Raw genomic sequence first — 55,816 nt, 5'->3', positions numbered from 1 at the left:
CGGCGGACTGCTCGTCGCGCAGTTCTTCTTCTCCGACCGGATCGCCCTGCTGGCGATGCGCGCCCAGGTCGTCACTCCCGAGCAGGAGCCGCGGCTGCACGGGATCCTGGATCGGTTGTGCGCCAACGCCGACATGGCCAAGCCGCGGCTGGCGGTCGCCGACACCGACCTGCCCAACGCGTTCGCCACCGGCCGCAACACCCGGCACGCGGTCGTCTGCGTGACCACCGGACTCACCCGGCGCCTCGACACCACCGAACTCGAAGGCGTGCTCTCCCACGAACTCTCGCACATCGCGCACCGCGACGTCGTCGTCATGACCGTCGCGTCCTTCCTCGGCGTACTCGCCGGTCTGGTCACCCGCTTCGCGTTCTACTCCGAACTGTTCGGCGGCCGCCGGCGCACCGACCAGAACACCGCCCTCGTACTGGCGCTCGTGATGCTGGTGTCCGCGGTCGTGTACGCGGTGAGCTTCCTGCTGATCCGGGCCCTGTCCCGCTACCGGGAGCTGGCCGCCGACCGCGCCGGCGTGATGCTGACCGGTCAGCCGTCAGCGCTCGCGTCCGCGCTGACCAAGATCAGCGGCGACATGAGCCGCATCCCCAAGGACGACCTGCGGACGGCGCAGGCGTTCAACGCGTTCTTCTTCACCCCGGCGGTACGCTCCGGCTCCGGCCTCGCCGCGATCCTCTCCACCCACCCCACCCTGGAACGCCGGCTCGACCAGCTCGCCCAGCTCTCCCAGCAGCTCGGGACGGCCGGCCGATGAGATTCCTCGACGTACTGCTCGGGCGGAGCAGGCCGGCCACGCCGAACCTCGACGTGCTCTTCGCCGTACCGGCCGCGGCGACCACGCTGGACGCCGCGCTCGACCTGGTACCCACCGGCACCGGTTCGGTGTGCTTCAGTACCGCCGAGGGGTCCGCCGGGGCGCGAGCGCAGACCGACGCGCTGGCCCTGCTGCGTACCGAGAACACGGCCGACACGACCGTCAGCCGGGACGAGTACGGGTACACGTGGATCACCCGGCGGCGGCCCGACGCCGACGTCGCCGCGCTCGTCACCGACCTGCACGCGGTCAACACCACCCTGGTCGACGCCGGACTCGGCTCCGCGCTGCTGTGCACCGTCATCGGCTTCAGCAGCGGCGTACGGCGGCTCGGGCTGGTGTACCTGTTCAAGCGCGGCACGCTCTACCCGTTCGCGCCGACCGGCGGGCAGACCCGCGACACCGCACTGGAGATGCAGGTACGCGCGCAGCTGACCGGCGAGCTGCCCGTCGAGGCCGACCTGAGCCGCTGGTTCCCCATCTGGGGGGCGCCCACCCCCTGACCCCCTTGCCCACCAACGCATCCCGCACACCCGCTGCCCGGCGCCCGGTACGCCAGCCGCGGGCGTACGGCTCCACCGGTTCGTCCAGCCCCCGGGATCCGCTGCACACCGATCGCCGTACGCCGGATCCGCGCCGCCCTGCGGTGGCCCTCGGTGCACCAACGGTTCGCCGGCCGCTCGGGTCGGGACCGACGGCACGGCATGTCCGGGGCGAACGGCACCGGACAACCACCCGCCCGGGTGCCAGGCTGTAGGCACACCACGGCGTCGCACGACGGCGGAGCACGTCGGGTATCCGACGGCCCGGGACGTGGCGGCGCAGTACCGGTGCTGCCGACCGGCGGGAGGCGGCGTCATGAACGACGCGCGGGCACGCAGACCCCTCACCGCGGTACGCGCCGCACGGACCGTCGAGGAGTCCACGCAGCGGCTCGGGCACACTATCGCCGCCGCGTACCCGGCGGGAATCGGGCCGGGCGACATCTGGACCATCCTGGGCGAACTGCGCGCCGCCACGACCGAGATCGCCCGGATCACCGCGGCGCTCGCCGGAACCCTCGAAACCGACCTGCTCGACGGGCGGCTGTCGGTCGACACCGGCCAGCACGCCGGCGACCCGGTCGGCGCCGTCAGCGCCACCACGGCCGCGCTCGACTCGGCGCAGAAGGACTGCCGGCGCGCCGGCGAGGCCATCCGCATCGGTCAGACCCACTGCTCCGAACTGACCCCCACCGACCCGACCACGGCAGGACGCCACAGGTGACAGGCGGCTCGCGGCCAACGGTGCGCTGGTCGCCGTGCACGACGGGGGAACGAGGAGTCGGCGACCGTACGGCGGATCAAGGCGGTTGGGCGTTCACCGTCGCCGCCCGCTTCGGTACGGACGGCGCGGTGGACCGGTTGTTCGACGAACTGATCGGCTCGACACGTGGTCGCGGGGCAGGGTCGGCACGTGGTCGGGGGTCGGGTTCGGCACGTGGTCGCGGGGCGGATCGGCACGTGGCCGTGGAGCCGGGTCGCAGGTGGTCGCGGGGCGGGTCGGCACGTGGTCGCGGGGCCGGGTCGCGCTCCTCGGCGACGCCGCGTACTGCCCGTCGTCGCCGTCCGACATGGCACCGGACTCGTCCTCGTCTGCGCGTACGTGCTCGCCGGTGAACTCGCCGCCGCCCGCGGCGGCCACCGCGTCCGCGTTCCCCGCGTACCAGAAGGGGCTGCGGGAGTACGCGGACGGGTGTGGGGGTGGGCCTGATGGTCCTGGGCAGCCGACTGCTCGCCACCCTCCTCCACCGGTACCCACCTGCCCGGCCGCGGCGGCGCCGGGCGGATGGCTGCCGCTCCGTCGCGAACGTCACCCCGCGAACTGGAGCGCCGACGACGCGGGTGGCGCGATTCGTACCGATGGGTAACGATGGGCCTCCCTACAGATCCCCTGTCCCAAGGAGACCGTCATGGTCGATGGATCATCGTTCGCCCCGGATCGCCGGAGATTCCTGCGGGGCGCCGCCGTCGGAGCACTCGCCGTCGGCGTCGGCGCCGTCGCGGGCAGCGCGCTCGCCGCCCCCGCGCAGGCGTACCCGTGGGGCGGCACCCTGCGCACGGGTGCCACCGGCAACGCCGTCCGGGAACTCCAGATCCGCGTCGCCGGCTGGGCCGCCTCGCACGCACAGCAGGTGTACGTCACGATCGACGGCGTGTTCGGACCGGGCACATTCGGTGCGGTACAACGGTTCCAGGGCGCGTACGGGCTGGCCGCCGACGGCATCGCCGGCCCCAACACGCAGGCCGCACTCGACGCGCTGACCAAGAGCGACGGCTCCACCGCGCACTTCGCGTGGAGCGAGATGTGGGACAGCTACACCGGCGGCTTCGGCGGCGGCGCCGTCACCGCGGCCGCCGCCCAGGAGAACGTCCGCCGCCTCATGTACAAGCTGGAGGCCCTGCGTGTGAAGATCGGCAACCGGCCGATCCACATCACCTCCGCGTTCCGCGGCACCCAGCACAACGCCGACGTCGGCGGCATCCCCAACAGCATGCACCTGTACGGCGCCGCCGCCGACATGTACGTCTCCGGCCTCGCCAACCGCGTCATCTACCAGCACGCCGAAACCTGCGGCTTCTCCGGACTGGAGCGCTACACCATCGACCACCAACACGTGGACTGCCAGGCCGAGTTCGGCCGGAACTGGTGGTGGGAGTCCGGCGTCATCTGACCCGGATCCGTTGCGCCGCAACGGACTCCACAGTGGACGCGACGGCCGGCGGCGCGCCGTTGGCGTACCGCCGGCCCGGTGGCCAGACACGGGCGCACCGCCAGCCAGGCGAGCGGTCCGACCAATTATTGTTCAATTGTCTCATTGTCCAATTGTTGAACTGTTGAACAATGAGACAATTGGACAATCGATTGCGCGGAAAATCGGCACTCGAACTCAGGGCCCGACCGCACGGCCGCGTACGGCGCCCAGTCCTCGAGTCGGGAGTCCTCCCAGCCCGGGCACTGGAACCTCAGGCGGGCAACGGATCCGGCGGCTGCCACCCGGTCGCCGTCGCCCACCGTTCGGCGGCGGCCATCAGGATGTCGCTGGCCGGATCCTTGATCTGGCCGTACGTGGGCAGGTCCGGGGCCGCGAGCGCGAGTCGCCGCTTGAACAGTGCCCACGACGCGCACGCGCCACGGTCGTCGGTCAGGAAGTCCCGGAACAGCAGGGCGTACCGCTCGTTCGGACGACCGGCGACCCGCACGTGCACGTTGCCCGGCCGGGTACCCGCCGGCGGACGGAACACGGCCTTGTCCCACGCACCCGGATCACCCCGCCAACTCTCCGGTACGTGGTCGCGCAGCTCGTGCGCGCCCGGCGACCGCGTGAATCCCGCCGCCAGCAGGCCGTCCGCGAGTTCCGGGTCGGGCAGGTTGCGCACGATCACCTGCACGTCGATGACGTCCTTCGCGGCCATCCCCGGTACGGACGTCGACCCGATGTGGTCGACCCGTACGATGCGCGCGCCGGCGGCGTTCGTGATGCGCTCCGCGAGTGCGGCGAAGTCCGTCGCCCAGTGCGGTTGCCATTCCGTCAGTGCCACGTCCACGATGCGTCTCCCGTCTGCCGACCGGCGTGCGAGCCTGCCAGCTCACGGTCCGACCCACAACTCGGTTCGCGAACGTCTGGTGGCAGGGGTTCGAAACCGGAGAGCACGCCGGCCATGAGTCCCACGAACACTCCACACTGCGCCATCCAGCCAGGTCGTACGCCGCGGACCGGACCGGCGGAACGGAACCGTTGCGTACCAAAGGTTTCCGCGTCACGGACATCAGCGCACGCAACGTGGATCGAACCCGCACGGCGGTACTCTGTCCGCTGAGCTACGTGTGCATCCGACCGCAGCCGTGGCCGGAGTCGTCGAGCGGACAGCGGGACTCGAACCCGCACCCTGAGCGTGGAAGGCTCGCATGCTGCCGTTGACACCATGTCCGCATCGGCCGCCGTGTCGCGGCCTCGTCCGGACGGCAGGACTCGAACCTGCATGCCTGCCGTACCCTTCCGACTCATCGGGTGTCCGGAGGGAGTCGAACCCGTCTCCTCCAGAGTCACAGTCTGGTGTGCACGACCGGTACACCACGGACACCATGTACGGGCCGGTGTGGCCCGTGTTGCAGCCCCGACGGGACTCGAACCCGCTCTGCCAGGGTGAAAACCTGGCGGCCTAACCCATAGCCGACGGGGCCGTGGCGCGCGCGGGAGCCGAACCCGCGGCCGCCGGAGCGAACCTCCGGCGTCCTGTCCTTCTGGACCGACGCGCCCTCCATGCCGGTCGCCGCACCGCACCCCCATGCGGGCGGAACCGGGGCAGTGTCCCCGGACACCGGCCGTGCCCCCGGCTGGATTCGAACCAGCGGCCTTCCGTTTAAGAGACGGCAGCTCTGACCATCTGAGCTACGGAGGCGTGTGTCGTCAGGCGCCGGCACGCGGCCGGTCGCCTGGGTTTCGCGTCCACTGTGGAGTTCTCATGGATCGGGCACCGTCGGGTGCTCGCACGGGCGGGAGGAGTCGAACCCCCTGGTCTCGGGTTTCGAGTCCGGGCCGCTGCCGCAGCTCGCCCGCATGTGTTGTGGTTGCCGGGAAACGTCGAAGGGCCGCCTCCCGGAGTCCGGTGGAGGCGGCCCTTCGACGGGTACGCGTCGTGCGCTACGTCGAAGTACCACCGCCGCCGGGCTTCCCGCTCCGCCCGTCCGGGCAGGCGCGCGCCGTGGCGCCGCTGACGCGGTCCACATGCTGCGTTTTCTGCCACGAGTGCACGGTGCCGTCCTTCGCCGTCGGTGTCGTACCGCATCGATGGTGGACCTGGTTCCGTTCGGTGGCAACGGATTATCCGCCGTACGATGGTGGGACGGTCCGCGATGCGTTGTGGGGGAAGCGATGCCCGGGTACGACTGGGAACCGACGGGGCGGCCCGGCAACGTCGGCCCGCTCGGCCCGTGGACACTGGAGCGGACCGAGTACGTCGGGCGCTGCGGGACGGCCACCTGATCGGCCACCTCTGGGGGTCGGAGCGCGAGGACGCCGCCGGTTTCTTTCCCCGCGCGCACCTCGGCCCCCTCGGGTACGACGCCGGCGGCCGGTACGATCGCGGGCCGATCGCTGACGTACCAAGGGATTTGGGTGTCAGTGGTGGAGGTCGAGGGGGTGCCGGTCGAGTGCGGTGCGGATCTGGTCGAGCCACCCCGCGGCGAGCCGGCGACCGTCGGGGAGCTGGTCGTCGCGATCCCAGCGCCAGGTCGTGACGATCGCCAGGACGAGGGTCCGGCAGTCGCGCAGCAGCTCCTGGTCCAGGCCCGGGTAGTGGTCGCCGACCCCCTCGGGCGCGTGCGCGACGTCGAACTCGACCGGGCCGCGGCAGCACGTTTCGAGGTCGATGAACAGCGGCCCGTCGGTCGTGGCGAGCAGGTTGCCGGGGTGCGGTTCGCCGTGCAGCAGCTGCTCGGCGGCGCCGCGCCCGGTGATCCTGTCCCGAAGCGTACGCAGGAGGGCGCCGAGCAGGTCCCGCTCGGGGTCGGCGAGGTCGGGCGTCAGCTCGGGCCGCGCGATGAGGTGCTGCGCGGACGCGACGCGCTCGGTGAAGTGCGGCGTGGGCACGTGCACGGTGCGCATGCCGGCGTGCAACCGTTCCAGCGCGTTGGCGTACGCGCCGGGCGTCAGCGGCGCGGTCGCCGGCTCGTAGTAGGTCCAGAAGGTGACGACGAAGCCGTCCCGCTCGTACGCGAGGGGCTCGACGCGCGGGTCGAGGAGCGCGACCGGACTGCCGGCCGCGGCGAGCCGTTGCGCCAGCTCGATCTCGAACGGTGCGGCCTCGTGCCGCACGTGCGCCACCCGGACGAGTACGTCGCAGGGCAGCAGGCGCATCGTGATCCGGTTCGAGTCCTGCAGGACGACCGTGTCGTCGACGGCGAGGCCGGCCTCGGTGGCGGTGGCGACGGCCGCCGCCACGGCACGGGGAATGTCTGACGCGTTCATCGTCGTGTCGTCTCCCTGCACGCGATCCGGCCGAGGCCCGTCACCGTATCGCGCCCCGCCGCCGACCGGCACCGACTTTCGCGCGCCCGGCAGGGTCAGGGCGGGGTGACGGCGAGCCGGGCGTCGGTCACGTTGTCGAAGCGGGCGTCGCCACCGCGGACGAGGACGTAGTGCTTCGTGACCGTCGCCTGGTACACGACCAGCGGGCCGTCCGGGTGGAGGTCCGCGGGCTCCAGGCGCTGGCGTTCCGGCAGATCCCCGTTCAGTACGGCAAGGGCGGCGGCGCACGCGTCGGCCGGCACATGTCCGGCGGTCGCCTCCAGGTACAGCGCCTCGGCGCCACCGACTGGGGCGTGCGAGTCGAAGACGGTGATCGCCACCTCCGGGCGCGCGGCGATGTTGCGCGAGTGCCGGCTGTCGGGCGCGGACACCCACACGACCCGGTCGGTACCATCGGCCGCGTAGTACACGGGGGTGGCCCATGGGTGGCCGTCGGCGTCGGCGGTGCCGAGCACGAGGTAGCGGTTGGCGGCGAGCAGCCGCGGTACGACGGCCCACATCGCGCTCATGCCACCCGGTACGCCGGGGCCGATCCCGGTCAGTTCGCTGGCCATCGGCCGCTCCGTTCGTCGGGGCGTCGTCATCGACGCCGGGCACCATTCTCCAACCGGAGCGGGCGCTGCGGGCGGCAACGCGGCCGCTGTCCTGCGCACCGGGCCGCGGTCGTGGTTCCCGGGGTTGGGCCAACCGGTTCTCGGCGAACCACGTCGGTGCGGTGGCGAGACTCCGCCAGCAAGGCCGGCCTGGCGGACGTGACCAGCCAGCTGGAGAAGCTCGATCGCGCGGCCGACCCCCCGCACCCCGTGCGCGCGACGGGCGACAGCTCCTCGGCGGTCGTGCGGCCGCGACCCGCATCCGACCGCGACCCGCTACCCGCGTCCGGTGGACCTCCGACACCTCTTCTTCTCGGTCTTCGCCTCGGGCTTGCCGGCGTCCGTCAGGCCACCGGCAGCCTTGGCCTCCTCCTCGTACCGCGCCTGGCGGTCGCGCTTCGGCGCGGCCACCTTCAGCGGCTCCCGTGAGACAGGCGTCGCGGCAAGGGTTTCCGCACCCCGCGGCGACCGCGTGCGATCCGGGCCGGCGTACCGGAAAGGTCGATGAACGTCCACAGTGGACCGCCGGCACCGGGGGCGCGAACGCCTGCGGTGACGGGCATCGGCGGGTGTGATGCGCGGGCGAAGTGGGTATCCGGTGCCGCATGAACTCAGTCATCGTGGTGCTGCTGGTCGCGTCCGTCCTGTTCCTGGTACTCGCCGCGGTCAACCATGGCAAGTCGCGGACGGTCCGGTGGGAATGGCTCGGCATCGCGTGCTTCGTGGCCACGCTGCTGGTCGGGCGGCTCGCCGCGCTGCTCTGAGCGGGCGCCCACCGACGACGATCCCCATGCTGTTCGTTCTCGATCAGGACGCCGGATCCGCGGACGACGGGCCGCCGCGCTCGTCGGTGCGACGCTCCTGGAGCGGGAACCCGTGACGACCGGGACGTGGTCGTCGCCGGTGGTGACGGTTCGCTGCACGCGCTGCACCACCGCGACGAGCTGGGTACGCGTCGGGTCGGGCCGATCCCGCTGGTTGCCGGGCACGACGTCGCGCGGGGCAGCGGCCTGCCGACCGAGCCCGGCGACGCGGCCGCGGTCGTACGGGACGGGTCGAACGACCTGATCGTCGACGGCACCGGCGACGTGGTGGTGAACGCCGCGCACGTCGGGGTGGCCGCCGACGCCGCCGACTCGGCAGTGTCGGAGTACACGGATGTGGCGACCATCGGGGCCGGACCGCACAGGCTCGCCGCCGCGGCGCACCCGCGGCGAGCGGATCGCAGTTCCTGACGCGGCTGGGCGGTGCCGGGCAGTCCGGCAGCCAGCCGTTCAAGCCGCGGCTGGGTCGGCGGCGTTCCGATCGGCACGCTGCTGGCGTACGCCCCGGAACCGGCTGACGGTGGTCGTGGACGGCCGCACCATCACCCATCCGCGGCGCCGCAGCCTGACGGTCGCCGTGTCCACAGCGGCCGGGATCGCCGGCTTCGCGGCACTCTGCTTCGTCCGCGGGCTGCAACACCGCTGACGGTCACCGATCCCCCGTCAGCGCCGCACGGTACGCAGCACACACGTCCGCATCGGCAGGACGAACTCGCCGACCGCGGTCTCCGCCCGGCCCGCCAGGTACGCGCGGCTGCGGTCCAGCGCCGCGTCCCGCTCCCGCTCGGGCAGTACCAGCATCCCCGCCTTCGTGGCCAGCGTCGCGACGAGCGACTTCGCCGTACGCCGCTGGCCGTGCGGGAACTCCGCGCGCCGCGGCATACCGAACGGCAGGCCCGGGTCGAGCAGGTCGGCGGTCTGCGCGCGCCAGCCGGCGGGAGTGTCGCGCGGGCCGATCGCCTCGCTGCCGCTGACCTCGGCGAGGCCGGCGACCCAGTCGACCCGGTCGTCCAGCACGTTCCACAGGCCCGCCAGGACGCCGCCCGGCGCGAGTACGCGGGCGATCTCGGGGCCTGCCACGGCCATGTCGAACCAGTGCATGGCGTTGCCGGACAGCACCGCGTCGACCGTACCGTCCGGCAGCGGGATGCCCTCGGCGCTGCCCGGCAGGGCCCGGACGGCCGGCAGCGTACGGCGCAGTTCGGCCAGCATCGCCGGGTCCGGCTCGACCGCGACGACCTCGACACCCGACGCGGCCAGCACGCCGGTGAGCTTGCCCGTGCCGGCACCCAGATCGAGTACGCGGGGGCCGGGGGCGGGGTCCAGTGCCCAGCGCACCGCGGCCTCCGCATAGTCCGGGCGGTGCGCGGCGTACTCCACCGCCGCCGCACCGAACGACGACCGCAACAGTCCCTGCTCGTCCTGGCTCACAACACCACGGTACGGGTCAGCCCGGCACGCTGGCGCCGTCGGAGTCGGGCTCCTGCCGTACGAATCCCCCGGCGGACCCGCGCGCGGCCGCCTGACCGGGGCCGATGCGTACCGGAAGCGGGTCGCGGGCCCGGGATGTAGCGGCCGTGTGGCGGCGCAGGGAAGGATCTGTGCCCGTACCGGTCGGGCGCGAACTGCGGCCGGTGCCGGCCGTACCCACGCGGCGTGTGGGCGGGCCGCCTGAGATCACGACGATGCGAGGAGGTTCCATGGGCAGAACGCACCGGACCGGCCGACGTCGGGTCGCGCTGTTCGGCGGCATTGCCGTCGCGGTGACGGTCGTCTCCGCGCTGTTCGCCACCCAGGCGATGGCGGCGACGGCGACCGTCCACACCAGTTCGGGTGCCTCGTTGGCGGTGCACGCCGGACCGCACACCAGCTCGAAGGTCGTGGGGTCGGTGCGCAGCGGCGCCGCGGTGACGATCCGCTGCCAGACGTCGGGTGACACGGTCACCGGCAAGTACGGCACGAGCAGGCTGTGGGACCGGATCCCCGCCGGCTACATCACCGACACGTACGTCTACACCGGCTCGGACAAGCGGGTCGCGCCGGCGTGCGCGACGTCGTCGGCGACCGCGTGCTCGACCGCCGGTACCGGTGACCCGCGCTCCTGCGCGAAGGCCGTGGCGTGGGCGAAGTCGCACGAGACGAGGACGTACCACAAGGACTACTACCGCCGGTGCGACCACATCATGGGCCTGGCGTACGGGTTCGGCGCGTCGGGCTCGGAGACCGCGTACGTGCACTGGAAGCAGGTGCCGGCCAGGTTCAAGCACGCGGGCAGTACGAGCGTGCCGGCCGGTGGGCTGGCGTTCTTCTCGGGCGGCGCGGGGCACGTGATGATCTCGATCGGCGGCGGCAAGTTCGTCTCGAACGACATCCACGGCAACGGCACCCTGACCGTCACCACCATCGGCGAGATCAAGTCGAAGTGGGGCAAGCCGTACCTGGGGTGGACGCAGCCCTGGTTCAAGGCCAACCACTGACCGCGCGCCCCGCGCGTGGTGCCGTCCGCCGGTGCCACGCGCGGGGTTCGTGTCGTCAGTCGCGGAGCCAGAAGTCGTACGGGTGGCGGCCCGGCCGGAACCCGTGCGCCTCGGCCATCGCCGCCGCCTCCCGGAACCCGCGGCCCACCACCGCCGGTACGTGCGCGTCACTGCCGAACGTCACCGCCTCTCCGCCCTCCTCGTACCACCAGGTGACGATGGTCGGGTCGAGCGGCAGCCGGGTGTTGATCTCCAGCGCCCGGCCGGACCGCGCCGTCGACCGCAGCGCCACCCGGAACTCCTCCTCGAACGCCGCCGGCTCGAACCGCCCGTCCGGCCACGTACGCACCGGGTAGTCGATGTGCGCCAGCACCGCGAACGCGCCGTCGGCGGCCACCAACCGCACCACCTCCCCCAGGTACTCCCGGACGACCTCGTCCGCCGGCCGGTGCGGGTAGATCCCCCACGGCTCGGCGAACCCGTCCCCGTCCGGCAGGCAGTGCAGCGACCCCAGCACCCGGTCGAACGTGCCCGCACCGAGTACGGTCGCGCAGGCGTCGGCGTGCCAGTGCGGTTCGCCCAACTCCAGCCCGCTGAGTACGCGGAGGTCGGGGAAGCGGTCGCGGCAGGTCTCGATCGCCGCGAGGTAGCCCGCCGCGTCGAACGGCGGCGGCACCAGCAACCCGTCCGGCGACGCCATGGCGGTCAGGTGCTCGGTGGCGTACGGGCCGTCGACCGCGACCGGCCACACGGTGTGGTCGAGATGCTCGGTGAAGGCGACCGCCGGCAGCCCGATCCGCACTGCCTGCGCGCACGTACGCTCCATCGACGCCAGCGGCGCGTCCCAGGACCACTCGCTGTGTACGTGACTGTCGGCGGGCAACGACACGACTCACCGCCTTTCTCATCCGGCCCGCCAACCCTAGCCCGGCGGATGCGGACGGGCGATCAGGCCGACCTCCGACCGCACGTCCGGCGGGGTGCCGGCGTTGCCCGGCCAGCCGGTACGCGTCCGGTCCACGTGGCGTACGGCGCGCGTTCCGGCCGAGCGCCGTCGCCCGACAGTCCACTGTGGACGGTACTGAACCCGTTGCGGCTACCCGGATTCTCGGGTGTGCGGCAACGGTGCCGTCCGCGGGCGTACCGGAGCGAGGGTGCCGCGCCGCTCGCGGCGTGCGTGGCGGACGCCGACGGTTCGAGCGGGCACCGACCGTCGCGACGGGGGGAGACTCCGGCCGATCGCTGTCGGCCGGATCACGCTTGAGGTTGCCCCAGGGGCAGGGTGGAGCCTCCTCGCAGCGACCGACGCCCACCGGGGCGCGGCGGGGCCGCGAGGAGCGACGATGACCACCACCGACAGGCCGGAGTTGCAGCGGGCGATCGAGGAGACGGCCGCGTCCGGCTTCCTCGGCGTACAGCTGCGGGTGCACGACGAGCACGGCGATTGGGTCGGCTCCGCCGGCGTACGCGAGCTGGGCGGTGCACCGGCGTTGCGCGACGGGCACTTCCGCATCGGCAGCAGTACCAAGAGTTTCGTGGCGACGTCGGTGCTGCTGCTGGTGGCCGACGGCCGGATCGGCCTGGACGCGCCGGTCGACGGGTTCCTGCCGGAGTTCGGGCTGGACCGGCGGATCACGGTACGGATGCTGTTGCAGCACACCAGCGGGATCTTCAGCCACACCGGCGAGATGTACCCGGACGGCACGGTCGTGCCCGGGATCCCGTGGCAGGGAAGGGAATGGGTCGACAACCGGTTCCGCACGTACCGGCCGGAGGAGCTGGTGCGGCTGTCGTTGTCGCGGCCGCCGCGGTTCGAGCCGGGCACGGGCTGGAGCTACGCCAACACCAACTTCGTCCTCGCCCGGCTGGTGGTCGAGCGGGTCGCGGGCCGCCCGTACGCGGCGGAGTTGCGGCGGGGGATCCTGGCGCCGCTGGGACTCACCGGCACCGTCGCCCCCCGGTACGTCCGCGGAGGTCCCGGAACCGCACCACCACGGCTACTACCGGTACGCCGACGGCACGACGGAACGCACGGTCGACGTGACGCGGCACGACCCGTCCTGGGTGTCCGCCGGCGGCGACATGATCTCGACAACCCGCGACCTGCAGACGTACTTCGCCGCGCTGCTCGGCGGCGCGCTCCTGCCGGCCGACCTGCTCGCCGAGATGTGCACGCCGCACCCGACAGGCATCCCCGGGACGGGGTACGGCCTCGGCATCTTCGTCCAGGACGCGGGGCCGCACGGCATCCTGCTGCACCACAACGGCGCCACGATCGGCTCCGCAGCCCTGATGTACGGCACGCCCGGCGGCGGTACGACACTGACCGCCGGCCTGAACCACGTGGACGACGCCGAGATGACCGTCGCGGCGGCGTTCCAGCGCGCGCAGCAGCGGCTCGTCGACGCCGTGTTCGCCCCGGCGCCGACCCGATCGCCGCAGTGAAGCCGGATGCGAGCCGATCGGCGCAGAGAAGGCAGGTGCGGGCCTCGTTGGCGGGGCCGGGCCCGCGGTTGGTCCGCTCGGCGCGGCCCCGGGCATGCGGCGCCCGCGGCACCACGATCGGGAGGCCGGGCGCACACCGTACGCGGGGACTGGGCAGGCTGGGCGGATGACCAACGGAGTCACGATCGGCGAGGCGGCGGCGTTCGTCGGCGTCACCGTGAAGACGGTGCGGCACTACCACAAGCTCGGGCTGGTGGCCGAGCCGCACCGCGACCCCTCCGGCTACCGGCGGTACGGGTCGGACGAGCTGCTGCGGCTCGTGCAGGCCCGGACGCTGGCCGCAGCCGGGGTTCCGCTGGCCGAGATCGGGCCGCTGCTCGACGCCGACGCGGGGCGGTTCGCCGCCGCCCTCGCGGACGGCGAGCGGCGGCTCACCGCACGGATCGCCGACCTGACCGCCCGCCGCGACACGCTCCACCGCCTGACCGACGGCGACCGGGCGCTGCTGCCGGACCAGGCCTGCGCGATCCTGGACCGGATGCCCGGCCTCGGTTTCGGCCCCGACTACGTCGCCGCGCAACGCGAGGCCCTGGTACTGGCCCGCGCGCTCGTACCGGACGGCTTCGACGGTTTCGTCGCGCAGCTCGACCGGCGGCTCGACGATCCGGGGTACGTCGAGTTGGCGAAGCGCGGCTGGGCGGCCGAGTCCTGGGCGCCGGACGACCCGCGGATCGAGGAGCTGGCGACCGCGATGGCCGACCACTACCTCGCACACCCGGAACTGTTGGGGAACCCGGCGAGTACGCGGGCCTGGGCGAACGCGGCGGCGCAGTACCGGCTGATCAACAACCACCGCGGGGAACGGGCGCCGAACTCGGCCCGGCTGACCGCGCTCACCGAGGCGAGGCTGCGGGCGGCGGGCGTACCGATCCCGCGGCCGTGACGGTCACCCGGTCACCGCGGTGGGCCGGTCGGTGCGGCCCCGGACCCAGCCCATCGTGCCCGGCTCCCGCGCCTCCAGCCTGATCCGCTTCGCCACCACGAACCGGCCGGTCACCTCCTTGATCACGGCGCCGAGCCGACCACCGACGTACGCGCGGACCGCGGTGTCGTCCTTGCGCGCGAGCTGCCGTACGCCGGCGCGGCGGCCGAGGCTGACGTACGCCCCGGTGAAGGCCAGGTCGATCGGCGCCGGCGCCGTCCCGGCGATGCGGTCCAGTACGGTGTCGGCGGCCTGCGCGCCGAGCGGCCCAGCCGCGGCCGCAGACGAGGGTGACGGCGCGGCCGCGTTCGGCGAGTTCGGCGGCGGTCTCGATGCCGGTGAACCCGCCGCCGACGACGGTGACCGGCGCGTCGGCCGGCAGCTCGTCCAGCCGGGCCCGCAACCGTTGCGCCGACTCGTACTCGGCGATGTCGTGCGCGTGCTCGGCCACCCCGGGCACCGCCGGCGCCGCCGCCGCGGTGCTCCCCACCGCGTAGATCACGTGGTCGTACGCGAGCGCGCGCCCGGACGCCAGCAGTACCTGCCGGGTGCTGGTGTCGATGCGGGTGGCGCCGTCCACCACCAACCGCACCGCACGCCTCGTGTCGCCGGAAGTCCTTGCCGCGCAAGGCATTCCGCCCGAACACCGGGTGCCGGTTCGACGCGGACGGGGTTGGCGGACTTGACGGCGACACCTATTGAGAGGACTGTATCAATACAGTTCTCTCAACGGAGGTGCCGTGGCGAACCGGTTGGGCGACGTCGAACTCGACGCGCGGGGCATGCGGGCGCTGGCGCATCCGGTGCGGCTGGCGATCATGCGGGAGCTGCGGGAGCAGGGGCCGTCCACGGCGACCCGGCTCGCGCCGCGGGTGGGCGCCACCCCGTCGGTCACCAGCTGGCACCTGCGCCACCTCGCCGAACACGGGCTCGTCGAGGACGCCCCGCACGAGGGCGGCGGACGCAGCCGGTGGTGGCGGATGGTCGGCCGCGGCGTACGGTTCGAGGTCGACCCGGCCGACCCGGAGGCGTCCAACCAGTTGCGCGACGCGATGGAGGCGGCCGAGGGCGACGTCGTCGGCAGGTGGACCCGGGAGGTACGCCCGCGCCTGGACACCACCTGGCTCGCCACCGCCACCCGGCGGAGTACCGGGGTGGTGGCGACGCCGGAGGAGTTGCGCGCGCTGGACGACGCGATCGAACGGCTGCTCGTCCCGCTCGTCAACCGGCCCGCGGACGAGGCGCCGCCGGACGCGCGCAGGACCCGGCTGCTGCTCTACCTGATGCCCTCCGCCGACCCCGCCGACCGGCCGTGAGCGGCCACGGAAGCGTTGCGGGCACGGCGAAAGCGGTCCGCGCCGACCAGCCGGTCCGACGCAACGGCCGCTTCCTCCGGTACTGGTTCGGCCACGCGACCTCGGCGTTCGGCGACCAGGTCTCCACTCTGGCGATGCCGCTGATCGCCGCGACCACGCTGCACGCCGGCCCCGGGCAGCTCGGCCTGCTCACCGCGGTCCTGTGGACGCCGCAGCTGCTGTCCCTGCTGGTCGGCACCGGCGTCGACCGCCTCCACCGGGTACGTCCCCCGCTGATCGTCGCGAACCTCGTCCAGTGCCTGGCCGTCGCCGTCGTACCGGTCGCCGCGGTGTTCGGCGCGCTGTCGATGCCCCTGCTGTACGCGGTGGGTCTCGTGCTCGGCGTCGGCGAGGTGCTCTACGGCACCTCCTACCCCCGCTTCTTCGTACGGATCGTGCCGCGCGCGCAGTACGTGGCGGCCAACTCGCTGCTGTCGACGACGACGTCGGCGTCGAACATCGCCGGGCCGGCGCTCGGCGGTGCGCTGATCCAGCTGCTGACCGCGCCGGTCGCGATGCTCGCCGACGCGCTGACGTTCCTGGTGTCCGCGGCCGCGATCCGTTCCGTACCAGTCGATCCGGCCGACGGCGCCGCGGCCGAACCGTACCTGCTCCGGCTCCGCTCCGGGGTGCGCTACCTGCGCGGCCACCGGTACCTGCGGGCCAGCCTCGGCTGCTCCACGACGATGAACCTCGCCGCGTTCATGGTGCAGGCCCTGCTCGTCCTGTACGCGACGCGCGAGCTGCGCCTCGGCGCCGGCCAGATCGGCGTGGCGCTGGGCGTCGGCGCCGTCGGCGGGCTGGTCGGCGCGACGGTCGCCGGCCGGATCGCGCGGCTGATCGGCACCGGCCGTACGATCGCCGCCGGCGCGGTGCTCTACTGCCTGCCGTCCGCCGGCCTCGCGCTCGCCACCCCCGGCCACCCCGGCATGGTCGTACTCGCCAGTGTCGAGGCACTGTCCGGTTTCGGCGTGATGCTGTTCGACATCAACAACAACGCGATGCGCGCGGCGGCCACCCGCGACGACATGCGCGCCCGCGTCTCCGGCGCGTACTCGACGGTCAACTACGGGGTACGCCCGCTCGGCGCGCTCGTCGGCGGTGTCGTCGCGGCCCGCACCTGCATCACCCCGGTGCTCGTCGCCGCCGCACTGCTCGGTTCGCTGTCGCTGCTGTGGCTGGCCGCGTCCCCCGTGATCCGCCTGCGTACGGTGACCGACCTCGTACCCTGATTGCGGCGGATCCGTTGTCGCGCAACGAATCCCGCGCCCCGACGACCCGGGCACGACCGCCGCCGCCCGCGTGCCCGCACACCCCGGATGACAGCGGAGAGTGATGCGTTGATAACCTCAAGTGACCTCCCGTGGTCGAACGATTCGGTGGTACGCCATGCGCACATCCCTGGTACGACTCGCCGCACTGTTCGCGGCGGTACTGATCGGCGCGCTCGCCGTCGCCGCGCCCGCCGCCGCGCGGTTCCACGTCGGCGGACGGGCCGGGCCGGCGAACCCGAACGCGAGCATGGTCATCGCGGCGACGACCGGCCCCGGCCAGACGTTCGGCGGGTTGCGGGCACCGGCCGGGTTCGACCCGCTGTCCGGCTACCCCGCCTCCGGGTACGACACGACCGGCTTCACCCCGGTCGCCAGCGGGTTCGGCGGCGTCATCCACGGCACCACACCCGACGGCGAAACCCTCCAGCTGTACTGCATCGACCAGCACACCAGCACCTCCAACGGCATCCCGTACGACCCGAGCACGTGGGACGCCACCAAGGTGCCCCACCTCGGGTACGTGCTGCGCATCCTCACCGACTACTACCCGGCGACCGGGCTGCCCACCAGCGCGACCAGCGACGCCCAGCGCGCCGCCGCCGTACAGGCCGCGATCTGGTTCTTCACCGACGACTTCGTACTCGCCACGGGCGATGCGCGGTACGCACTCACCGCGCGGATCGTCACCGACGTCCTCGCTGCCGGACCACTGCCCGAGCCCGTACCCAGCCTGACGATCGCCGGCCCCGGCACCGGTACCAGCGGGCAGCTCGTCGGCCCGTTCGTGGTCCACGGCAACGCCACCACCGCCACCCTCACCGCCACCGGCGCCTCCCTGTACTCCGACGAGGCGGGCACGCAGCCGATCGCCGACGGGTCCGCGTACCCGGTGGGGCAGCGGTTCTGGCTGCGCAGCAACGATCCCGGCACCGCCACGGTCGAGGCGACGGCCGTCGCGCGCACCGCCATCGGGCGCGCCTTCCTGTACGCACCGGCCGATCCCGACGACCCCGACCCGGCCGACGCGCAGCGGCTCATCCTCGCCCAGCCCGGCCACGTCCGTACCACCGCGGTCGCGCACGTCGACGTGACCGGACCGTCGGCGAGCCCGTCCACGTCGGCGTCGGCGTCGGCGAGCGCGAGCGGCCCGGCGAGCACCACGCCCAGCGCGAGCGGAACGTCCGGTGGCGGCAGCCTTCCGGTCACCGGTACCCGACTGTTCGTCCTGCCGGCCGTTGCCGCCGGACTCCTGGTACTCGGTCTCGCCACGGTACTGATGGCTCGGCGCCGCCGCGACCGCGGCCAGTGACCGACCGGGCGTGGGCGCATCCCGCCCACGCCCACCGCTCCCCCACCCGAGCAGTGACCCTGTCCCCTGTGGACGAAGGCTCAGCGCCTCGGGTCGCGAACCGCGCCACCGATCGGGCCGGCGCGCCATGCTGGCCCGAGTCCGCCGTCCTGCCCACCCGAACACGCGGAATGGGACCGGCGATCCACCATGCGTCGGCCGCGCCCAGCGACGCGCCACGGGCGATGCCCGGGCTGTGCGCGACCCCCGCTCCGCTCAACAGAGCCGCCTGCGGCATCGCGGCGCACCGGCGACCGACCGCCTCGACAACCGCTGGACGCCGCTCGTCCGTCGCGTGTGACGAGCGCGACGAACCGTTCGGATCACTAACGACCGTGGTACCGTTCGATCAGTAAACGTTAGTGAGTCGAACGTTCATCGTGCAGGAGGCAGGACCATGATCGAGCCGTTCCGCATCGACGTACCGCAGGCAGACCTCGACGACCTGGCCGACCGGCTCGCGCGTACCCGGTGGCCCAACGAGGTCGCCGACGCCGGGTCGGACTACGGGTTCCCGCTGGCGCGGCTGAAGGAGCTGGCCGAGTACTGGCGCACCGGGTACGACTGGCGCAAGCACGAGGCGGCGCTGAACGAGCTGCCGCACTTCCGTACCGAGATCGACGGGCAGAACATCCACTTCGTCCACGTACGCTCGGCGAAGCCGGACGCGCTGGCGCTGGTGCTCACGCACGGCTGGCCCGGCTCGTTCCTGGAGTTCCTGGACGTGATCGAGCCGCTGTCGCAGGACTTCCACCTGGTCGTCCCGTCGATCCCGGGGTTCGGTTTCTCCGGGCCGACCCACGAGCGCGGCTGGGGCGTCACGCGGATCGCCCGCGCCTGGGCCGAACTGATGCGCCGCCTCGGGTACGAGCGCTACGGCGCGCAGGGCGGCGACTTCGGCTCGGGCATCTCGCTGTCGCTCGGCGCGGTGGCACCCGAGCACGTGGTCGGCGTCCACGTCAACTACCTGCCGACGCGGCCCGACCCGGACGCCGACGTCGTACTGTCCGATGTGGACGAAGCCCGGTTGGAGAAGGTGCGCCGGCTGATGGCGAACCGCCCACCGTTCCAGGCGTTGCAGGCGCTCACCCCGCAGACCATCGGGTACGCGCTGACCGACTCGCCGGTCGGTCAGCTCGCCTGGATCGCCGAGCGGTTCGCGGAGTGGACCGATCCGCGGTCACCGATCGGCGACGACCGGATGCTCACCGACATCTCCCTGTACTGGCTGACCGCGACCGCGGCGTCGTCGGCACGGCTGCACCACGACGCGCCCCGCGGGTTCGCGCCCTGCCCGGTGCCCGTCGGCGTCGCGGTGCTCCCGCACGACATCACCCAGTCGGTACGGCCGCTCACCGAGCTGCGCTACGACGTCCGGCACTGGTCGGAGTTCGAGCGCGGTGGCCACTTCGCCGCGATGGAGGTACCGGACCTGCTGGCGCGCGACGTCCGCGACTTCTTCCGTACCGTCGCGTGAGGTCGGGGCGGGCGCGGCATCCCGGGTGCCGCGCCCGGCCGTCACGTTCCCCGACGGCGGATCGTCCTGTACGCATGAACATCACACTCTGGCTCATCCAGGCCGTACTCGCGGCGACGTTCCTGGTCTCCGGTACGGCGAAGTCGACCCTGTCCCGCGAACGGCTCGTCGCGTCCGGCCAGACCGGGGTGGCGGTCTTCCCCCGCCCCGTCGTACGCGTCACCGCCGTCGCCGAACTCCTCGGCGTACTCGGGATCACGCTGCCCTGGGCGACGGGCGTGGCCCGGGTGCTGACGCCGTTGGCCGCGGTGGGGTTCGCCGCCGTGATGGTCGGCGCGGTCACCGCCCACGTACGCCTGCGCGAGGTCCGCAACACCCTCGCCACGTCGCTGCTGTTCCTGTTGTCGGTGACCGTCGCGGTCGCCCGCTTCGCCCAGCTCTGAACCCGCCCGGTACGTTCGCCCCGCGCGTTCCCCATCGGCGGGCCACACCGTGCCGGCGCGCGAACGCCGATCCGGGACACGCAACCGAATGATCGCCTGGCCGACCGCGAACGCGAGCACACCGTCCGCCCTCGCCCCGCGGATTGGCCGCCCGGGATGCCTAGAGCGGCAAGGGAAGTTGTAGCGGCGCGGGGACCGGGCCGGCGCCGTCGGCGGTGTCGTCCGGGCGGAGTCTGAGACAGCGACGGCAGGTCACCCGCTGCGTGGACGGCTCCAGCGCGGACAGGTCCCAGCCGCCGATCCCGACGTGGCACGCGGGCGCCGGCACCTCCACCCCGCCGACCCACCGGACGAGCCGCACCGCGTGCACGGCGGCCCCCGTACTCCGGCCGACGCGGCAGTTGCGCAGCTCGAACCGTCGCCGGTACGCCGCGGCGGTGCCGGCGAGGACCTGCCCGAGCGGGTCGGGATCGGGGGCGTTCGGTGCGGCCATGCCGGCAGCGTACGCGGAACCCCCGACAGGATCGGCCGGTCCGCGGTCAGGAGCCGGCGGGATGGCGCCGCTGCCACTGCTCCGTCGCGTGCCGGAGGGCGGCACTGATCAGCCCCAGGTACTCGGCGGACGTGCCGAAGCGGGCGCCGGCGCGGGTGTCGGCCCCGAGTACCTCGGCGCCGCGCCGGGAGGCGTCCGCGAGTACCTGGTTCATGTCCAGGGCCGCCTGGGTGGACCGGAGCCAGATCTCGTTGTCGACGACGTACCGTTCGCGGCGCTCGCCGGGCACCCGCTCGCGCTCGACCAGCCCCTGCCGTTCCAGGTACGTCACGGCGTGCGAGACGGACGCCGGGCTGACGCGGAGCCGCGCGACGAGCTCGGCGGCGGTGAGCGCGCCCGCGTCCGTGACGTACAGGCAGGTCAGGACCCTGGCTTCCATCCTCGGCAGGCCCTGCTGAACGAGCAGCCCGGTGAACGACTCGGCGAAGTCCTCGACCGCCCGCGGGTCGCGCCCGTGGCCGGCGTCGGCGGGCGGCGCGGCCGGCCGGCGGCCCGGCGTACGGCGGCGGGCACGCTGCCGGGTGGCGCGCTGCGCCCGGTCCGCGGCGTACCCGTCGGGGCCGCCGTTGCGGGTGACCTCACGCAGGACGGTCGAGGCGGGGCGACCGAGCCGCCGGCCGATCTCCGCGTACCCGAGCCCGTCGGCCAGCCCGGCGGCGATGTGTCGGCGGTCCTCGTCGGTCAGCCTGCCTCCGGGCACCGGTCGCCTCCCCCACCTGTACGCCGGGCCTGGCCCGCGGCGTCTGCCGCCCAGTATCGCCGCGGAACAAGCCCATTGCAACGAACGAGCGGGGCGACACCCCTTGCGTTCAGCTCCACTGTCATTGCAATAAGAGCCCAGCAAACCCGGTTTGTACTGGGGATCTCGCCGCACGAGAAACGTTGACGAGATACTGAACGCAATGTAGCGTTCGCGGGCGTTCAGGGATTTCCGAAGGTTGCGACGCGGGGAGATGCGGGATGTGTCAGGACGACGGCGGCTTCTCCGGTACGGGGCAGCGCAGGGTACGCGAGGTGCTGGCGCGGCACGTCGAGTCGGGGCGGATCCCCGGCGTCGTCGCCCTGTACAGCCGGGGCGACGAGACGCACGTCGAGACCGTGGGCACGATGGAGCACGAGGGCGGCGCGCCGATGCGCCGGGACACCATCTTCCGGATGGCGTCCACGTCGAAGCCGGTGTCGATCGCGGCGGCGATGGTCCTGCTCGACGAGTGCCGGCTGCGGCTGGACGATCCGGTCGAGCCGTGGCTGCCGGAGCTGGCGAACCGGCAGGTGCTGCGCCGGATCGACAGCCCGCTGGACGACACCGTCCCGGCGCGCCGGCCGATCACCGTACGGGACGTGCTGACGTCCACGTTCGGGCTCGGCATGGACATGACCGTGATCGGTACGCCGATCATGAACCGGATCTTCGAGCAGGGCATCACGCCGAACCTGCCCGAGCCGATGCCCGGGCCGGACGAGTGGATGCGGCGCCTCGGCGAACTGCCGCTGATGCACCAGCCCGGCGAGCGCTGGCAGTACCAGATCGCCAGTGACCTGGCGGGCGTGCTGGTGTCGCGGGTGACCGGCCAGCCGTTCGGGGACTTCCTGCAGGAGCGGATCTTCGGGCCGCTGGGCATGACCGACACCGGCTTCCACGTGCCCGACCACAAGATCGACCGGATGCCCACCCTGTACGCGCCGGACCCGCAGAGCGGCGAGTTCCACGTGTGGGACGCGGCGAAGGGCGGGCGGTGGCACCAGCCGCCGGCGTTCCAGGGTGGCGGCGGCGGGCTCGTGTCCACCGCCGACGACTACCACGCGTACTTCCGGATGCTGCTCAACGGCGGAACGCACGGCGGCGAGCGGATCCTGTCCCGACCGGCCGTCGAACTGATGACCAGCAACCGGCTCACGCCGGAGCAGCAGGCCGCCCGCGACACGATGGCCCGCGACAACGTGCACATCTCGTTCGGGCAGGGGCAGCACGGCGGCTGGGGCTTCGGCATGGCGGTGCGCACGTACCGGGGCGACTACGCGCCGGTCGGCCAGTTCGGGTGGGACGGCGGCAGCGGCACCTCGACGTACGCCGACCCGACGAACCGGCTCACCGGCATCCTGCTCACCCAGGTCGGCGCGTCGGTGCCGAGCTCGATCCAGCTCATGCACGACTTCTGGACCACCCTGTACCAGGCGATCGACTGACCGTGGCGGGTGTGCGCGCTGTGCGCGGCGCGCACACCCGTCCGATCGCGCGGCGAACTCCTCCGTACGGGTTGTCGATTCCGGCCCGCGGCACTCGACCTACCAGTGAAGGTTGACCGAGTACGGCTCACGAAGGGAACCGCCGACATGGACTTCCGCCTCGAACTGGTACCGCTGCCCGTCACCGACGTCGACCGCGCCAAGGCGTTCTACGTCGACCGGCTCGGCTTCGGCGTCGACGTCGACTTCAGCCCGACCGACGAGTTCCGGGTCGTGCAGGTGACGCCGCCGGGGTCGGCCTGCTCCGTCGCGTTCGGCCGCGGCGTCGTCGGCACCGCGCCGGGATCGGTACAGGGACTGCACCTCGTGGTCGACGACATCCACGCCGCGCGCGCCGAACTCGCCGGCCGCGGCGTCGACGTCGCCGAGGTGACCGAGATGTCCGCGCCGGGCAAGCCGACCGTCTCGTACGCGGCGTTCACGGACCCGGACGGCAACGGCTGGACCCTCCAGCAGCTCGCCCGCTGACCCCCGGGTACGCCGGCGTCAGTCCGGCTTCTGGACGTGGGTCGTGGTGCTACGCAAGGGATTGCCGGCGCGGTCGCGGGGCCGCAGCGGCGGTACGACGGCGCCGTGCTGGTCGACGAGTACGGAGCGGGGCTCGTCGGCGGCGAAGGCGTGCCGTTCGCCCCACTGGCGGAGCGCGACGACGGCGGTGAACAGGTCGCGACCCGCCGCGGTGAGCGCGTACGTCTGGCGCTTGCCGGACGGGGCGGTGTCGCGGGTGAGGATGCCGTGGTCGACGAGGCGGCGCAGCCGGTCGGTGAGGATGTTGCGGGCGATGCCGAGCCGGCGGTGGAAGTCGGTGAAGCCGGTCGCACCGTCCATCGCGTCGCGGACGATGAGCAGGCTCCAGCGGTCGCCGACGAGGTCCAGGGCGCGGGCGACCGGGCAGGTCGGGTCGGTCCAGTGCTCGGCCGTGAGCGCCTCGGGTCGGTCGGTCGCCACCGCCACACCTCCAATGAGTTGCGATCTGAAACCATTCTTGCATACGGTGAATCGGTTGCACACTGCTACCGATTGGATTCGTGATGACCGGTGCGTCCTGGACGGCCCGGCGGCTGCTGCTCGCGACGGTGTGCGCGGTCGCCGTGGCCGGCATCTACGCCGCCCAACCCCTCGTCCGTGCCGCCGGCGCCGACCTCGGGTTGCCGCCCGGCGCGACCGGCTGGCTGGTCGCCGCCGGCCAGATCGGCTACCTCGTCGGCCTGCTCATCCTGGTACCGCTGGGCGATCTCACCGACCGGCGCCGGCTCGTCGCCGCCCACCTCGCCCTCGGCGCGGTCGGTACTGCTGCCGTCGCCGTCGCGCCCACCCCCGCCCTGGTACTCGTCGGGCTCGGGGTCGCGGGGCTGTTCGCGGTCGTCGTCCAGATCGCCGTCGCGTACGCCGCGGCCGTGGCACCGCCCGCCGAACGTGGCCGCACGATCGGCGTGGTCACCTCCGGCGTCGTACTCGGGATCCTCGGTGCCCGTACGGTCGCCGGCTACCTGTCGGGCGTCGCCGGCTGGCGCGGCGTGTACGTGCTGCTCGCCGCCGCGTCACTGCTGCTGGCCCTGGTCGTCCTGGCGGCGCTGCCGCCCGACCCGCGACCCACCGGCGGCGCCGCACGGTACCGGGAGAGTCTGGTCGCGATGGGGCGCCTGGTGCGCGGCGACCGGGTGTTCCGCGGGCGGGCGCTGATCACGCTGCTGCTGTTCGCGTCGTTCGGGACGCTGTGGAGCGGTGTCGCGCTGCCGCTCGGCGCCGCACCCTGGCACCTGTCCCCCGCCCGGATCGGCCTGCTCGGGCTCGCCGGACTCGCCGGCGCGCTCGCCGCCGCCCACGCGGGCCGCTGGGCCGACCGCGGTCGCGCCGACACCGTCACCGGCTGGTCGCTCCTGCTCCTGATCGTCTCGTGGGCGGCGAGCGCACTGCTCGGCCGCTCCCTGTGGCCGCTGGTGGTCGGCGTCGTACTGCTCGACTTCGCGGTACAGGCCGTGCACGTCAGCAGCCAGCACCTCATCACCGCCCGGCACCCGGCGCACGCCAGCCGTACGATCGGCGCCTACATGGTCTTCTACTCCGTCGGCTCCGCGCTCGGCGCCGTCACCACGACCGCCGCGTACGGCGTGGCCGGGTGGCCGGGGTCGGCGCTGCTGGGCGCGGGGTACGCGGGCGCCGCGCTCGTCGCCTGGCTCGTACCCCGTGGTGCGTTGGATGCCGTGCGCCGCAACGGTTCCGCCGACCCGGCCGCAGCCAGCGAGCCCTGCCCGGACCGTACCTGACGTGCTGGCGACACCGGGTTGCGGGCGTTCAGCGGTCGTCGCCGCTGCCGCGCAGTACGCCACGGCGCTGCCGGCTGGCGAGCTTGGCCAGGTTGACCGCCGCGACCTCGTCCAGCGACAGGTCGAGGTGGTCGGCGAGGACCGCCACGTACCAGAGGACGTCGCCGAGTTCCTTGGCGATGTCGGCCCGGTCGATCCGCGACTCGTCGCTGTCGAGGTCCCGGATCCACTTCTTGAACTTCTCGGCGATCTCGCCGGACTCGCCGACCAGCCCGAGTACCAGGTGGATCAGCTCGTTGTGCTTGTCGCGCGGCGCCGCGGTACGCAGGGCGCCGCGCTGGTACTCGTCCAGGTCCATGTCGGAGAAGTATGGTCGCGGTCCCGGCCACGGGTGGTGGCCGGGACCGACGACTCAGCCGAAGCTCACGGACACGTGCGCGACGCGGCCACCCCAGCCGTCCTGCGGGAAGCTGTCCGCCACCCGTACGTAGACGGCCTTGTCCGGGCCGAGGTACGGCGTCAGGTCGACCGTACGGTCGGCGCGGTTCGACCCGTCGTGGATCTCGCGGTCCTCCCGCAGCACCGTGCTCCACGACGTACCGTCGGGGCCGGCCTGTACCAGGAACTCGTTGTCGATGGCGAGCGTGACGCTCGCGTGCGCGGTGTCGGCCGGCAACGGGAACCGGTAGACGATGTAGTGGTCGTTGTCGGCGAACCGGTTCTGCACGCCGTTGCTCTGCGACCCGTCGGCGTCGGCGATCCACGTCTGCTCCGCCGGAGTACCGGTGTCGAAGTCGATCGTGTGCGTGACGAGGATGTCCGCCGTCGCCTGGAAGCTCAGGTCGGGGTCCGCGCCGACGGTGGCGTTGACCGTGTGGTGGCCGTCCGCCGCGTCCGCCGGTACCTGCACGCGCACCGGCACCGTACCGGTGGCGGGGGTGGCGCTTCCGTTGGGGCGCAAGGAGACCGAGCGCCGCGCGGCCGTCACCGTCCAGCCGTCCGGTCCGGTGACGCCGACCGTCGCGGTCATCGGTACCGGGCCGGGCGAGGTCGCCGCGACCGACAGGTCCAGGTCCACCGTGGTGGGCCCGCCGCTCGCGGGGATGACCACCGGGGTCGCCGGCGACAGGGTGGCCGACAGCGACCAGCGCGGCGCGGGCGTCGGTACCGCGGCGATCAGGGCGCTGAGCGCGCTCGCCTGGGTACGCCAGTCGAACGTGTTCGGCGAGGTGGCACTGGTCGCGCCGGCCCAGCGTTCGCCGAGCTGGCCGCCCGCGTTCCGGTCGGTGGCCCAGATGCTCGCCGCCTGCCGCGCCACGAACCCGGTGTACCGCGGGTCGTGCGTGGTGTCCGCGACGTCCATCAGGTACCGCAGGAACACGCCCTTGAACTGCTTCGCGTTGTCGTCGCAGGTACTGCCGAGCGGGTCGCACGACTCGCGCAAGACACCGTTGTCATTGAGCGCCGACGAGGTGATCCCGGCGTCCGCGAGACGCAACGCGGTCGCCCGTACGGACGGGTCGTGGGTCGCCCGCCACAGCTCCATGCCCGCGCCGATGGCGAGCCCCTGGTTGTAGCTCCACACCGTCTGCCCGTTGCTCGCGCAGGCGCTGGTGAGCCCGTCGTTGACCAGGCCGGACGAGTTGATCAGCCCGCTCGCGGTGAACCAGTGCCACGCCGTCGTCGCCCGCGACAACCACGTACGGTCGCCCGGGATCCGGTTGTGCAGCTCCGCCGTCAGCCGGATGAACAGACCGTTGGTCACCGCGTTCTTGTACGTCTTCTCGGCGTCCCACCACACGCCGCCGCCGCACGTACCGGGATCCCAGTAGCCGTAGGCGTACGTCGCGATCGTCTCGGCCATGTCCAGGTACTTCCGGTTCCCGGTCAGGTCGTACGCCTGGACCCAGGTCAGGCCCCACCACTCGGAGTCGTCGATCGCGCGGCTGGTGAAGTTGCCCAGCAACGGATCCCCGGACAGCACGCCCGGCGGGAACACGCCCTTGTCCTTCTCGAACGTGTTGTCCAACTGCCCCACGTACCGGCGGTCGCCCGTGCGCTGCATGTAGTCGCCGATCGTCTGCAGGGCGACCGCGGAGTTCCACCAACTCGACGGCCACCACGCCTTGACCGGATCGTACGAGTGCATGAGGACGTCGGCGGCGACCCGGGCCCGGGCCACGTCGGTCGAACCCGAACCGTCGTCAGTCGCCGACGCCGCCGTCGCACCCGCCGACACGGCCGCCACCACCATCAGCCCGGCCAGCAGCCGGCCGACATGACGCATCGCGAGTCTTCGCATGCGGTTCCCCTTCGGTGAAGGAACGGGACACGGACGTGCCCCCGGTCATCCTTCGGAGCACGTGCCGCCACCGCAACACCGTCCCGGAATCCGGCCGGTACGCCTCGCGACCGCTCGCCGCGCGAGACGGCCGCCGCTCAGAGACGCGTGGCGGTACGGACGAGGGCGGCGAGCGCGCGGGACCGGCTGTGCGGCGGCCACGCGATCATGGTCGTCACCTCGGGCGCGTCGAGCACCGGTACGGCGGCGAGGCCCTCGTGCAGGTGCACGCGCACCGACTCGGGGAGTACCGCGACGGTGCGGCCGAGCGCGATCAGTTGCAGCAATTGGGCGTTGTCGCGTACGGGCGGGCCGGGGCCGTCCGGGTACCCGCCGTCGGGGTCGGGCCAGCGCGGCAGCGGCAGGTCGGGCAGCGCGGTGACCTCCGCCAGGCGTACGTGCGGGCGGGTGGTCAGCGGGTGCCCGGCCGGCAGCAGTACGACCTGCCCCTCGGTGCGCAGGTCCTCGGTGTCGAACCCGACCGCCGAGTCGTACGGCCGGTGCAGCAGCGCCACGTCGGCCCGGCCGTCGCGCAGCAGCCGTTCCTGTTCCGCGGGGCCGCACAGCTGGACGTCGACGGCGACCGCGTCCGGCTCCGTGGCGTACGCGTCGAGCAGCTTGGCGAGCAGTTCGCTGGAGGCGCCGGCCTTCGTGACGAGCACCAGCCCGGGGCGGCCGGTCGCGGCGCGTCGGGTACGGCGGTCGGCGGCGGCGACGGCGTCCAGCGCGGCGCGCCCCTCGCGCAGCAGTACCTCGCCGGCGTCGGTGAGGGTGACGGCGCGGCTGCTGCGTTCGAAGAGGGTGACGCCGAGGCGCCGTTCGAGCTGGCGGATCGCGCGCGACAGCGGCGGCTGGGCGATCCCCAACCGCTGCGCGGCCCGCCCGAAGTGCAGTTCCTCGGCGACGGCGACGAAGTAGCGCAGCTCCCGCGTCTCCATGGAGCCACCGTACCGCGGAGCTGATACCTGTCGGGTATCACCGGCGACCCAGCCGGTGTTGGCGCCCGCGCCCCGCGGCGGACAGCATCGAAGGCATGAGCGAACAGACGATCGCGCTGGTCAGCGGCGCAAACAAGGGCATCGGGTACGAGATCGCGCTGGGCCTCGGGCGGCTCGGCTGGAGCGTCGGGGTCGGCGCCCGGGACGGCACGCGCCGGGAGGCCGCGGTGGCGAAGCTGCGCGCCGAGGGCGTCGACGCGTTCGGCGTACCGCTGGACGTGACCGACGACGCGAGCGTCACCGCCGCCGCCGAACTGATCGACGGGCGGGCCGGCCACCTCGACGTACTCGTCAACAACGCCGGCGTCACCGGTGGCATGCCGCAGGACCCGATCGGCGCCGACCTCGACACCGTACGGACCGCGGTGGAGACCAACGTGCTCGGCGTCATCCGCCTCACCAACGCGATGCTGCCGCTGCTGCGCCGGTCCGGCTCCCCGCGCATCGTCAACATGTCCAGTACCGTCGGGTCGCTCATGCGGCAGAGCACGCCGGGCGCGCAGACCGGACCGATCTCCGTCGCGTACGCCCCGTCGAAGACGTTCCTGAACGCCGTGACCCTCCAGTACGCCAAGCAGTTGAGCGACACGAACATCCTGATCAACGCCGGCTGCCCCGGGTTCTGCGCGACCGACCTCAACGGCTTCCGCGGCGTGCGTACGCCCGAGCAGGGTGCGGCGATCGCGATCCGGCTCGCGACCCTGCCCGACGACGGCCCGACCGGCGGCTTCTTCGACGACGACGGCGTCGTGCCCTGGTGACCCCCGCGCCGCGTCCGCCCACGTGACGGACGGGCGCGGCGCCTCAGCCGGCGGTGGTCCCGGTGCTGTCGCGCTTGCCGAGGCGCAGGTGCTCGACGTGGTAGATGGCCTCGTCGAGCAGCTGCGCGACGTGGTTGTCGAACAGCGCGTAGACGATGCGGCGGCCGGAGCGGGTGCCGGCGACGAGGCCGAGTGCGCGCAGCAGGCGCAGCTGGTGGGAGACCGCGGACTGTTCCATGCCGACCGCTTCGGCGAGCTCGCCGACCGGGCACGGGCTCTCCCGCAGGCGCGTGAGGATCAGCAGGCGGCTGGGGGTGGCGAGCGCCTGCAAGGTCGCGGCCACGGTGGCCGCGGTGTCGGCGTCGAGGGTGCCGGCGGTACCGGCCCTGCCCTGTGGTCCGTGCCCCATGCCGGCCATCGTAGCCGTGCCCAGAACACATGAATACATCTTCATGTGTTCTGGTATCGTGGCCGTCCGCACGCCCGACCCACACAGCCGAGGGAGCAGCCGTGAGCGGCCCGACCACCATCCCCGCACCGGCGCCCGTACGCGACACGCTGCGGGTGCGGCGTACCAGGGTGTTCGCGCTGCCCGAGGCACGGTGGGCCGCCGCCGCGCTGGTGCTGTTCCTGCTGGGCCTCGCGGTGCAGTTCCTCGGCGCACCCACCTGGGCGTACTGGACGCTCTACCTGGCGTGCTACGTCGCCGGCGGCTGGGAACCGGCGCTCGCCGGGCTGCGCGCGCTGGCGAGCCGGACCCTGGACGTGGACCTGCTGATGGTCGTGGCCGCGATCGGCGCCGCGACCATCGGACAGGTACTCGACGGCGCGCTGCTGATCGTCATCTTCGCGACGTCGGGCGCGCTGGAGGCACTGGCGACGGCGCGTACCGAGGACAGCGTGCGGGGGCTGCTGGACCTCGCGCCCGACACCGCCACCCGCCTCGACCCCGGCGGCGGCGAGACCACGGTGCCGGTGGCCGCGCTCGCCGTCGGCGACGTGATCCTCGTACGACCCGGCGAGCGGATCGGCGCCGACGGTTCCGTCGTGGACGGCGCCAGCGACGTCGACCAGGCGACCATCACCGGTGAACCCCTGCCGGTCGACCGTACGGTCGGCGACGAGGTGTTCGCCGGCACCCTCAACGGCACCGGCGCCCTGACCGTTCGGGTGGACCGCCCGGCCGGCGGGTCGGTCGTGGCACGCATCGCCGCCCTGGTCGAGGAGGCCGCGCGTACCAAGGCGAAGACCCAGCTGTTCGTCGAGAAGATCGAGCAGCGGTACTCGGTGGGCATGGTCCTCGCCACCGTCCTGCTGTTCGCCGTACCGCTGGCCTTCGGCGAGTCGGTACGGGACTCGCTGCTGCGCGCGATGACGTTCATGATCGTGGCCTCGCCGTGCGCGGTGGTCCTGGCGACCATGCCGCCGCTGCTGGCCGCGATCGCCAACGCCGGCCGGCACGGCGTACTGGTCAAGTCCGCCGTCGTGATGGAACGTCTCGGCACCACCACCCGCGTGGCGTTCGACAAGACCGGCACGCTGACCCGCGGCGTGCCCCGGGTCGCCGAGATCCACCCCCTCCCCGGGTACGCCGAGCACGACGTACTGCGCCTCGCGGCCGGCGCCGAACACCCCAGCGAACACCCGCTCGGCGCCGCCGTCGTACGGGCCGCCCGGGAACGCGGGCTGTCGCCGACCGCGGCGGACGACTTCGAGGCGCGACCCGGCCGGGGTGTCACGGCCCGGGTCGGCGACCGGCTCGTCGAGGTCGGATCCCCGGGAGCGCTGCTGCCGCCCGGTCGTACCGACGGGGCCTTCGTCGACGCCCGCACGGTCGCCGACGACCTGGCAGGGAGCGGATGGACGGCCGTGGTGGTCCTGGTCGACGACCGGCCGGCCGGCATCCTCGGCATCACCGACCAGCTCCGCGCCGACGCGCGCGACGCGGTCGCCGCCGTCACGGACCTGACCGGCCACCAACCTGTCCTGCTCACCGGCGACAACCCGTACGCCGCCCGGCATCTCGCCGACCAGATCGGCATCGACGACGTACGGGCCGGGCTGCTGCCCGACGGCAAGGTCGCCGCGGTGCGCGCGTACGAGAGGGCGGGTGACCGGGTCACGGTCGTCGGTGACGGCATCAACGACGCGCCCGCGCTGGCCGCCGCGCACACCGGTATCGCCATGGGCGGCGCCGGATCCGACCTGACGCTCCAGACCGCGGACGCCGTGGTCGTGCGGGACGAGCTGACCGCGGTACCCGCGGCGATGGCCCTGTCCCGCCGGGCCCGCCGCGTCGTGGTCGCCAACCTGGTCGTCGCCGCGGCGTTCATCGCCGCACTGGTCACCTGGGACCTCGCCGGGCACCTGCCGTTGCCGCTCGGCGTCGCCGGGCACGAGGGATCCACCGTCATCGTCGGTCTCAACGGGCTCCGCCTGCTCCGCGACGCCGCCTGGAACCGCGCCACCCGCCGCGCGGTCCGAGCTCACTCGTGACGATGAGCGGCTGTTACGTTCAGCGGATGGGTCACGGGCCGGGGGTGCAGTGGGTGGTGCCGATCGTGCGGGCGCAGCCGTACCGGCACCGGGTGGCCGGGTGGGTCGACGCGCCGTCGCCCGGTCCGGGCATCTGGGCGGTACCGGGCGTACCGGTCTTCGCCGACGGCGTCCGGCGCCCTGTCGACCTGGCCGGACGCGCGGCCGACGACCTCCTGGTACTCCAGGCGACGGGGCGGCGGCCGCGGGACGCCGGGCGGTTCGGGGCGCTGTGCACCGCGGCCCGCCAGAAGGATTGGGCGGAGTTCGACGCCGACTGCGGCACGTACCCGGCGGAGTCGGACGAGGAGATCGCGACGGCCACGTTCACCCCTGCCGAGCTGGCGGAGGAACGGTTGCGGCGCTGGCACCGCGGCGTCCGGGCGCACGACGTGTTCGGCGCCCCGGGCGGCAGGGACGCCGAGTGCGTACGGCGTCGTGCGGACCACGGCGAGCGCACCGTCGCCCACCTGCACGCCTTCGCCGACGACGAGCACCCGCGGTGAACGCGACCCGGTCCCGGATGTGGCCGCTGTACGCCGCCGGCTTCACCACCGCGTTCGGCGCGCACGGCATCGCCGCGAACCTCGGCGCCGGCGGCCCCGGCCTCGTCCGTTCGGTGCTGTACCTGGGCGTTCTGCTCGCCCTGTACGACGGCGCCGAGGTCGTCCTCAAACCCGTCTTCGGTACGCTCGCCGACCGGGTCGGCGCCCGTCCCGTACTGCTGGGCGGGCTGGTCGGGTTCGCCGCCGCCTCCGCCGTGTTCGTCGCGGTCCGCGACCCCGGCTGGCTGTGGGCCGCCCGGCTCGGGCAGGGCGCCGCCGCCTCCGCGTTCTCCCCCGCCGCGTCCGCCCTGGTGGCCCGGCTCAACCCGCGGACCTCGCACGGCCGCGCGTTCGGCTCGTACGGGTTCACCAAGAGCATCGGCTACACCGCCGGCCCGCTGCTCGGCGGCGTACTGGTCTGGGCCGGCGGGCTGACGCTGCTGTTCACCGTACTGATGGCGCTCGCCGCGGCCGTCGCGGTGTGGGCGGCGGTCGCGGTCCCGGCAGTACCGCCGCTGCCGAAGGCGCGGCAGACGCTGCTGGGGCTCGCGCGCCGGCTGACCGACGGCGGCTTCCTGCGCCCGGTCGTCGCCCTGGCCGCCGCCACCGCCGCGCTGTCGGTCGGGGTCGGCTTCCTGCCCCGGTCCGGTGCCGCCGACGGACTGTCGCCGCTGGCCACCGGGGCCGCCGTCGCCGTCCTGGCGCTCTGCTCGGCGCTCACCCAGCCGTGGGCCGGACGCGCGCTGGACGCCGGCCGGCTCACCACCCGTACCGGGCTGGCGGTGGGACTCACCGTCACCGCCGCCGGCCTCACCGCCGCGGCCGTACTCCCCGGCGTGCCCGGACTGCTCACCGCCGCCGTCCTCACCGGCGCCGGTACCGGCGTGATCACCCCGCTCGGGTTCGCCGCGCTCGCCGCCGCCACCCCCGCCGAACGCATCGGCCAGACCATGGGCGCCGCCGAACTCGGCCGCGAGCTCGGCGACGCCGGCGGTCCGCTGCTCGTCGCCGGCGTCGCCGCCGCCACCACCCTCGCCTGGGGGTACGCCGCGCTCGCCGTCCTGGTCCTCCTCGTACCGCTGGGTCTCGCCGCCCGCCGCCGGCCCCGCTGACCCGGATCCGTTCCGTACCAACGGAACGAGCGGATCCGGCACCGCGCGCCGCCGGCTCTGTCGGACCCCTCCCGTACGGTGGGGCGATGAGCGCGCACCAGCTGTCCCGGACCGACGCGCGGCGGATCGCGGTGCGGGCGCAGGCGTTGACCGCCGACCGCCCCGGCGACCTGCACGACGTCGTACGGCGGCTGACGCTGCTGCAACTGGACCCGACCGCGGTGATCGCGCCGAGCGCCGACCTGGTGGCGTTCAGCCGGCTCGGCCCGGCGTACCGGCGGAGTGAGCTGGCGGACGCGCTCGCCGCGCGCAGCCTGGTGGAGCTGCGGGCGACGGTGCGGCCGGCGGAGGACCTGGCGCTGTACCGGGCGGACATGGCGGCGTGGCCCGGCGCTCCGCCGCTGCGCGACTGGCAGGTGTTCCGGCGCGACTGGGTGACGGCGAACGACGCGTGCCGGCGCGACATCCTCGCCCGCCTCGGGGCGTACGGTCCGCTGGTGTCGCGGGAGCTGCCGGACACCTGCGCGGTGCCGTGGGAGTCGACCGGCTGGACGAACGACCGCAACGTGACCCTGCTGCTGGAGATGATGGTGTCGCGCGGCGAGGTCGCGGTGGCCGGCCGGCAGGGCCGGGAACGCCTGTGGGACCTGGCGGAGCGGGTGTACCGGGACGATCCGGTGGTGCCCGCGGCAAAGGCGGCGCGGGTCCGCGACGGACGGCGGCTGGCCGCGCCCGGTCCCGCGGCACGGCGGTCCCGATCGAGCCGGTCGGCGTCGGCGACGCGGGCGAGCCGGCCGTGGTCGAGGGCGTACGCGGGGTGTGGCGGGTCGACCCGGCGCAGCTCGGTCAGCCGTTCACCGGGCGGGCCGCGCTGCTGTCCCCGTTCGACCGGCTGGTGCACGACCGGAAGCGCACCGCCGAGCTGTTCGGCTTCGAGTACCAGCTGGAGATGTACAAGCCGGTGGCGAAGCGCCGCTGGGGCTACTACGCCCTGCCGATCCTGTACGCGGACCGGCTGGTGGGCAAGCTCGACGCGGCGGCCGACACCGACGCGGGCGTACTGCGGATCGCGGCGATCCACCAGGACGAGCCGTTCGGCCGGGCGGTGACCACGGCGGTCCGCGCGGAGATCAGTGATCTCGCCGACTGGCTCGGGCTGCGCGCCGCCTGGCCCCGCTGACGCCCCTGGTGATGACCGCGGCCAGTACTCTCGGCGCGTGGCGATTCCGGAATGGTTGCAGGGCAAGGCGGACGAGGACGTGCGCGCCGCGCTGCGCGAGCAGGTCGACGGCGAGCACGACCGGTTGGCGGACGGCGAGAAGCTGGCGTTCTTCGTCGAGCTGGGCGACGGGCCGGCCGACGACCCGGCCGCCGAGTGGGACCGGTACGTGCGGCATGCGGCGCAGGTCGACGAGCGGGTGGCCGCGCTCCGGTCTGCGGCGCTGGACCGGTTCGACCGGGAGGTGGCCGCGTTGCCGCCCGCCGAGGCCGCCGACGTCGTGTACGGCGACGACGCCTTATGGTCCCCCGGATTCGTCGCCGAACGGCGCCGCGCCGCGCAGTACCCGGACGAGGAGCCGACGGCCGAGGAGCGGCTGGCGCACGCCATCGACGGCACCGGGCCGGTCCGCCGGCACGACCGCGCCGGTGCCCGTCGGCAGGCCGCCCGGGACGCCGCCGACCAGCGGGACTACGCCGCCTGGCGCGAAGCCCACCCGCACCCCGACCCGGCGGTACTGGCGGCAGCGGCGGCGCGCGTCGACCGGGACCGCGCCGCGATCGAGCGCCGGTTCGCCGACGACTGGGGCATCGACCTGCCCGACGGCATCTTCCGGTACTGGCAGTTCCAGCTGTCGCTCGGCCCGGCCGAGCGGCGCGCGCTCAACGACCTGGACCTGGAGCCGTACGGGATCATGGACCTGTTCGACGATCCGGGACGCCGGCCGCGCGACGGCGTCGACGTGCGCGTGCACGGCCGCTACTACCGCGATCCGCCCGAGTTCCTGACGTTCATGCACGGCGGCAGCGACGGACTGCACTTCGGCCTCTGGTACGACGACGGTCGCACCTGCGCCGGCGTCACCTGCTACTACAACAACGACGGCGGTGGCGTCGGACTGCCGTTCGGCACCCCGCTGGCCGCGGTACGCGAGCAGATCGAGTGGAGCCAGGTGCACCTCGACCGCGAGGCCGGCGACGGCGCCACCCCCGCCGAGGATGACGTTGTGGCGCAACGGTTCGGGCTGCGGGCGTTGCGCGAGCTGCTGACCCGGTTCGAGACCGGCGACCGGCCCGAGCAGGGCGCCGCCTACCACGACACGTACCGGCCGGCGGCGGAGCTGTTCGCGCACGGCGACCCGGCCCGCTGGGAGACCCTGGACGGCGGCGGCGCGCTGGCCGACGGCGAACCGGTCGTGCCGCGCGGACACCAGCGCCCGTACGACGGGTACGAGTGGTGCCGCACCACGTACCGGCAGCTGACCGAGGAACCGGACACCCTCGCCGGCTGGACCGCCGAGGCCGAGAAGCGTTGCGCGGCAGGCGATCCGACCGGCGCGCTCGCCCTCGGCCGCGACCTGCACTGGATCAGCCAGGGCGACGCCGACCGCGAACGCCGGGCGAACGCGCTGCTCGTCGCCGCGTACCGGGCGCTCGGCCGGGACGCGCTCGCCGGCATCGCCGACGCGCACCACCGGCACCGCAACCTCCCCCAGGTCACCGTCCTCGACCGCTGACCGCACCAGGTGGGCTACGTGGACCCGGCGGCGGGGCGGAGGCCGGCGCGGCGGAGGATCGCGACGATCGCCGCGGCCTTACGGTTGTTGTACCCGGACATCGACAGCGGGCTGTCGGCGGCGGCGTGGCAGTCGCGGTCGTCCGGGTGCGCGCTCAACCGTTCGCGGCACACCCGGTGCCGGGTCACCAGTACTGGTGCTGGACGCCGTCGGTGTCAGTGACGTAGACGACCGCGTCGGCGCCGTCGAGTACCGCCGGAGTGAGGGGGATGTGGCTGCGCACCATCGGGGTGTCGACGGCGATCGTCGGAGGCAGCGCGGCGCGGACGGCCCGCGCCGGGAACAGCGCGCGCCGGTCGGTCGCGGCGGCGAGCGCACCCTGGAGGGTGGCCGGATCGCTGTCGACCTTGCCGTCCATCGCGACGAACACGTAGCGGTCGCCGAGGGTGGCGGCGGCGAGCGCGCCGGCGCTCCCCCAGCTCACCTCGTCCGGCCCCATCGCCATGCGCGACGGGGTGCGTTGCAGGTGCACGTTCTCCGCGTACACGAGGCTCGGGCCGCGGTGTCGCTCCTGTTCGACGGTGGCGAGGAGGTTGTCGGCCATCATCTCGGCGCGCAGGCTCAGCAGCGTACCGATCCGGTCGGGCGCCGGGTGCGCCATCGCCGCGTGGTAGCGCAGCAACCCGAGCGCGGTCCGCGCGTACGCGGTGGCGCGGTCGTGGCCGGTCGGGTCGGCCTGGCGCAGCGTGGGTGCCGCGCGGCGCAGGGCGCTGGCGAGGTCGTCGGCCACCACCCGCAACGCGCGGGCGCGGTCGGAGCCGCCGACCGACGCGGCCGGATCGTACATGGCGGCCTCGTTCGTCCAGTCGGTGTCGGCGCCGAGCAGCGCGTCCATTCCGCGTACCGACGGGGGCAGCAGCGCGGCGGGCAGGTACTCGGCGACCGCGGTCAGCGCCTCGCGCGGGCCCGGCGCGGCGGCGAACTCCACCGGCGGGTCGAACCCGAGGAACCGTACGCGGTCCCCGTCCGCTCGGCCGGCGTTGTACTCGCGGAGCCACTCGACGAGTTCCCGGTTGCCCGGCACGGCGCCGAATCCGTGGCTGAACCCGGTCGCGAGCACCGTGTCGAGGTCCCCGGCCGCCCCCGCCACGTACGCGTCGACCACGGAGGCGGCGAACACGTCGGTCTCCAGCACGATCGACCGGTACCCGCGTTCGACGAGGTGGCCGAGGAGTTCGTTGCGCAGCAACGGAAACGCCTCGACCCCGTGGGTCGGTTCGCCGAGCGCGAGCAGGGCCGGCGGCTCGGCCCGCGCGGCGAGCAGGTCGTCGAACGCGCGGCCCAGGCTCGCCGCGTCGGCAACCTCACGACCGACGGACGACGGTACGGCAGTGGACATGGAGCACCCCTTCCGGAAAGTTCCTGCCCTCGACGCTATCGTTGAAGGTTCGAGTGAACGTTGCGCCCACAGTTCCGGGGATCCAGCGCGCAAAGTCTCAAACGGGGGTAGACACTGCGACCCATCGACCTCGCCCGCGAGCACGGACTCTCCGCCCAGGCGATCCGCAACTACGACGATGCGGGCGTGCTCCCGCCGACCCCGCGCAGCGCCACCGGCTACCGGCGTTACACGGCGCGGCACGCCCAGGCCCTGCGCGCGTTCCTCGCCCTGCGCCGCGGCCACGGACACCAGCAGGCGGTGGAGATCATGCGCGCGATCCACCGCGGCGACACCGACTCCGCGTACCGGATGGTCGACGCCGCGCACGTCGCGCTGCACGCCGAACGCGACACCCGTACCGAGGTGGCGGCGGCGCTCGGCGCGCTGTCCGCCACCACACCGCCACCGCCGCGCGGCGCGCCCCTGACCGTCGGTGAGCTGGCGCGCCGCCTCGGCGTACATCCGGCGACGCTGCGCACCTGGGAGACGGCGGGCATCCTGCACCCGGATCGCGACCGCAGCACCGGATACCGCCACTACGACCCCACCTGCGTACGGGACGCCGAGGTCGCGCGCCAGCTCCGCCGCGGCGGGTACCCGTTGGGCCAGGTCGCACGGTTCGTCGGGGCGCTGCGCGAGGCGGGTGGCGAGGCGGCGCTGCGCGAGTTCCTCGACTCCTGGCAGGACCGGATCACCGCGCGCAGCCGCCACCTGCTCGCCGGCGCCGCCCAGCTCGACGCCTACCTCACCCTGCTCGACGGTTCCTGAAACCGTTGGTACGACGGCGATCTCGCCGATCGGCGGGACCGTCACTCGCCGCACACCCGTACCGGCGCGTCGGACGAGTCCACAGCGGGGAGATCGTCGAGGTGTTCCGGCGACTCCTCCCGCTGCGGCGTCAACTCCCGGCGATCGACCCCGGTACGCCCGACTCGGCGTGCACCGCGTCGAACGCCTGCGGCGGGATCACGCTCCTGAGCCGCGCCCCGGCCCGCACCATCTGCCGCGGCACCCGGGACGTTGAGCCATCCCGGACCGTCAGCGGCGGGAGAGTACGGCGATCTCGGTGCCGAAGCCGACGACCAGCGGGCCGCCCGGCGCCACCGCGACCGCGTGTACGTCCGCGGGAAAGGTCAGCGGCGGGCCGGCCGGACCGCCGGTGGCGAGGTCCCAGACGCGGACGGTGCGGTCGGTGTGGGCGACGACGGCGACGGTCCGGGCGTCGAGTACGGCGGTGGCGATGGCCGTCACCGCACCTTTTCCGGCCAGGTGTACGCCGAGGCGACGGCCGGTGGGCAGGTCCCACAGCAGCGTGCAGCCGTGCTCGTCGCCGGTGACGGCGATCGGGCGGCCGTCGAGTACGGCGGTGGCCGCGGCGACGACGGGGGCGCGGTGTGCCTTGCGCGGCCGGCCGATCGGGCGGCCGGCGCCGAGGTCCCAGAGGCGTACGGACCGGTCCGCGCCACCGGTGACGGCGACCGACCGACCGCCGACCGCCGCGGTGGCGACGGCGCAGACGTGGCCGGCGTGGCCGGTGAGGGGTGCGCCGACGGGCCGGCCGGTGGCCATGTCCCAGATCCGTACGGTCGCGTCGGCGCCGCCGGTGACCGCCACGGTCCGACCGCCGAAGACCGCGGTCGCCACGGCCCACACCTCGTCGCGGTGGCCGGTCGGTCGCGCCCCGACGGGCCGCCCGGCGAGCGGCTCCCACAGCCGTACGTTGCCGGTGGTGACGCCACCGGTCACCGCGGCCACGAGCCGGCCGTCCAGTACGGCGGTGGCCATGGCCTCGACCGCGCGGGTACCGGTCAGGGGGGCGCCGACGGGGTCGCCGGTGGCGAGGTCCCACACCCACACCGCCCCGTCGTACCCGCCGGTGACGGCGACGGGACGACCGTCGAGTACGGCGGTGGTGGCGGACCGTACGTCGTCGGTGTGGCCGGGGCGGCACCGGTCGGTCGGCACGTCGGTCGCCGGTTCCCACACCCGTACGGTGCGGTCGTCCTCGCCGGTCACCACGACGGGCCGGCCGGCCACGACAGTCGCGGCGATCCGGGTGATCCCGGCCGGGCAGGTGACGGGCCGACCGTACGGCCGGCCGGTGGCGAGATCGACGAGGCGGACGGTCCGGTCCGCGTCGCCGGCGACCGCGACGGCGCGGCCGGCGAGAACCGTGGCCGCGAGTACCCGGTGGGGGATGTGGCGGGGGGCGCCGGTCGGGTGTCCGGTGGCGAGATCCCAGCAGCGGAGCGCGTTCCCGTCACCGGTGACGAGGACGGGGCGGCCGGCGAGCACGGTCGTCGCGACCGACGTGGCGCCGTCGAGGTCGTGCCACGCGCCGTACTGCTCGCCCGTGGCCAGGTCCCACCCGCGTACGCGCCCGTCGGTGCCGAGGGTGACGGCGAGCGGGTGGCCGCCGACGACCGCGGTGACGGCGGTCCCGACCCGACCGTCGTGGGCCTTCCGGGGAGCGCCGATCGGTTGCCCGGCACCGAGATCCCACGCCTGGACCACGCCCCCGGTACTCCCGGTCAGGGCGACGAGCCGGCCGTCCACCACGCCCGCGGTCACCGCCTCGATCCGGTACTGGACGGTCACCTCCGCGCCGAGCCGCCGACCGGTGCCGAGGTCCCAGGCGCGTACCGCACCGTCCGAGCCGCCGGTGACCGCGACGGTGCGGCCGGGCACGACGACGGTCGCAACGGTACGCACCCGGCCGGTCCAGCCGACGTGTCCGCTGAGGCCGTCGCCCACCGGGTCGCCGGTGGCGAGGTCCCAGACCTGCACCCGGCCGTCGGCCGCGGTGAGGACGACGGGGCGGCCGCCGACCGTCGCCGTGCGTACGTCCTCGATCCAGGAGCGGTGACCGGAGAGCGCGTGCCGCAGGGCGGACGCCACCATCCGGCCGGTCGCCCAGTCGACGCGCCACGGCGCCGGCTCGCCCGCCACCCGTACCGCGGCGAAGCGGGCGGCCAGCTCGCGGTCGCCGAACCGGGCCGCGTCCACCGCCAGCAGCTGCCGTCGTACGGCGGGGTCGGCGCTGCGGTGTGCCCGCTCCGACACCCGGTACACCGCCGCGGCGTGCCGTTGCGCCGGGCCGGTCGCGCGGGCGAGCGCCGCCGCCACCCGAGCCGGATCGGTGTGTACCAACCAGTCGGGGTCGGTCAGGTGCCCGCCGTCGGAACCGCCCTGCGTATCGCCCATGATCCGCACAGTAGCCGCCGGAACGGCATGAAAGTGTCAGATCGCCTATTTGCCACCAAGATTGGGCAGTTGTCCCCACAGCCGGGCCGGTGCACCGTGACATCTGTCAGAACGAGCCGGTGACCGCCGTGACTACCGGCGGCGCGTACCGGTCGGCGATGCTCGACGGCATGAGGACGAACGACGAACGCGCCTGGTACGCCGGGGCGTGGCTGGGTTCCGGCATCGGCGCGCTGTTCGCGCTGGCCTGGTGCTGGTTCCTCGGCGCCGGTTCGCTGCCCGGCGCGCCCGCGGTCCGGATGGCCGGCGTGGCCGTCACCCTCGGCGTCCTCACCGGCAGCTGGTGGCTGCGCCGCCGGTACGCCACCGGATCGCGCGGCGGCGCACCGTTCGGCCGGTGGTACTGGATCGCGGTCGTCGGCATGGTCGTGGCGATCGTGCTCGGCAACCTCGTACTCCGGCTGGTGCTGCACCGGCCCGAGGCGGTTCCCGCGTACATCCTGCTGGTCGTCGGGCTGCACTTCGTTCCCTTTGGTACCAGCATGTTCCGGTGGTTGGCGGGTGCGCTCGCGGCGGTGGCGGTGGTGGCCGCGGGGCTGGGTCTGTCCGGTGTGGACGCCGGCTGGACCACGGTGGTCGGGCTCGGCGGCGCGGTCGTACTGTGGTCGTTCAGCGCCGCCGGCCTCGTCCGCGCGCACCGTGTCCTCGCCACGGTCTGACCGGGATCCCTGTCAGGGTACGGAAACCGCCGTGGACAGGGCGGTGACCGTGCCTGCTCCGTTCGCCGCGGTCACCAGGCAGGCGACCCAGGTACCGGACAGGTCCGGCTCGACGGTGAGGTCCGGCCCTTCCGCGCCGGCGATCGGCGTCGGGATCGTGAACGGTCCGGCGGTGGTCACCGTCGCCCAGGAGTACCGGATGGTGGTGGGGTTGCCGCCGCGGGCCCGGTTCCAGGCGGGTGCGGTGCAGTGCAGCGTGCCCCCGACGGCCGGGCTGCCCGTGACGGTCGGCGCCCCACCCGGGTACGGCTCCCGCGGCAGCGCCGGCGCGTACGCCCAGGCCCGGAACGCCGCGGGATCGGCGAAGTACGCCGCGGACGGCTCGCCGCAACTCCTGCCGGCGGTCTCGCCGCCGAAGCTGAACACCCCGACCAGCGCGCCCCCCTGTACCAGCGGGCTGCCGCTGTCCTGGAAGCAGCCGGTGACCGTCGCGCCGCCGGAACCGTTGCTGTCGCGGGCACACAGCACCGAGGCGGTGTCCACTGTGGCCGGTGTACCGGCGGTGCAGGCGCCCGCGTCCAGCGTCGTGAGCTCGCCGCGATGCAGGACGTCGTCGCGCCAGTCCGGGGTGTGGCCGGTCGTACCGTGCGCGAAGAACGACACCGCGGTACCGGCGGCCGGGCGGTGCCGCGCGACCGGCAGCGGCGCGACGTCGGTGACCGGACGGTCGAGCAGCACGACCGCGAGATCGTTCGCGGCGCTCGCGTCGTTCGGGTCGTCGGGGTTCGCCGGGGACGGGATGATCCGGTAGCCCGGAAGTACGCTCACGCCACGAATCCCGCGGACCTCACCGGGGTCCTTGGACAGCGTCCGCGCGTCGACGTGCACCTCCTGCCGGCTCGGATCCACACCGTCCAGGCAGTGCGCCGCGGTCAGGACCCGGTCCGGGGCGATCAGGGCGCCGCCGCACCCGGCCCGTTGCAGCAGCCCGCCGTCGCCCCGCAACGCCAGCGTCGCCACCCACGGCGCGGTACCCGGATCGGTGACGGGCTGCCCGCCGGACATGGCGGCCGCGGGTACGGCGGCCACGAGGGCACCGGCCGTGCCGAGTACGGCGGCGGCGACCCGAAGTCGTGTGATCGTCATGGCTCCGGACCCTACGAACGCACCGGCCCCGGGCGCGTCGGCCCGGAGACGGAACCGGCACGCGACCCGCGGCGTACGGCGGAGCCCCTAGGTGGACGCCCGGGACTTGACCTAGATCGGGCTCTAGCTCCTAGGGTTCGCCGTGCGAGGCGGCGCACCCGTCGCGCCGCACCGAACCGTTCACCCGCACGAGGAGCACCACTCCATGCGCTACCGCACCCTTGGCCGTACCGGGATCGAGGTCAGTGTCCACTGCCTCGGCACGATGATGTTCCAGGACGGCTGCAACTCCGACCACGACGACTGCGCCCGCATCATCCACGCCGCGCTCGACCGCGGCGTCAACTTCGTCGACACCGCCGACATGTACGGGCAGGGCGAGACCGAGGAGATCGTCGGGAAGGCGCTGCACGGCCGCCGCGACGACGTGGTCCTCGCCACCAAGGTGCACTTCCCGATGGGGGAAGGCCCCAACCGCGGCGGGAACTCCCGACGCTGGATCGTCCGGGCGGTCGAGGACAGCCTGCGGCGCCTGCGTACCGACTGGATCGACCTGTACCAGATCCACCGGCCCGACCCCGCGACCGACATCGAGGAGACCCTCGCCGTCCTCACCGACCTGCAACGGCAGGGCAAGATCCGCACGTTCGGCTGCTCGACCTTCCCGGCCGACGAGATCGTCGAGGCGCAGCACGTCTCCGAACGGCGCAACCTCGGACGCTTCCGTACCGAACAGCCGCCGTACTCGATCCTCGCCCGCGGCATCGAGTCCGCCCTGCTCCCCGTCTGCCAGCGGTACGGAATGGGCGTCCTGGTGTGGAGCCCGCTCGCGTTCGGCTTCCTGACCGGAAAGTACCGGAAGGACCGGGCGGTGGACCTGACCACCGGGCGCGCGGCGATGCGGCCGGCGAACTTCGACCCCACCGTCCCGCGGAACGCCGCCAAGCTCGACGTGGTCGAACAGCTCGTCACCCTCGCCGACGAGATCGGCTGCACCCTGCCGCAGCTGGCGGTCGCGTTCACCGTCGCCCACCCGGCGGTCACCTCGGCCATCATCGGGCCACGCACCATGCAGCAGCTCGACGACCTGCTCGACGGCGCACCGCTCACCCTCGACGACGCCGTACTCGACCGGATCGACGAGATCGTACCGCCCGGCGAGAACCGCTACGACCCGAACGCGTTGAAGCCGCCGCTCTCGCTCACCGACCCCGCGCTGCGCCGCCGACCGCTGGCCGACCGCTCCGCCGCCTGACCGGCGGCCGTGGACGGGCTGGATGCCTTGTGCGCCAGCCACTTCCAATCGCGTACGGCCCGGCCGGTCACCTGCGAACTGCGCGCGTCCACCGGCGGGTCCACCCGTGATCGGAGCGTCACGCGAGGGCACCTCCGCCAACGATCCGGCGCCAGCACAGATCGCCGTCAGGAGGTGGTTCGGTGGGCGAGGATGTCGCGCAACTGGGCGTCGGCGCGGGCACGGAGGGTCGGCGAGACGGTGTCGTCGGCGGCGAGGCGGGCCAGGATCTCGCGGCTGCGCGGGACGTCGCGATGCCAGCCCAGCAGGTCCACGGCCTGCCGCTCCGCCAGACCCGCTCGCGCGTACTGCTCGGCCCGGTCCATCGCCCACGGGGTGACGAGGGTCGAGTCGTCGACGTACATGCCGAGCCAGCGGAAGACCTGCGCGACGATCCAGCCTTCGATCCACCCTACCCAACGCCGGACGAACTCCGCCGGATCCCTTGGTACGCACGGCATGCCGAGCAGTGTGCACTCGTCCAGTACCTCGACGAGGCGTTCGCGGGTGACCTGCCGGGCGTGCGGCATCATCCGCCGCATGACCGAGCGGATCTCCAGCCAGGGCGGGTCCTCGTCGTCCACGACGTGGTCGTCGGGGGTCGGCGACAGGTCCGGGGCGGGGTCGGTGACCGGGCCATCGGGCGCGCACGCCGCCAGGATCGCGCGGGCGAGCCCGACGTTCTCCGCGGTCTCCGGCAGGTCGTACGGCCACTCGAACCCCACGTCCCACCCGAACGGCAGCGCCCGCACGGCGGGTGGCAGCAGCGGTTCCTCGTCGAGCTCCGGTTCCCTTGCGGCACAGGCATCGTAGCCCGGCCGTCGCAGGGTGACGAGCCCGCGCCGCGCCAGGGCACGACTGCTCTCGTCCACCCGTTCGTCCCGAACCAGCCGCAGCAGCGCCTCCTCACCGTACGGCGCGCCCAGCGCGTCCAGCAGCGTCACGGCCTCCCGGGTGGCGAGCCCGGAAACCGCGCAGCGTTGCGCGACGGGGGCGATGCGCCGAGCGTCGCCGGGCGTACGCGCCAGCCACCGCAGCACCTCGTACGCCCAGGCCGCCAGCGTGGTGCGCGCCCAGATCGCCGCCACCTGGCCGGAGTACCGTTCTGCCTGGCGGGCCGGTACCGGTGGATCGGCGGTCGCGGCCCACGCGCGCAGCAGCGCGGTGACGGTCTCTCGGGTGGCCAGGTCGGGCCAGCGGCTCAGCCGCGCGAGCCGGCGCTCGCCCCCGTCGAACCGCCGGAACAGCGCCTCGGCCGCCTCGTCCACGGACGGCGGCGGGAGATCGGCCAGCGCCGCGGTGAGCGCGGCCAGCGCGTCCCGTTCGGTGGAATCGTTGTGCGGCAGGCGTTCCAGCGTCCCATGCCGGACCGCGGTCAGGTCCCGCCACGGCCACGTGCACTCCCCTAACGCCGTCGGCAGCAGCGGGTGGTGCCGGCGGACCCGCAGGAACCGGGTCAGCAGGTCGCGGTCGGCGGGATCCAGTTCGCGCCAGCCGATCGCGGCCAACGCTTCCAGCGCGGCGCGACGTACCGGTGCCGGGGACGTGCGCCGCGCCGTTCGCAGCACGCCCGCCGCGCCGGCGCCGAGGTCGGCCAGCGCCGCCACCGCACGGCGGCGTACCGGGGCGTGCCGGCTGCCGAGCAACGCGACCAGCGCCGGGAGGCGCCAGCACCGGGTCGCCGACACCGTCCGCGAGGCGTCCCCCGGTACGTCCGAGGTGCAGCGCAGGCACACCACGGACGCGTCGCGGCCGGCCTGCTCGACTGTGAACCGCGACAGCTCGCCCCGGCCCGGCAGACCCAGCGCGATCGCGAGCCGCTCCCCCAGCCCGACCGACCTCGGCCTCGCCAGCACGTCCACCAGCAGCTCGAACTGGTCGCCCGGCGCCAGCGCGCCGAGTACGTCGACGCAGCCGGGCCAGGCGTCGGCGGCGGACTCGTCGAGCAGCAGCTCCAGTACGACATGGACGTGCGCAGCCAGGTCGCCCCACAGCTCGGCGCCGCGCACCGCCTCCGCGCGGCTCCGTACCGCCGGGTCGGGGTCGGCGAGCGCGGCGGCCAGCTCCCGCGGCGCCTCGACCGCACCGTCCAGCACGCCGGAAACCGGCAACAGGGCCAACATCCGCGCCGTCCACCGGGCGTCCGGGTCGGCCAACATCGCTCGGAACTCGCCGGCGGACACGGTGATCATGCCCGGCACCGTACAAGCCGGCCGCGACCCGTCGCGCAGACGGTCCGCCGCGTCACGCCCGCCAGTGCGGACCGTCGGTTCGCGTGCGGCCAGCGCCGCGACCCGGCGGCGGACGTACCGGCGACGCCGTGCTCGGCGATGCACTTGACGGCCGCGTCGACGATCCGGTCGCGGCGCCGCGGATCGTACCGGCGGGCCAGCACGGGCTCCGCTGTACACGAGCGGGTCTGCCAGCTCGGTGTACGCATCGGCCACCGCACGCCGGTCGGATGACCCGATCCGCCGCCGGTGTGCTGCTGGTTCCCTTGCGGGACAGCAGTTCCCGGGCTGGGCCGTGGCCCGGCCGGGCTCGGCGGGTGGTCCGGCCGTGGGGCATCGGAGGTGGTGCCAACCGGATCCGCTGTCACCGGTGTGCGGGGTCAGGAGGCGCCGCGCGCGGTGAGGTCGATCCAGTACCGGCGGGTGCGGCCGCGTTCGGTGTCGTGGACGCCGTCGAGTACGCCGCCGTTGCGTTGGATGGCGCGGGCGGAGGCATGGTTGGTGTCGGCGCAGGTGACCAACAGCCGGTCGATCCCCCGCCCACGCGCCTCCGGCAGGACGGCGCCCAGCGCCCAGGTCGCGAGGCCGCGGCCGCGCGCCGACGGGCGTACACCGTAGCCGACGTGCCCGCCGACCCGCCGCAGGAAGTCGTTCAGCCGGTACCGCAGGCTGATCGCGCCGAGGCAGTCGTCGCCGTCCACGATCCACCAGTACGAGGCGTGCACCCGGCCGTCCGGGAGCGGTGTCGACGCGTCCGACTGGCTGTGCAGCCAGCCGACCCACCGGGCGAACCCGGCGGCGCTGTCGACCTCGTCGGTCTCGTGCAGCCCGCTGCCGTCCTGGTGTACGCCCCGGCCCCAGTCGTCGCGTGCCGCGAGCCAGGACGCGTGCAACCGTACGGTGGGCGCGATCAGTTCGGGCATCCCGCGACGGTACTGCGACCGCATCCAGGCGTACCAACGGGTTGGGAATGCCTCGCTCGGATCGGACGTCCCCGGACCGGCACACCGCGGTCGCCGTGGCCCGGTCGTGTGCGGGGACTGTGCCGGGTCGCAGAGCCGCGCCGGTACGGACCGGTCGTTCCGTCCACTGCGGACGGTCGACCTACGGAGGAGGAGCACCGTCATGCGTAACTGGATCCCGCGTTCCTGACCATTGCCCCCCCGGCGCGCGCCCCGGTCCGGGCGCCGGCGCGGATCGACGGCCGTTGGCGCGGTCCCGGCCGCGCCAACGGCCACGTACGTCCCGGGTCAGCCGAGCGCGGTGACGGTCACCGCGTCGTCGTACACGACGACCGGCGGACCACCCGTCGGGTACGGGATGCCCTTGGCGGGGTTCCAGTTCGGCCGGTAGATGCCGAGCTTGAAGTACGGTTCCTGGTTCTGGTGGTAGTTGTTGACGCCGTCGTAGCTGGCGACCTGGTTGTCGTTGAGCCAGATCCGGAGGCTGCCCGGGGTGTCCGGGGTGGACCAGGTGACGTCGATCCGCCAGCGGTTCCACGCGCCGAAGGTGACGTCCGGCAGGCTGAGCGTGGTCTCCTGCACCGCGCCGGTGTCGTCCAGCCAGTGGACCTTGAACTGCCAGTACGTCTCCTTGACGATCAGCGAGAGCGGCGGGTTGGTGTCGCTGCCGTCCGCCAGCGGGTACCCGTGCCACTGCGCCAGGATCGTCCCGTACTGGTAGGTCACCCAGTCGCTCGGCACCAGGTCCGCGAACTCGTAGGAGTACGAGCCGAAGCCGAACGCGTCGTGCGCCACCTCCGACCGGTACGACACGCCGTCGTTGGGGACGGTGAACCGGGCCGACTGTGCGCCGGCGAGTACCGGATCGGTGACGAGGTCCATGGCGCCGTTGCCGTCGATGCGCTGCCGGGTCCACGCGCCGAAGTCGGTGCCCTCGAATCCGTCGGCGAACACGGTCGTGTCCGCCGAGGCCGCCCCGGCGGGCAGTGCCGCGGCGCCGAGCGTGCCCGCCGCCAGCGCCGCGCCGTACGCCAGGATCCTTCTCCTCGATGCCATTCCGCGCCTCCCGGTCAGGACTTCGCCAGTGCCTTCTCGTACTCGTCGCGCATCTTGTCGCCGCCCTGCGCGCGCCACTGCTTGACCATGGCGTCGTACGCGCTCATCGGTTTGCGGCCGGCGATGATCGAGGTGCAGGTGTCCATGATGTTCTGTGTCAACGTTTCGCCGACCGTCGCGTCCGTCGCCGAGTACTGTCCCGCGGTCGGATCCTTCACCGTGTACGGCGACAGGTCCTTCACCCCCTCGTACCGGTACTTCACGGTGTCCGGGTTGGCCGCGTCGAACAGTTCCATCGGGCCGTTGACGATGAATCCCCACGGGATGGCCGAATCGTTCTCGTGCCCGGCGGTCAGGACCGGCGTTCCCTTGTCGTCGAAGCGGAACGTCTCGCCCTCCACTCCGTACGTCAGGAGTTGCTGTTCCTGCGATCCGATCGGCGCGGCGAGGAAGTCGGCCACCCGCAACAGTTCCTTCAGCCGCTTCTCGTCGCCCTTCTTCAGTACGGCGAAGCTGTTGATGAGGAAGTCGAGGTACACGATGCCGCGGCTGCCGTCGTGCGCCAGTGCCTTGAGTGCCCGCGGCTGGAACTTCGGGTTCACCTTGGCCTGGTTCTTGACCGCGCCGAGCAGGCCGGTGACGGTGTCGGTCGAGACCGCCGCGCTGCCGTTGTTGAAGATGTTCTTGGTGCGGTTGTTCGGCGCGTTCGAGTCGGGGTGGAACACGCCCGCCGCGTACAGCTTGCGCAGGTAGGCGACGGCCTCCTTGTGCGCGTCGGTCTCGATGTCCTTGGTGAGCTTGCCACCCGACAACTGCCAGTTGAACGGCACCTTGAACAGCATCAGCGCCGTTTTCAGGCTGTACGCGCTGCCCTGGTGCCCGACGATCCCCCACCGGTTCTGCTTCGGCCGGGTCAGTTCCTTGACGAACGTGAAGAACTCGTCGGCGTCCTTCGGGTAGCCGCCGACCTCGTCGAACATCTCCTTGTGGTACAGCCCCGGGCCCTGCATTCCGTTGCGGCACAACGGAAGCCCGTAGAGCTTGTTGCCGACGGCGGCCTGCTGCCAGCACACCGTCGGGATGTTCGCCAGATTCGGGTACTCGTGGACCGCGTCACCGCCGAGCAGCGGCGTCAGGTCGGCGAACTTCGCCTGGAGCAGCTGCGCGTAGTTCGCGATCTTCTGGAACAGCATGAAGTCGGGCAGGTCGCCGCCGGCGATCGTGGTGGTGAACCGCTGCTTGTAGTCCGACTGCGTGATCATGGTCAGGTTCATCCGCGCGCCGATGCGCTTCTCGGCGGCCTGCCAGATCCGGTTCTGGTCGTGCGGGGTGGGCGGCGGCGCGGTGATCGCGACCAGGGCGCTGATCGTACCGCCGGACGCCGGGGTCTTCGCCACCGAGCGGAACCGCGCCTTCGGGTACCGGTAGTAGCCGGTGACGCCGCAGGGCGGGATCGACGGCAGGTCCGGGTGCGACCTCGTGATCGGCTGGTACGACGGCAGTGTCGCCTTGCCGTTGGCGAGATCCTGCGCCGATCCGCCGTTGCCGCAGGCGGTCAGCGACCCGGCGGCGGTGACGGCCAGGGCACCTGCGCCGGCACCGGCGAGCAGCGTACGGCGGCTCAGCCGCGGTGAGTTGGACATCTCCTGGCTCTCCTTTGTGGACGGTCAGCCCTTGATGGCGCCGGTGAGAACGCCCTTGGTGAAGTACCGCTGGAGGAACGGGTAGACGAGCAGGATCGGCACGACGGCCACGATCACGACGGCCATCTGGATGCCCTCCTGCGGCGGCAGGCTGTCGGACATCGCGTTCATCGAGCCGGTCGTCGGCTGCCCCTGCAACACGTACGCGCGCAGGATCAGCGCGAGCGGCCACTTCGACGTGTCGCTCAGGTACAGCAGCGCGTGGAAGAACGCGTTCCAGTACTCGACGGCGTAGAACAGCGCGATGACCGCGAGTACCGCCTTGGACAGGGGAAGTACGAGGCGGACCAGGATGGCGAGGTCGCCGGCCCCGTCGATGCGCGCGCTGTCGATCAGTTCCTGCGGGATGTTGACGAAGAAGTTCCGCAGCACCACCAGGTTGAACGCGCTCACCAGCACCGGTACGACGAGCGACGCGTAGCTGTTGAGCAGGCCGAGCTGCTTGACGACGAGGAAGTTCGGGATGATGCCGGCCGAGAACAGCATCGTGAACAGCGCGACGAGCAGGATCGGTCGCCCGCCGATCATGTCCTTCCGGGACAGCCCGTACGCCATCATGATCGTGGCGACCATGCTCGCGAGCGTCCCCAGCACGGTGACGCCGATGCTGACGACCAGCGCCTTCGTGACCACCCCACCCGAGAAGATCGTCCGGTACGCCTCCAGCGTCGGGTCGTCGGGCCAGATGACGAGGCCGCCCTTGCGGGAGATCTCGCCCTGGGTGGCGAGGCTCGTCGACAGCACCGCCAGGAACGGGTAGACGACCAGGGTCAGGATGATCGCGACGGCGAGGGCCTTGACGATCCGGCCGGCCAGGCTGGGGCGTTCCAGCCACGCGGGCCGTGCGGTGGGTGCGGTCATCGGCGGTACACACCTTCCTGGCCGAGCACGTGGGCGAGCTTGTTCGCGCCGAGGATCAGCGCGGTACCGATGAGTCCCTTGACCAGGCCGACCGCCGCCGACGGCCCCCACTGGCCGTCGACGATGCCGTGGAAGTACACGTAGGTGTCGAGTACCTCGCCGGCGTCGGCGCCGACGTTGTCGCGCTGCAACAGGATCTGCTCGAAGCCGACCGACAGGATGCTGCCCAGGTTGAGGATCAGCAGCAGGATCGTCACCGGCATCAGGCCCGGCAGCGTCACGTGCCACAGCCGGCGCCACCGGTTCGCGCCGTCCACGGCGGCCGCCTCGTACAGCTGCTGGTCGATGCCGACCAGGGCGGCGAGGTAGATGATCGTGCCCCAGCCGGTGTTCTTCCAGATCACCTGGAGCGTCACCAGGAACGGGAAGAACGCCGGGTTGTTCGTCAGGTCCGCGTTGTGCACGCCGACCGCGTCGAGCAGGTGCGTGACCACGCCGGTACCGCCGAGCAGTTCCTGCGAGATCGACACGATGATGACCCAGCCGATGAAGTGCGGCAGGTACACGACGCTCTGCACGAAGCGGCGGAGCTTGCTCGACAGCATGCTGTTCAGCAGCAGCGCGAGCGCGATCGGCGCCGGGAAGAAGAACACCAGTTGCAGCAACGTGATCTTCAGCGTGTTCAGCGTCGCGGACCAGAACGCCGGGTCGCCGAACGTGGTGGCGAAGTTCGCCAGACCCACCCACGGGCTCTGCGTGAAGCCCAGGAACGGTTGGTAGCTCTGGAAGGCCACCACGTAGCCGAGCAGCGGCACGTAGTGGAAGACCAGGAAGAACAGCAGGCCGGGCACGGTCAGCAGCAGCATCGTCCGGTCCCGCCGCAACCGCTGCCACACGGTACGACGCCGGACCGGTGGCGCCTGCGGTTCGGCCGGTGCCGGTTGCCCGGCCGTGCGGTCGGCCTCGATCGGCCGGACGTCGGTCATGGCGATCCTCCCGGCGCGGCGCCGTAGGCTTATGTATCAGATAGAGGTAAAGCCCAGTCTGCGTAGCCGCCATGAGGCTGTCAAGACTTCGCCGCCCACGACCTTGCGTACCCGGTTCGTGGCCGGGATCCCTGTGCACGAACGAGCCTGGCCGTGGCAGAGTCGGCGCACGGGTTGTGAATCGCTGTGATCAGAACAGTCCTCCACCGAAGGAGACCAGGGTGCTCACCGCCGCGTACGCGATGGATCCCGCCCGCTACGACCGGGTGTACGACCGGGCCGCCCGGGACCGCATCGAGCGACTGGCCACGCCACTGTGGGGCCCGCGCGACGAGCCGGCCGTACGTGCCGATCCGGCGGCGCTGACCGACGTCGACGTACTGTGCACGGGCTGGGGTGCGCCCGTGTTGTCCGCCGACCTGCTCGACGCGGCGCCGCGGCTGCGCCTCGTCCTGTACGCGGCGGGCTCGATCCGGCGCATCGCGACCGACGCGTTCTGGGACCGCGGTATCCCGATCGTGTCGGCGTTCCACGTGAACGCGCGGCCCGTCGCGGAGTTCACCGTGGCCCAGATCTGCTACGCGCTCAAGCGCGGCTGGCAGCACGTCCTCGCCGCGCGTACGGCCGGGCGCGCGCTGCCCCGGATGCGGGTGCCCGGCGCGTACGGCTCGACGGTGGGGTTGCTGTCGCTCGGCGCGATCGGCCGGATGGTCGCCGAACGCCTCCGCGTACTGGACGTCACGGTGCTCGCGCACGACCCGTACGTCGACCCGGCCGTCGCGGCGGACCTCGGCGTCACCACGGTCGGCCTCACCGAGCTGTTCGAACGGTCCGACGTGCTCAGCGTGCACACCCCGCTGCTGCCGGCCACGCGCGGGCTCGTCGGCCGGGATCTGTTGCGCGCCATGCCATCTGGCGCGACCCTCGTCAACACCTCGCGCGGCGCGGTACTCGACGAGCCGGCCCTGGTCGAGGTACTGACCGAGCGGCCGGACCTGTTCGCGGCGCTGGACGTGACCGACCCGGAGCCGCCCGTACCGGGATCGCCGCTGTTCACGCTGCCGAACGTGGTGGTCACGCCGCACATCGCCGGCAGTGTCGACCGCGAGTGCGGCCGGCTCGGTGCCCTGGTCGCCGACGAGCTGGAACGGTACGCGGCCGGCGAGCCGCTGCGGTGGTCGGTCGACCGCGCCGCCGCCGCCAGGATGGCGTGAGGCGCTTGACACGGTGGCGCAACGGGTCCAGAGTTCCATCTCGATATGAGCTAAAAGCGAGAGGACGCCGTCGTGCCCCCGGTCATCACCGATCTCGGCCCGGCCAACGACCTGATGTACTGCCTGATGAGCGGCATCCAGGTGGGCGACACGCTCTACATCGGCTCCCGCAACCTCGCCCCCGCGCAGGTGCTCGCGTACCACGCGCCGACGCGACGGGTGGTCGGCCGGCGGCTGCTCGGACCCGGCAAGTTCGTGCAGGCGCTCGCCGCGGACGGCCACCGCGCCCTGTACGCCGGGATCGTCTCCGCGCACGAGACCGGCCCCGGCGAGCATCCGAACCTGTACCGCTGGGACCTCACCGATCCGACACCGCGGCCCGACATCCCCGGTGTGGCAACCATTCCCGGGCTCGACGTCCGCGCGCTCGCGGTCGCCCCCGACGGCGTCGTGTACGCCGTGGGCAAGCAACCCGAGCCGGGACTCTGGGAGTACCGGCCGGACACGGGTGCGGTGCGGTTGGTCGCCGTACCCGATCCGGCGACGACCCAGGCGCGCGGTGTCGCCGCCACCGACACCCACGTGTACTACGGGTCCGGCAGCAACCTGCTCGGCGGCGCCGGCGCCAGCCGCGCCGGGCTGTACGCCGTCGACCGGGAATCCGGTGCGGTCACGGACATCCTGCCGCCCGCGCTCGCCGCTGATCCCGCGGTCAAGACGGTCGCGGTCATCGGCGACCACCTCTTCGTCGGCACGCAGGGCAGCCCGCACGGCCACGTCGCCGTGCTGCGCCTCGACGACCCCGCCGACCATCGGGTGCTCACCGTCGACGCCGGGTCGGCAGGCAGCTTCCTCGCCGGCCCCGACGGCGTGTACCTCGACGCCGGCCGCATCCTCCGGTACGCCGACGGCACGCTCACCCCCGTCGCGGACCTCGGCGACGGGGAACGGTGGGGCATCGGCGCTCTCGGCCGCGGTGGCCGGTGGGGCCTCGGGTACTCCCGCGGCGAACTGCTCGCCGTCTCCGCGTACGGCGCGGTCGACCACCACGACCTCGCCACCGGCGTGACCGTACACCGGGATCTGGTGGAGGCGGGTGCGCCGGCCGAACCGCAACTCGGCATGTCGCTCGCCGCCGGCGACGGCCGCGTGTACGTGGGCGGCAACGGCGGCGTGGTCGAACACGACCTGACCACCGGTACCCGGCGGCGCCTGCTCGTACCGGGAGAGGCCAAGAGCATGCGCGTCGTCGACGGCACCCTGCATCTCAGTGTCTACAATGGACAGGGCATCTGGCGGCACCGGCCGGGCGGCGTGCCGGAGCGGGCCGTTGCTCTGCCCGCCGGGCAGAACCGGCCGCAGGGATCGGCCTGGGACGCCACGACCGGCACGCTGCTGGTCGCCACCCAGAACGACACGTCCGGCGGTGGCGCGCTCAGCCTGTACCGGCCCGGCGACGGAACTCTGACCGCACACGTCGACCCGTTCGACCCGTACCAGATGGTTCGGGCGGTGGCGGCGGCCGACGGCGTGGCGTACCTGGGCGGCTGGAACCGGTACCCGGTCGGGCCGCGCGGCGAGCTGCTCGCCCTCGACATCGCGACCGGCGAACGGCGCTGGCGCACCGATCCCGCGCTGGGCTCCGGGATCTCGACGCTCGCCACCCACCGCGGCCGGCTGTACGGGATCACCATGGCCGGCACGCTGTTCGTGGTGTCCACATCGGACGGTGAGCTGCTGCACTCGGCGCCGCTGGGCGCGCTGGTCGTCGGCATGGCCCGGCTCCTCGTCACCCACGGCACCGTGTACGGCGGGTCGTCGGCCGCGCTGTTCCGCGTCGACCCCGACACGTACGCGGTGTCCACAGTGGTCGGTGACCTCGACGGCCAGTGGTACAGCGGGGCGACGCTCGCGGCCGACGAGTCCGGCGCGCTCTACACCCTTCGCGGCCGCCACCTCCTGCGCGTCGTACCCTGACGGCGGCACCGTGCCGCCCGAGTTCCGGGCGGCACGGTGTGCCTCAGCGGAACGGGGCGTCCGCGGCGGGGACGAAGCGGGTGAAGCGGTCGCCGATCCCGGCGGCGTGCGCGGCCAGCCGGCGGCGGTGGTCGGCCAGCACCCCCGCGTACGAGCCGACCGGAGCGAGGTTGGTCTGCTCCCCCGGATCGGCGTGCAGGTCGTACAGCTGCTCGCGGTGCCGGCCCCAGGCGTAGCAGACGTACCGGAAGCGGTCGGTGCGTACCATCCGGCCGGTCAGGTGCTGCACGCCCGGCACCTCCCACTCGGTCTCCGCGTACACGGTGTCGCGCCAGCCGTCCGGCGTGCCGGCGGTGACGACCGGGCGCAGGCTGCGACCCGGGATCCCTTGCGGGGGACCGATTCCCGCGTAGTCGCAGAGGGTCGGGAGCAGGTCGAGTCCGACCGAGACGAGGGCGTCACTGGTGGCGCCGCGGCGACCGTCGGGCGCGGCGACGATGAGCGGAACCTCGACGGATTCGGCGTGCAGCACCCATTTCTGGTTCCAGCGGTGTGCGCCGGCCTGGTCGCCGTGGTCGGCGCTGAACACCACCACGGTGTCCTCGTCGACGAGTTCCAGCAGCCGCCCCACCTGCGCGTCGGCCCGCTCGCACAGCCGGTGGTACGCGAACCGGTAGCGTCGCCACCGGTCCTCGTCCCACCCCGCCGTCGGGTACGAGTGCGGCGAGCGGGCCTGCGCGATGCGCGGCAGTTCCGCGTCGTAGCCGCCGATCGCGAAGTTCGGTGGCAGCGGCGGCCAACCGGCACTGTC

Annotated in this window: 52 protein-coding genes, 5 tRNA genes and 2 pseudogenes (2 of these 59 only partly in view); 29 read left to right on the top strand and 30 right to left on the bottom strand. The window is 73.2% G+C overall.

The window, feature by feature from the left end; genetic code table 11:
* The 4 genes from htpX to Aru02nite_RS37235 form a co-directional block, all read left to right on the top strand.
* Positions 1 to 769: the 3' portion of a zinc metalloprotease HtpX gene (gene htpX / locus Aru02nite_RS15875; RefSeq protein ID WP_203658284.1), read on the top strand. The gene continues 140 nt to the left of window position 1, outside the view; the window shows 769 of its 909 coding nt (coding positions 141-909); its start codon lies off the left edge, out of view; it ends in the stop codon at positions 767 to 769.
* Positions 766 to 1,332, top strand: coding sequence for a PspA-associated protein PspAB (pspAB, locus tag Aru02nite_RS15870; protein ID WP_203658283.1), 567 nt, complete (start codon positions 766 to 768; stop codon positions 1,330 to 1,332). Before htpX ends, pspAB begins: the two co-directional genes overlap by 4 nt.
* A 355-nt stretch (positions 1,333 to 1,687) precedes the next feature.
* Complete coding sequence (locus tag Aru02nite_RS15865) at positions 1,688 to 2,095, top strand: hypothetical protein (RefSeq protein ID WP_203658282.1); 408 nt, start codon at positions 1,688 to 1,690, stop codon at positions 2,093 to 2,095.
* A 685-nt stretch (positions 2,096 to 2,780) separates the two neighbouring features.
* Positions 2,781 to 3,542 (top strand): D-Ala-D-Ala carboxypeptidase family metallohydrolase, encoded by a 762-nt coding sequence (locus tag Aru02nite_RS37235; RefSeq protein WP_203658281.1) that lies wholly within the window; start codon positions 2,781 to 2,783, stop codon positions 3,540 to 3,542.
* 292 nt (positions 3,543 to 3,834) lie between these two features.
* On the opposite strand, the gene Aru02nite_RS15855 is transcribed toward Aru02nite_RS37235, so the two are convergent.
* The 8 genes from Aru02nite_RS15855 to Aru02nite_RS15820 all read right to left on the bottom strand — a co-directional run bounded on the left by Aru02nite_RS15855 (position 3,835) and on the right by Aru02nite_RS15820 (position 7,453).
* Entirely contained in the window at positions 3,835 to 4,416 is a 582-nt protein-coding gene (locus tag Aru02nite_RS15855) for a GrpB family protein (RefSeq protein ID WP_203658280.1), read from the bottom strand.
* 314 nt (positions 4,417 to 4,730) lie between these two features.
* Positions 4,731 to 4,802 (bottom strand) — tRNA-Gly (locus tag Aru02nite_RS15850).
* A 77-nt stretch (positions 4,803 to 4,879) separates the two neighbouring features.
* Positions 4,880 to 4,953 (bottom strand) — tRNA-His (locus tag Aru02nite_RS15845).
* A 28-nt stretch (positions 4,954 to 4,981) separates the two neighbouring features.
* Positions 4,982 to 5,053, bottom strand: a tRNA-Glu gene (locus Aru02nite_RS15840).
* Position 5,054: 1 nt separating this feature from the next.
* Positions 5,055 to 5,128, bottom strand: a tRNA-Glu gene (locus Aru02nite_RS15835).
* 69 nt (positions 5,129 to 5,197) lie between these two features.
* Positions 5,198 to 5,271 (bottom strand) — tRNA-Lys (locus Aru02nite_RS15830).
* Between the two features lie 719 nt (positions 5,272 to 5,990).
* Complete coding sequence (locus Aru02nite_RS15825) at positions 5,991 to 6,839, bottom strand: phosphotransferase (RefSeq protein WP_239076714.1); 849 nt, start codon at positions 6,837 to 6,839, stop codon at positions 5,991 to 5,993.
* A 95-nt stretch (positions 6,840 to 6,934) separates the two neighbouring features.
* Complete coding sequence (locus tag Aru02nite_RS15820; RefSeq protein WP_203658279.1) at positions 6,935 to 7,453, bottom strand: pyridoxamine 5'-phosphate oxidase family protein; 519 nt, start codon at positions 7,451 to 7,453, stop codon at positions 6,935 to 6,937.
* 644 nt (positions 7,454 to 8,097) lie between these two features.
* On the opposite strand from Aru02nite_RS15820, the gene Aru02nite_RS15815 reads away from it, so the two are divergent.
* Both Aru02nite_RS15815 and Aru02nite_RS15810 read left to right on the top strand, forming a co-directional pair.
* The gene (locus tag Aru02nite_RS15815) at positions 8,098 to 8,256 is read left to right on the top strand and encodes a hypothetical protein (protein ID WP_203658278.1); all 159 of its coding nucleotides are present in this window, start codon (positions 8,098 to 8,100) and stop codon (positions 8,254 to 8,256) included.
* A 126-nt stretch (positions 8,257 to 8,382) separates the two neighbouring features.
* Positions 8,383 to 8,727, top strand: a complete 345-nt coding sequence (locus tag Aru02nite_RS15810) for a diacylglycerol kinase catalytic domain-containing protein (RefSeq protein WP_203658277.1) — start codon at positions 8,383 to 8,385, stop codon at positions 8,725 to 8,727.
* A 252-nt stretch (positions 8,728 to 8,979) separates the two neighbouring features.
* On the opposite strand, the gene Aru02nite_RS15805 is transcribed toward Aru02nite_RS15810, so the two are convergent.
* A complete protein-coding gene (locus Aru02nite_RS15805) occupies positions 8,980 to 9,747 on the bottom strand; it encodes a class I SAM-dependent methyltransferase (protein ID WP_203658276.1) in 768 nt (255 codons plus the stop codon).
* Positions 9,748 to 10,016: 269 nt separating this feature from the next.
* Between Aru02nite_RS15805 and Aru02nite_RS15800 the strand changes: the two genes are divergently transcribed.
* Complete coding sequence (locus Aru02nite_RS15800) at positions 10,017 to 10,793, top strand: SH3 domain-containing protein (RefSeq protein WP_203658275.1); 777 nt, start codon at positions 10,017 to 10,019, stop codon at positions 10,791 to 10,793.
* A gap of 55 nt (positions 10,794 to 10,848) precedes the next feature.
* Here the strand turns inward: Aru02nite_RS15800 and Aru02nite_RS15795 are convergent, their stop codons facing one another.
* Positions 10,849 to 11,682, bottom strand: coding sequence for a PHP domain-containing protein (locus Aru02nite_RS15795; RefSeq protein ID WP_203658274.1), 834 nt, complete (start codon positions 11,680 to 11,682; stop codon positions 10,849 to 10,851).
* A gap of 454 nt (positions 11,683 to 12,136) precedes the next feature.
* On the opposite strand from Aru02nite_RS15795, the pseudogene Aru02nite_RS36665 reads away from it, so the two are divergent.
* The 3 genes and pseudogenes from Aru02nite_RS36665 to Aru02nite_RS15785 all read left to right on the top strand — a co-directional run.
* Positions 12,137 to 12,718 (top strand): annotated as a pseudogene (locus Aru02nite_RS36665) (serine hydrolase domain-containing protein); the annotation flags it as partial.
* A gap of 115 nt (positions 12,719 to 12,833) precedes the next feature.
* A complete protein-coding gene (locus tag Aru02nite_RS36660) occupies positions 12,834 to 13,238 on the top strand; it encodes a serine hydrolase domain-containing protein (RefSeq protein ID WP_308446270.1) in 405 nt (134 codons plus the stop codon).
* A gap of 166 nt (positions 13,239 to 13,404) precedes the next feature.
* Positions 13,405 to 14,181 (top strand): MerR family transcriptional regulator, encoded by a 777-nt coding sequence (locus Aru02nite_RS15785; RefSeq protein WP_203658273.1) that lies wholly within the window; start codon positions 13,405 to 13,407, stop codon positions 14,179 to 14,181.
* A gap of 3 nt (positions 14,182 to 14,184) precedes the next feature.
* Here the strand turns inward: Aru02nite_RS15785 and Aru02nite_RS37230 are convergent, their stop codons facing one another.
* On the bottom strand, positions 14,185 to 14,307 hold the full coding sequence (locus Aru02nite_RS37230; protein ID WP_275408649.1) for a hypothetical protein: 123 nt from the start codon (positions 14,305 to 14,307) through the stop codon (positions 14,185 to 14,187).
* Between the two features lie 223 nt (positions 14,308 to 14,530).
* A pseudogene (locus Aru02nite_RS36655) lies at positions 14,531 to 14,854 on the bottom strand (FAD-dependent oxidoreductase); the annotation flags it as partial.
* Positions 14,855 to 14,960: 106 nt separating this feature from the next.
* Between Aru02nite_RS36655 and Aru02nite_RS15775 the strand changes: the two are divergent.
* From Aru02nite_RS15775 to Aru02nite_RS15755, 5 genes are all read left to right on the top strand, one after another.
* A complete protein-coding gene (locus Aru02nite_RS15775) occupies positions 14,961 to 15,536 on the top strand; it encodes an ArsR/SmtB family transcription factor (RefSeq protein ID WP_203658271.1) in 576 nt (191 codons plus the stop codon).
* Positions 15,533 to 16,807 (top strand): MFS transporter, encoded by a 1,275-nt coding sequence (locus tag Aru02nite_RS15770; RefSeq protein ID WP_203658270.1) that lies wholly within the window; start codon positions 15,533 to 15,535, stop codon positions 16,805 to 16,807. The genes Aru02nite_RS15775 and Aru02nite_RS15770 overlap by 4 nt, the downstream gene beginning before the upstream one ends.
* A 157-nt stretch (positions 16,808 to 16,964) precedes the next feature.
* On the top strand, positions 16,965 to 18,158 hold the full coding sequence (locus tag Aru02nite_RS15765) for a Cys-Gln thioester bond-forming surface protein (protein ID WP_203658269.1): 1,194 nt from the start codon (positions 16,965 to 16,967) through the stop codon (positions 18,156 to 18,158).
* 436 nt (positions 18,159 to 18,594) lie between these two features.
* Entirely contained in the window at positions 18,595 to 19,674 is a 1,080-nt protein-coding gene (locus tag Aru02nite_RS15760; RefSeq protein ID WP_203658268.1) for an epoxide hydrolase family protein, read from the top strand.
* Between the two features lie 74 nt (positions 19,675 to 19,748).
* On the top strand, positions 19,749 to 20,117 hold the full coding sequence (locus Aru02nite_RS15755) for a DoxX family protein (protein ID WP_203658267.1): 369 nt from the start codon (positions 19,749 to 19,751) through the stop codon (positions 20,115 to 20,117).
* Positions 20,118 to 20,277: 160 nt separating this feature from the next.
* Here the strand turns inward: Aru02nite_RS15755 and Aru02nite_RS15750 are convergent, their stop codons facing one another.
* Together Aru02nite_RS15750 and Aru02nite_RS15745 are read right to left on the bottom strand one after the other, a co-directional pair.
* Complete coding sequence (locus tag Aru02nite_RS15750; protein WP_203658266.1) at positions 20,278 to 20,610, bottom strand: hypothetical protein; 333 nt, start codon at positions 20,608 to 20,610, stop codon at positions 20,278 to 20,280.
* Positions 20,611 to 20,656: 46 nt separating this feature from the next.
* A complete protein-coding gene (locus tag Aru02nite_RS15745; protein ID WP_203658265.1) occupies positions 20,657 to 21,370 on the bottom strand; it encodes a GbsR/MarR family transcriptional regulator in 714 nt (237 codons plus the stop codon).
* Between the two features lie 260 nt (positions 21,371 to 21,630).
* Between Aru02nite_RS15745 and Aru02nite_RS15740 the strand changes: the two genes are divergently transcribed.
* Both Aru02nite_RS15740 and Aru02nite_RS15735 read left to right on the top strand, forming a co-directional pair.
* On the top strand, positions 21,631 to 22,857 hold the full coding sequence (locus tag Aru02nite_RS15740) for a serine hydrolase domain-containing protein (protein WP_203658264.1): 1,227 nt from the start codon (positions 21,631 to 21,633) through the stop codon (positions 22,855 to 22,857).
* A 147-nt stretch (positions 22,858 to 23,004) separates the two neighbouring features.
* Positions 23,005 to 23,385, top strand: coding sequence for a VOC family protein (locus Aru02nite_RS15735; protein WP_203658263.1), 381 nt, complete (start codon positions 23,005 to 23,007; stop codon positions 23,383 to 23,385).
* Positions 23,386 to 23,403: 18 nt separating this feature from the next.
* Here Aru02nite_RS15735 and Aru02nite_RS15730 read toward each other — a convergent pair whose 3' ends face one another.
* Complete coding sequence (locus Aru02nite_RS15730) at positions 23,404 to 23,865, bottom strand: winged helix-turn-helix transcriptional regulator (protein ID WP_239076713.1); 462 nt, start codon at positions 23,863 to 23,865, stop codon at positions 23,404 to 23,406.
* 83 nt (positions 23,866 to 23,948) lie between these two features.
* On the opposite strand from Aru02nite_RS15730, the gene Aru02nite_RS15725 reads away from it, so the two are divergent.
* Positions 23,949 to 25,184, top strand: coding sequence for an MFS transporter (locus Aru02nite_RS15725; RefSeq protein WP_203658262.1), 1,236 nt, complete (start codon positions 23,949 to 23,951; stop codon positions 25,182 to 25,184).
* 28 nt (positions 25,185 to 25,212) lie between these two features.
* Here the strand turns inward: Aru02nite_RS15725 and Aru02nite_RS15720 are convergent, their stop codons facing one another.
* From Aru02nite_RS15720 to Aru02nite_RS15710, 3 genes are all read right to left on the bottom strand, one after another.
* Positions 25,213 to 25,542: a nucleoside triphosphate pyrophosphohydrolase family protein gene (locus Aru02nite_RS15720; RefSeq protein WP_203658261.1), complete on the bottom strand. Its 330-nt coding sequence runs from the start codon at positions 25,540 to 25,542 to the stop codon at positions 25,213 to 25,215.
* 54 nt (positions 25,543 to 25,596) lie between these two features.
* Complete coding sequence (locus Aru02nite_RS15715) at positions 25,597 to 27,486, bottom strand: glycoside hydrolase family 76 protein (protein ID WP_203658260.1); 1,890 nt, start codon at positions 27,484 to 27,486, stop codon at positions 25,597 to 25,599.
* A 137-nt stretch (positions 27,487 to 27,623) separates the two neighbouring features.
* A complete protein-coding gene (locus Aru02nite_RS15710; protein ID WP_203658259.1) occupies positions 27,624 to 28,463 on the bottom strand; it encodes a LysR family transcriptional regulator in 840 nt (279 codons plus the stop codon).
* A gap of 95 nt (positions 28,464 to 28,558) precedes the next feature.
* Between Aru02nite_RS15710 and Aru02nite_RS15705 the strand changes: the two genes are divergently transcribed.
* Positions 28,559 to 29,284 (top strand): SDR family oxidoreductase, encoded by a 726-nt coding sequence (locus tag Aru02nite_RS15705; RefSeq protein ID WP_203658258.1) that lies wholly within the window; start codon positions 28,559 to 28,561, stop codon positions 29,282 to 29,284.
* A gap of 43 nt (positions 29,285 to 29,327) precedes the next feature.
* Here Aru02nite_RS15705 and Aru02nite_RS15700 read toward each other — a convergent pair whose 3' ends face one another.
* Positions 29,328 to 29,693 (bottom strand): ArsR/SmtB family transcription factor, encoded by a 366-nt coding sequence (locus Aru02nite_RS15700; RefSeq protein WP_203658257.1) that lies wholly within the window; start codon positions 29,691 to 29,693, stop codon positions 29,328 to 29,330.
* Between the two features lie 101 nt (positions 29,694 to 29,794).
* On the opposite strand from Aru02nite_RS15700, the gene Aru02nite_RS15695 reads away from it, so the two are divergent.
* The 5 genes from Aru02nite_RS15695 (at position 29,795) to Aru02nite_RS15675 (ending at position 36,211) form a co-directional block, all read left to right on the top strand.
* Complete coding sequence (locus tag Aru02nite_RS15695; protein ID WP_275408645.1) at positions 29,795 to 31,780, top strand: heavy metal translocating P-type ATPase; 1,986 nt, start codon at positions 29,795 to 29,797, stop codon at positions 31,778 to 31,780.
* A gap of 26 nt (positions 31,781 to 31,806) precedes the next feature.
* Complete coding sequence (locus Aru02nite_RS15690; protein ID WP_203658255.1) at positions 31,807 to 32,325, top strand: Chromate resistance protein ChrB; 519 nt, start codon at positions 31,807 to 31,809, stop codon at positions 32,323 to 32,325.
* Positions 32,322 to 33,476, top strand: coding sequence for an MFS transporter (locus tag Aru02nite_RS15685; RefSeq protein ID WP_239076712.1), 1,155 nt, complete (start codon positions 32,322 to 32,324; stop codon positions 33,474 to 33,476). Before Aru02nite_RS15690 ends, Aru02nite_RS15685 begins: the two co-directional genes overlap by 4 nt.
* Before the next feature lie 796 nt (positions 33,477 to 34,272).
* A complete protein-coding gene (locus Aru02nite_RS36650) occupies positions 34,273 to 34,656 on the top strand; it encodes a DNA glycosylase AlkZ-like family protein (RefSeq protein ID WP_239076711.1) in 384 nt (127 codons plus the stop codon).
* Positions 34,657 to 34,693: 37 nt separating this feature from the next.
* Positions 34,694 to 36,211, top strand: coding sequence for an ADP-ribosylation family protein (locus Aru02nite_RS15675; RefSeq protein WP_203658254.1), 1,518 nt, complete (start codon positions 34,694 to 34,696; stop codon positions 36,209 to 36,211).
* A 14-nt stretch (positions 36,212 to 36,225) separates the two neighbouring features.
* Here the strand turns inward: Aru02nite_RS15675 and Aru02nite_RS15670 are convergent, their stop codons facing one another.
* Together Aru02nite_RS15670 and Aru02nite_RS15665 are read right to left on the bottom strand one after the other, a co-directional pair.
* Positions 36,226 to 36,399, bottom strand: a complete 174-nt coding sequence (locus Aru02nite_RS15670) for a GrpB family protein (protein WP_203658253.1) — start codon at positions 36,397 to 36,399, stop codon at positions 36,226 to 36,228.
* On the bottom strand, positions 36,396 to 37,610 hold the full coding sequence (locus Aru02nite_RS15665; protein ID WP_203658252.1) for an erythromycin esterase family protein: 1,215 nt from the start codon (positions 37,608 to 37,610) through the stop codon (positions 36,396 to 36,398). Before Aru02nite_RS15665 ends, Aru02nite_RS15670 begins: the two co-directional genes overlap by 4 nt.
* 114 nt (positions 37,611 to 37,724) lie before the next feature.
* On the opposite strand from Aru02nite_RS15665, the gene Aru02nite_RS15660 reads away from it, so the two are divergent.
* A complete protein-coding gene (locus Aru02nite_RS15660; protein WP_203658332.1) occupies positions 37,725 to 38,420 on the top strand; it encodes a MerR family transcriptional regulator in 696 nt (231 codons plus the stop codon).
* A 270-nt stretch (positions 38,421 to 38,690) separates the two neighbouring features.
* Here Aru02nite_RS15660 and Aru02nite_RS15655 read toward each other — a convergent pair whose 3' ends face one another.
* Positions 38,691 to 40,856, bottom strand: a complete 2,166-nt coding sequence (locus Aru02nite_RS15655; RefSeq protein WP_203658251.1) for a WD40 repeat domain-containing protein — start codon at positions 40,854 to 40,856, stop codon at positions 38,691 to 38,693.
* 119 nt (positions 40,857 to 40,975) lie between these two features.
* Here Aru02nite_RS15655 and Aru02nite_RS15650 point away from each other — a divergent pair, with 119 nt between their 5' ends.
* Complete coding sequence (locus Aru02nite_RS15650; protein ID WP_203658250.1) at positions 40,976 to 41,575, top strand: hypothetical protein; 600 nt, start codon at positions 40,976 to 40,978, stop codon at positions 41,573 to 41,575.
* A 12-nt stretch (positions 41,576 to 41,587) separates the two neighbouring features.
* Here Aru02nite_RS15650 and Aru02nite_RS15645 read toward each other — a convergent pair whose 3' ends face one another.
* On the bottom strand, positions 41,588 to 42,721 hold the full coding sequence (locus Aru02nite_RS15645) for a S1 family peptidase (RefSeq protein ID WP_203658249.1): 1,134 nt from the start codon (positions 42,719 to 42,721) through the stop codon (positions 41,588 to 41,590).
* 205 nt (positions 42,722 to 42,926) lie between these two features.
* On the opposite strand from Aru02nite_RS15645, the gene Aru02nite_RS15640 reads away from it, so the two are divergent.
* The gene (locus tag Aru02nite_RS15640) at positions 42,927 to 43,976 is read left to right on the top strand and encodes an aldo/keto reductase (RefSeq protein WP_203658248.1); all 1,050 of its coding nucleotides are present in this window, start codon (positions 42,927 to 42,929) and stop codon (positions 43,974 to 43,976) included.
* A gap of 167 nt (positions 43,977 to 44,143) precedes the next feature.
* Here Aru02nite_RS15640 and Aru02nite_RS15635 read toward each other — a convergent pair whose 3' ends face one another.
* From Aru02nite_RS15635 to Aru02nite_RS15610, 6 genes are all read right to left on the bottom strand, one after another.
* Positions 44,144 to 46,207: a hypothetical protein gene (locus Aru02nite_RS15635; protein WP_203658247.1), complete on the bottom strand. Its 2,064-nt coding sequence runs from the start codon at positions 46,205 to 46,207 to the stop codon at positions 44,144 to 44,146.
* Positions 46,208 to 46,626: 419 nt separating this feature from the next.
* On the bottom strand, positions 46,627 to 47,169 hold the full coding sequence (locus tag Aru02nite_RS15630) for a GNAT family N-acetyltransferase (protein WP_203658246.1): 543 nt from the start codon (positions 47,167 to 47,169) through the stop codon (positions 46,627 to 46,629).
* Between the two features lie 327 nt (positions 47,170 to 47,496).
* Entirely contained in the window at positions 47,497 to 48,264 is a 768-nt protein-coding gene (locus tag Aru02nite_RS15625) for a polysaccharide lyase family 20 protein (RefSeq protein WP_203658245.1), read from the bottom strand.
* A gap of 14 nt (positions 48,265 to 48,278) precedes the next feature.
* Positions 48,279 to 49,907: an extracellular solute-binding protein gene (locus tag Aru02nite_RS15620; protein WP_203658244.1), complete on the bottom strand. Its 1,629-nt coding sequence runs from the start codon at positions 49,905 to 49,907 to the stop codon at positions 48,279 to 48,281.
* Positions 49,908 to 49,931: 24 nt separating this feature from the next.
* Positions 49,932 to 50,828, bottom strand: a complete 897-nt coding sequence (locus Aru02nite_RS15615) for a carbohydrate ABC transporter permease (protein ID WP_203658243.1) — start codon at positions 50,826 to 50,828, stop codon at positions 49,932 to 49,934.
* Positions 50,825 to 51,814: an ABC transporter permease gene (locus Aru02nite_RS15610; protein ID WP_203658242.1), complete on the bottom strand. Its 990-nt coding sequence runs from the start codon at positions 51,812 to 51,814 to the stop codon at positions 50,825 to 50,827. The genes Aru02nite_RS15615 and Aru02nite_RS15610 overlap by 4 nt, the downstream gene beginning before the upstream one ends.
* 221 nt (positions 51,815 to 52,035) lie before the next feature.
* Between Aru02nite_RS15610 and Aru02nite_RS15605 the strand changes: the two genes are divergently transcribed.
* Positions 52,036 to 53,028, top strand: coding sequence for a hydroxyacid dehydrogenase (locus Aru02nite_RS15605; protein WP_203658241.1), 993 nt, complete (start codon positions 52,036 to 52,038; stop codon positions 53,026 to 53,028).
* 72 nt (positions 53,029 to 53,100) lie between these two features.
* Positions 53,101 to 55,005: an outer membrane protein assembly factor BamB family protein gene (locus Aru02nite_RS15600; RefSeq protein ID WP_203658240.1), complete on the top strand. Its 1,905-nt coding sequence runs from the start codon at positions 53,101 to 53,103 to the stop codon at positions 55,003 to 55,005.
* 43 nt (positions 55,006 to 55,048) lie between these two features.
* Here Aru02nite_RS15600 and Aru02nite_RS15595 read toward each other — a convergent pair whose 3' ends face one another.
* A protein-coding gene (locus tag Aru02nite_RS15595; RefSeq protein ID WP_203658239.1) for a sulfatase family protein crosses the window boundary here: on the bottom strand, positions 55,049 to 55,816 show its 3' portion. The gene runs 513 nt beyond the window's last position; 768 of the gene's 1,281 nt are visible here — the last part of the coding sequence; the start codon falls outside the window, past its right edge — the gene reads right to left on this strand; it ends in the stop codon at positions 55,049 to 55,051.

Source organism: Actinocatenispora rupis, assembly GCF_016861975.1.
Taxonomy (GTDB): Bacteria; Actinomycetota; Actinomycetes; order Mycobacteriales; family Micromonosporaceae; genus Actinocatenispora; species Actinocatenispora rupis.
This window is presented reverse-complemented; position numbering and strand designations above follow the sequence as displayed.

Excerpts from the sequence above, each read along its gene's own strand:
- Aru02nite_RS15725 (WP_203658262.1), top strand. The coding sequence starts at position 23,949 with ATGACCGGTGCGTCCTGGACGGCCCGGCGGCTGCTGCTCGCGACGGTG.
- Aru02nite_RS15820 (WP_203658279.1), bottom strand. The coding sequence starts at position 7,453 with ATGGCCAGCGAACTGACCGGGATCGGCCCCGGCGTACCGGGTGGCATG.
- Aru02nite_RS15715 (WP_203658260.1), bottom strand. The coding sequence starts at position 27,486 with ATGCGAAGACTCGCGATGCGTCATGTCGGCCGGCTGCTGGCCGGGCTG.
- Aru02nite_RS15760 (WP_203658268.1), top strand. The coding sequence starts at position 18,595 with ATGATCGAGCCGTTCCGCATCGACGTACCGCAGGCAGACCTCGACGAC.
- Aru02nite_RS15690 (WP_203658255.1), top strand. The coding sequence starts at position 31,807 with ATGGGTCACGGGCCGGGGGTGCAGTGGGTGGTGCCGATCGTGCGGGCG.
- Aru02nite_RS15800 (WP_203658275.1), top strand. The coding sequence starts at position 10,017 with ATGGGCAGAACGCACCGGACCGGCCGACGTCGGGTCGCGCTGTTCGGC.
- Aru02nite_RS15635 (WP_203658247.1), bottom strand. The coding sequence starts at position 46,207 with ATGATCACCGTGTCCGCCGGCGAGTTCCGAGCGATGTTGGCCGACCCG.
- Aru02nite_RS15655 (WP_203658251.1), bottom strand. The coding sequence starts at position 40,856 with ATGGGCGATACGCAGGGCGGTTCCGACGGCGGGCACCTGACCGACCCC.
- Aru02nite_RS15785 (WP_203658273.1), top strand. The coding sequence starts at position 13,405 with ATGACCAACGGAGTCACGATCGGCGAGGCGGCGGCGTTCGTCGGCGTC.
- Aru02nite_RS15615 (WP_203658243.1), bottom strand. The coding sequence starts at position 50,828 with ATGACCGCACCCACCGCACGGCCCGCGTGGCTGGAACGCCCCAGCCTG.
- Aru02nite_RS15705 (WP_203658258.1), top strand. The coding sequence starts at position 28,559 with ATGAGCGAACAGACGATCGCGCTGGTCAGCGGCGCAAACAAGGGCATC.
- Aru02nite_RS15740 (WP_203658264.1), top strand. The coding sequence starts at position 21,631 with ATGTGTCAGGACGACGGCGGCTTCTCCGGTACGGGGCAGCGCAGGGTA.
- Aru02nite_RS15700 (WP_203658257.1), bottom strand. The coding sequence starts at position 29,693 with ATGGGGCACGGACCACAGGGCAGGGCCGGTACCGCCGGCACCCTCGAC.
- Aru02nite_RS15620 (WP_203658244.1), bottom strand. The coding sequence starts at position 49,907 with ATGTCCAACTCACCGCGGCTGAGCCGCCGTACGCTGCTCGCCGGTGCC.
- Aru02nite_RS15750 (WP_203658266.1), bottom strand. The coding sequence starts at position 20,610 with ATGGCCGCACCGAACGCCCCCGATCCCGACCCGCTCGGGCAGGTCCTC.
- Aru02nite_RS15720 (WP_203658261.1), bottom strand. The coding sequence starts at position 25,542 with ATGGACCTGGACGAGTACCAGCGCGGCGCCCTGCGTACCGCGGCGCCG.
- pspAB (WP_203658283.1), top strand. The coding sequence starts at position 766 with ATGAGATTCCTCGACGTACTGCTCGGGCGGAGCAGGCCGGCCACGCCG.
- Aru02nite_RS15630 (WP_203658246.1), bottom strand. The coding sequence starts at position 47,169 with ATGCCCGAACTGATCGCGCCCACCGTACGGTTGCACGCGTCCTGGCTC.
- Aru02nite_RS15735 (WP_203658263.1), top strand. The coding sequence starts at position 23,005 with ATGGACTTCCGCCTCGAACTGGTACCGCTGCCCGTCACCGACGTCGAC.
- Aru02nite_RS15865 (WP_203658282.1), top strand. The coding sequence starts at position 1,688 with ATGAACGACGCGCGGGCACGCAGACCCCTCACCGCGGTACGCGCCGCA.
- Aru02nite_RS15825 (WP_239076714.1), bottom strand. The coding sequence starts at position 6,839 with ATGAACGCGTCAGACATTCCCCGTGCCGTGGCGGCGGCCGTCGCCACC.
- Aru02nite_RS15625 (WP_203658245.1), bottom strand. The coding sequence starts at position 48,264 with ATGGCATCGAGGAGAAGGATCCTGGCGTACGGCGCGGCGCTGGCGGCG.
- Aru02nite_RS15645 (WP_203658249.1), bottom strand. The coding sequence starts at position 42,721 with ATGACGATCACACGACTTCGGGTCGCCGCCGCCGTACTCGGCACGGCC.
- Aru02nite_RS15640 (WP_203658248.1), top strand. The coding sequence starts at position 42,927 with ATGCGCTACCGCACCCTTGGCCGTACCGGGATCGAGGTCAGTGTCCAC.
- Aru02nite_RS15755 (WP_203658267.1), top strand. The coding sequence starts at position 19,749 with ATGAACATCACACTCTGGCTCATCCAGGCCGTACTCGCGGCGACGTTC.
- Aru02nite_RS15765 (WP_203658269.1), top strand. The coding sequence starts at position 16,965 with ATGCGCACATCCCTGGTACGACTCGCCGCACTGTTCGCGGCGGTACTG.
- Aru02nite_RS15710 (WP_203658259.1), bottom strand. The coding sequence starts at position 28,463 with ATGGAGACGCGGGAGCTGCGCTACTTCGTCGCCGTCGCCGAGGAACTG.
- Aru02nite_RS37235 (WP_203658281.1), top strand. The coding sequence starts at position 2,781 with ATGGTCGATGGATCATCGTTCGCCCCGGATCGCCGGAGATTCCTGCGG.
- Aru02nite_RS15815 (WP_203658278.1), top strand. The coding sequence starts at position 8,098 with ATGAACTCAGTCATCGTGGTGCTGCTGGTCGCGTCCGTCCTGTTCCTG.
- Aru02nite_RS15665 (WP_203658252.1), bottom strand. The coding sequence starts at position 37,610 with ATGTCCACTGCCGTACCGTCGTCCGTCGGTCGTGAGGTTGCCGACGCG.
- Aru02nite_RS15610 (WP_203658242.1), bottom strand. The coding sequence starts at position 51,814 with ATGACCGACGTCCGGCCGATCGAGGCCGACCGCACGGCCGGGCAACCG.